Consider the following 55,302-nt stretch of genomic DNA (forward strand, 5'->3'; position numbering starts at 1 on the left):
TCCTGCTGGCCGACGACGAACACCTCATCCGCGGCGCGTTCGCCGCCCTGCTCTCCCTGGAGGAGGACCTGGAGATCGTGGCCGAGGCGGCCACCGGCCCCGACGCGATCGCGATGGCGCTGCACCACAGGCCGGACGTCGCCGTACTCGACCTCCAGATGCCCGGCAAGGACGGGGTGGCGGTGGTCGAGAAGCTCACGGAGATCCTCCCGAGCTGCAAGACCATGATCGTGACCAGTCACGGCCTGCCCGGCCAGCTCAAGCGCGCCCTCACCCACGGCGTCAAGGGCTTCGTCCTCAAGACGGTCTCCGCCCACGAACTGGCCACCATCATCCGCAGCGTCCACACGGGCAACCGCTACATCGACCCGGTCCTCGCCGCCGACGCCATCAGCGCGGGCGCCTCGCCCCTGAGCGCCCGCGAGGCCGACATCCTCCAGCTCTCCACCGACGGCGCCCCGATCGAGGAGGTCGCCGAACGCGCGGCCCTCGCCCCCGGCACCGTCCGCAACTACCTCTCCTCGGTCACCACGAAACTGGGAGCCGAGAACCGCCACGCGGCGGCCCACCTGGCCCGTCAACGCGGCTGGATCAACTAGGCAGTGGGGCGCCCGCCTTGCCGGTCGGCGCCCCCAGGCGGAGATCATCGGGGAGGTGGTGAGGTCGAGGCGGCCCGACTCGACGCTCGCGAGATGCCGGTCGATCTCCTCGTCGGTCGCGAGGCCCGCCTCGACCAGCCGGCCGCGCACCTGCCTGCCCGTCGCCGCTTCCAGCACATCGCAGGCGGCGGAGGTCACCGGGAAGTAGGCGTCCGCGGTCACATCGGCCAGTCCCGCACCCCGCAGCAGCCGGGGCAGCTTGCGCCCGTACGCCAGGTCGGCACCGCGAGCGGCCAGCAGTGAGCGGAAGGCGGCCCTCAACCTGTTGGCCAACACCTGCTCGGGCCCGTACTCGTCCAGGCAGATCAGCGGCTGCGACGCCGGATCGGCATCCTCCACCAACAACCACCCACCGGGCCGCAGCGCGCCGGCCATCGCCCGCAAGGCCCGTTCGGCCAGCGAGGACACCACCGAGGACCCGCCGGCGCCCACCTCCCAGCACCGCCACCCGGAAGCGATCCCCAGCGCCTCGATGTGCCGGAAGGTCGTCGGATCGAACAACGCGTTGAGCGCACCGAACCGAACACCGGCCTCGACCAGCGCATTGTCCAGAAGATAGCCGTCGTCACGCGTCATGGGGCCATGGTCCCAGCCGCCGAACGCTAGGTCCGGTACAGCACGCAATGGCGAAGCGGCCCCTCCGGCACGCTCGGGTCCTCGAAGTCGGAGGCCGGGTCCCGTGACATGCCGATCCGGCGCATCACGGCCTGGGAACGAACGTTGGCGACGGTCGTGGTGGCAATGATCTCCGCCAGCCCGAGGGTCTCGAAGCCGAAGGCCAGAGCGGCCAGACCGGCCTCGGTGGCGTAACCGTGCCCCCACGCCGCACGCGTCAACCGCCACCCGACGTCCACTCCCGTGAACGGCATGCCCTCGTCCACCACGTCCAGGCCGGCGCGGCCGACGAACTCACCGGTCTCCCGTCTTTCGAGCGCCCACCACCCGAAACCCCGCTCGTCGAACTCGGCCTGCATGCGCGCCACGACGGCATCGCTCTGCTCCCGGGTCAGCAGCTCCCCGAGGTGCTCCCGTACGTCGGGGTCGGCGTTCATCGCCGCCCACGGCTCAAGGTCGGACTCCCGCCACCGGCGGAGCAGAAGACGATCGGTACGCAGCTCTGGCATACCGCCAAGCCAACGCCCCCACGTCCCGAATGTCGAGCGAATTCGATGCCAAATAAAATGAATGGTGCTAGCGTCATTGGCATCATGCTGCTGAGGCTGAACATCGCGGACAACCGCCCCCTCCACGAACAGGTGGCCGGCGCCATCCGGCGCGCCATCGCCGAGGGGGAGTGCGGTCCGGGCGACCGGCTGCCGCCCGCGCGGGAGTTGTCACAGGCGCTGGGCGTCAACGCGAACACCGTCCTACGGGCCCTGCGCGCGCTGCGCGACGAAGGGCTGCTGGAGTTCCGGCGCGGCCGCGGGGTCACCGTGGCCGGCGGGGCGGACGGACGATCGGCACTGCTGATGCGCGTACGGGAGCTGGTGGCCGACGGCGCGCGCCTGGGGTACGGCAGGGCCGATCTCATAGAGATGATCGAGGAGGCACAGTGAAGGACCGTGGGGGATTAAAGAGCAGGGCCGCGTGGGGGACGGCCGCCTGGGCGGCCGGGATCCTCGCGCTGCTCGTGGCGCTGCCACTGGCGGCGCGCAGGGATCTCCGGGACCGACTGGCCACGCACTGGGGGGCCTTCGGCCAACCCGACGGCTCGCTTCCGCTCTGGGCGGCCGTACTCCTGCCGGCTTCGGTCTGGATCGTGCTCGTCGCCGGCGCCGTGTTCTGGCGGGCGGCCCGCCGGTGGCGCGGAGCGGTACTGGTCTCGTGCGGGGTGCTGCTGGCGGGGGAGCAGATCTCGATCGTACGGGCGAACCTCCACCACGCGGACTGGCACGACGCGGACTCGGTCACCGTCGGGGCCGTGGTCACGGTCGTGGCGGCATCGGTGGCGGCCTTCGCGGGCATGCTGGCAGCCCGTCGGCCCACCGCTCCCGCCTCGCCCGCCCAGGGCCCGCGGATGGACATCCCGGAAGGCGAACGCCGCGTATGGCTCGCCCGCACCACGAACCCCTGGCTGAATCTGCTCGCCGCCGTCATCGGACTCATCGCTCTGACCGCCCTCCTCGTCGGGGCCGGCAGCGATCCGACGAAGCCGATGTGGCTGCTGATCGTGCCGTTCGCGGCGGCCTCGATGGGGGTGCTGGCCTGCTCCTCGGTACGGGTACGGATCGCCGAGCCCGGCCTGGACGTGGCCTTCGGCCCCCTCGGCTGGCCGGTACGGCGCTGGGCCGCCGCGGACATCGAGTGGGCCCGCGCCGAGCACCGCACCCCGGCGCAGGTCGGCGGCTGGGGCTACCGGCTCAGCGGCCTGGGCACGACGGTGATGCTGCGCAGCGGCGAATGCCTGGTGATCCGCTCCAAGGGCAAGGACTTCGCGGTCAGCGTGGACGACGCCGAACGAGCCGCAGCCCTCCTGAACTCCCTGACCGCCCCACCCACCGAGCGCCCCTGAACCCGCGCCCGGCGTCAGGACGTTCCCGTTCCTCCCTGCACCTTCCGGAACATCTCGAACAGGGTGGCTGCGACCGGCAGCCACTCCTGCGGCGGAACGTCGCCGGGCAGGCGCCGGAGCTCGACCTGCACCCGCCCGGCCGCACCGGCCGCATGCCCGGCGTCGAGCCGCCGGTGCTGGCCCATGGCCGGCGAACTGGCCTTCATCCCGTCGGTCACCGTGGACCCGCCACCCGCCGACATCAGGTCCGGACCACCGGAGGCGATGCTCTCCAGCCACACCTTGCGCCCCGGCCCCCGGGACACCGCCTCGTCGCCCGCCCCACGGTCCTGGAAGCCCACTCGGTAGACGGGTTCGCCCGGCGCGAGACCGGCCACTCCCAGGACACGGCCGGGATCGAAGGCGGACTTCGCCTCCTGCGGCAGCGCCGCGTACATCGCGGAGAAGCTCATCCGGCTCATCAGCGGCAGGAAGTACTTCGCCTGATCGTGCCGTACGGACTGCCGGGCGCCGGCCAGCAGGTACGAGAACACCAGGGCCAGCAGCCCCTCCAGCCCTCCCGTTTCGGCCGTCCGCCCGTCAAGGCCCGCGACGTACTCCTCGGCGAAGTGCCGGGCGTCCCGGAGGATCGCCGCATCCCGCTTGGGGTCGGCGCCGCCGAGCGCGGTCTTGTCGGCGCGCTCCTCCGCCTCGTCACCCAGCAATTCCACATCCGCCGGGTTCGACGGGGAATCGAGCGGGAGTTCCCGGCCCACCACCGCCTCGAACAGGGCGAGCATCCTCTCCAGGCTGACGCCCCCGGTCGCCTGCGGCTTCGCAGTCGCCGGGTACACACGGTCCTCGCCGGACACGTACACATCGCTCCCGCCGTGCCGATGCGTCGTGCCCTCATCGGACAGGACGTCCGCAAGCCGCGTGTCCGTCCCCAGGACGGATCCGAACTTCGCCCGGGTGTGGAGCATGCCGAACGCGGCGGCCATTTCGCCGACCGCCTTGGCCATCCTCTCCGTTTCCGGGGCGTCCCCCTCCTCCTCGAAGGGGACCGTCACGAACTCCAGCGCGCTGGAGTCGGGAGTGACGTACCAGTCGCCCGAGGCGGCTTCGAAGATCTTCTCGTTCTTCGCGACGACCGGCTCGTCGTCGGCCCTCACCAGCATGTTGGTCTCGAACTCGAATCCGACCTTGCGCTGAATCGGGGCCGGATCGGCCATCGCCGCCACCGAATCCGCCTGCACCGGGCCCTGCTGCAGCATGCGGGTCACGGCCGCGTTGCCGGCGCTCCGCTGAAGGTCCTGGATCGACGCCGCCGAGCTCCGACCGGTCGACACGGTGCGGGACGCGGTACGGCGCGCCCTGTCCCCGTCAGGCGCCTTGCCGCCGTCGCGCAGGTGCATGAACGTCCTTTCCCGAAGAACCAAGAAACCTCCAGCCCATCTAAGACGGGCCCGACGGCCTGTCCACAAGAGGAAAAAGGGCACACCCACCCGACCCGAATGCGCACATGGGCGCGGGATCTTACCGATTGCTTACGAGGCCTCTCCGCGACGCCCGTTGACCCCTGTCCGCATCTAGCGTGATCGGTACATCTTCTGAACTTGAAGGACGGAAAAAATGACTGTTGGGGCCGTTGAGACGCTTCCGGTGTGCGCTTACCCGGACTGCACCAACCACGCCGAAGCGCCGACGCCGGACGCCCCGGCACCCCGCTACTGCGCCCACCCTGACCACAACGCACTCGGCGCCTTCCGCCGCTTCCGCGCCAAGCGACAGGAGCGCAAGGAGGAGAAGCGCCAGGCGGCCGAAGCCAAGAAGGCGGCCAAGGCGACGACGGCACCCGCACCCGTAGCCCCTGAGACGGCTGCCCCCCAGAGCGCGATGGACATGATGGAAGCCGTCCCGAACGAATCCGGAACCCGCGAGGACATCCTGGCCCTGATGTCCCGGCTGGCGACGGACCTGCCGGTCTACATCGAAGAGCTGGCCATCATCACGGACTCGGCCGCCGCCGAGGCGCGCATCGAGACGGTCACCAAGGCCTCGGCCCAGCGGACACTGGCCGCCGAGCAGCGCACCGCTCTGGCGGAGGAGGCCGCGGAGCAGGCCATCGCCGAACTGGACAAGGCCAAGCAGGGCTTCGAGGAGGAGACGGAGCGGATCCGTAAGGAGGCCGCGCAGCAGGTGGCCGACGTGGAGTTCGTACGGGCCGAGCTCGAACGCTACCGCGAGCGCGTCGCCCAGCTGGAGGAGCGCCTGGACGCGGTCCGCGAAGAGGCCGACACCGCCCGCCGCGAGAGCGCCGACCTGGCTCTTCACCTCGAGCGCCACCACGCGGACCACGCCGCCTGCTCCGTCCCCGCGGCGCCGATGAAGTAAAGGGACAGTCCGCCCAGGCCAGGTTTCACGACGATATCGACCCCATGGCCCCGGCGGAGTCCCTTCCCATGGCGGAGGTCCTCCAGGACCCGGTCGTCGACGCGGCCCTCCAGCAGTGCGCACCGGACATGTCGCCCACCGAGAACCGGGTGCGCGTGTCGGAGATCGCGGCAGCCGAGGGAATCGGCCCCCGCTGGGGTGCCGCGTGGCGCGCCAACAGCCACGACGCACACCGGCTGATCGCCCTGGCCCACCAATCCGGCGGAAGCGCGCTGCAGAACGCCGTGATGGAGGAGGCGCTGCGGGCCCACTTCGTCGACGCCCTCGACATCGCCCGGCCCGACACCCTCGCCGCCATCGCCCGGCGGAGGCCCTCCTCGGCCTCGGCGACCCGCTCGGCTGCCTGACACTGCTCGGTCCGCTGATGCAGGAGCACGACGACGACCGCAACGTCCGACTGCTGGCCGCCCGGGCCCACATCATCGGGATCCCCTGTGACACCCGCCGCGGCCACGCGGAGAGGAGGGCCGCGCAGAGCGCCACCAGCACCCGGAGCGAGAGCGGCCGCGGCCACTGTCGGCATGTGGACGGGATCGGCACCGACCACGGCGCGGGAGCCTTGTGGCCCGGGCGGCATGGTGGTCATATGGACGGGTTCGAGTTCGGGGCGTGCGAGGGGGACATGGCGTGGTTGAGCTGGGTGTGTTCCTGGGCCTGATGGGTCTGGGAGCGGTATGGATGGTGCGCACTCTGCTGCGTCGTGGCAAGCGGCGTACGGACAATGCGGACGGCCTGCTGATCGAGCTGGCGCGCACGGCGCAGGCGAGCAGCGACCGGAGTTCGTACAGTTCGAATGCCATGCACAATTCGGGCACGTACGGAAACGGCTACCGGCCCTGACGGAGGCACACCGGGCCCCGTGAGACGCGGCGCCGTGACCGACCAGCAGGTCCACATGCTCTGACCCGGGCTGTCATCGCCTGACACCTCGTGGACGCAGGGCGAGCGCGCCGACCACCCCGAGGCCGCCCACGCCGAGTACGGTGAGCGCGCGGCGCGGGCCGGCAGCCATCAGAGACCACCGAGCCTGGACGGACAGCACGCTCCCGATGCTCTGCAGGGATCCGCACGACACCAGTGACATGGCGGATCCGATGGAGCCGATGGACAGCACGGACCCCACCGATCCGACGGACAGCGCGCTGCCCACCGATCCGATGGAGAGTACGGACCCCGCGGAGCCGATCGACAGGAAGGAGTCCCTCGACCACAAGGAGAGCGAGGGACCACCGACTGCGCGGGAAGAGGAGTGCGTCATGGGCTCAGTGTCCCGCGACGAGGCCCGGCTCACACCTGAGCACGCCGAGGCATATAGCGGTCACCCGAAGCCGAGGCACCCCGGCATCCGGCACTTGAGGGGCAGGGCCGGGACCGATGGCAGATCTCGACGAACGCCAGGTGACCCGACACCAGGAACAGTACGCATCCGACCACGTCGGGAGTCCAGCAGGTTGACGGCGAACACGAGCCACAACCTCCGATGCCGAGGCGGATGTTAGCTTCCTACCCGTGGCGGAACACCAGCACGAAACCATGGCGGCCTACGACAACATCGTCGAGCTCTATGCGTCGATGTTCGCCGACCGGCTGGAGACGCGGCCGTTCGCGCGGGCCATGATCGGCACCTTTGCCGAACTGGTGCGCGGGACGGGCAACCTGCGGACGGCCGACGTCGGGTGCGGTCCCGGACATCTGACGGCCATGCTGGACGACTTGGGGCTGGACGCCTTCGGGCTCGACATCTCCCCGGCCATGATCGACCACGCCCGGCGGGCCCATCCGGCGCTGCGGTTCGGAGAGGCCCGGATGGAGGCTCTGCCGGTCGAGGATCGTGCGCTCGGCGGCGTACTGGCCCACTACTCGATGATCCACACCCCGCCCGGGGAACTGCCCGCGCTGCTCGCCGAGCAGGTGCGCGTCCTGGCACCGGGGGGCCTTCTCCTGGTCTCCTTCTTCGCGACCGACGCACCGGAGCCGGTCCGCTTCGACCACAAGGTCACGCCTGCCTACAGCTGGCCGGTGGACCGGTTCGCCGAACTGCTGGCCGAAGCCGGGCTCGCACCGCTCGCCCGGCTGCTCCACGACCCGGCATCCGAACGGGGCTTCCTCGACGCCCACGTGCTGGTCCGTCGGCAGTAGGGCGCCTCAGCCCGTCTCCTCGGGCGGCGTCGCCCGTGATTCACGGCGCCCCTGCCACCACATGGTCACGGCGGCGAGGCCGCCGGCGCCGACGAAGAATCCCACCTTCACCGCAGCCTTGCCCGACAGCCAGGCCGCGCCGACGCCCAGGTTCAGGCCCAGCCACCAAAAGATCGCGCACACCCCTGCCGCGGCGAGCACTCCCGCCACGACACCCATCGCAGCCCGCCGCCATCGGCGCCCGTCGCTACGGTCCCCCGTGTCACTGGTCATGCGGACAAGGCTAGGGACCGGGGCCGACGTTCTTCGTCCGCACGAAGGATGACCGCGCGGACAACTTTCGTCGCGGAAAGCCCCCGAGGCGCGATCCGAAAGTCTCTGAGAGCGCGTCAGGCCGCTGGGGCCGTACGGGTCCACGTTCGCACCGCCGACGCCGCCGAGCGGTGCGAGCGCGCTCCGGCCACGCCGCTCACCGAGGCGTCGTCACCACTCGGCGAGCTTCGCTGCCGCACGGACGGACAGGTACCGGACATGCTCGCCGGGCCGCCGGCCGGGCACCGGCCCGTTTGTCCTGATTGCCCCGGCCGACGGCACCACCCTCACTGCCACAATGGCAGGCGGGGAACACGCCCCTTCGGAGGTGACCGAGCCGATGCCCGAGACAGCCTTACGCGTCGCCGTGGTCGGCGCAGGGGCCGCCGGTACCCTGACCGCCGCGCAACTGCTGCGCCGGGCCGCTGCGCTCCGGGTCGACCTGGAGGTGCGGCTGATCGATCCGGCCGCCACCACCGGCCGGGGCGTGGCCTACGCGACCGACTCCGTACACCACCTGCTCAACGTCCCCGCAGCCCGGATGAGCGCGTACCCCGACGTGCCGGGGGACTTCACCGACTGGCTGGACCGCCGCACACCCGGCGTCCACACCGGCGCCCACCACGTACCCCGGGCGCTCTACGGCGAGTACCTCGCCGGGGTGTTGGCCGACGCGGAGGCCGGACCCGGCCGGGGGCGGCTGCACCGGATCCACGAGCGGGTCGTGGGCGTGCACCGGACCGACGGCGGCGTGACCCCCACCCCCGCCCTCACCCTCACCCTCGGCTCCGGCGAGCCGCTGCGGGCGGACGCGGCCGTCCTCGCCCTGGGCAACTTTCCCCCCGGCGAGGCCTGGGTCCCGTCCGCCCTGCGCCGCTCCCCCCGCTACCTGCCCGACCCCTGGGCGCCGGGCGCCCTCGCCGCCCTGCCGCGCGAAGGAGCCGTCCTCCTCGTGGGCACCGGGCTGACCATGGTCGACATCGCACTCACCCTCGGTCGCGCGGGCCGCACCGTACGGGCGGTCTCCCGGCACGGCCTGCTGCCCCTGCCCCACGCCGAGTCGGCGCTGCCCACGGCCCCGCCGCCCTCCCTCGACCCCGGCGCGGACATCCACCAGGTCCGCCGCGCCCTGCTGAGCCACGTCTCGGCCTGCCGCCGCACGTACGGGAACTGGCGCGTCGGGATCGACAGCCTGCGCCCGGTCACCGCCGAGATCTGGCAGCGGCTCCCCGTCACCGACCGGGCCCGATTCCTTCGCCAGTACCAGAGCCTGTGGAACGTCCACCGGCACCGCATCCCACAGGCCAGCGCCCGGGCCCTGCGGGAGGGGATGGACGCGGGCCGGATCCGGGTCACCCCGGGTGAGGTGGCCGACGCGGTGCCGGTCGAGGACTCCGTCATGGTCCGCTTCCGCGACGGCCGCACCCTGCGCGTCGGCGCCGTCGTCAACTGCACCGGGCCCCAGGAGGACGTCCGTCGCCTGGACGACCCCCTCGTCACCGGCCTCCTCAACTCCGGGCTGGCCCTCCCCGACCCCACAGGCCTCGGCTTCCGCGTAGCCCCCTGCGGTCGGCTCCACCCCCCTGCCGAGAGCCCGCTGGCCCCCCTCTGGACCCTCGGCGCCCTCCGCCGCGGCGCCCTCCTGGAAACCTCTGCCATCCCCGAGATCCGCACCCAGGCCCACGACGTCGCCACGACCGTCCTCACCACCCTGACGGCTACGCTGCGACGATGGAACGCTTAACCGACTTGCCGGCGCAGGTGAATGACTACGACAGCTTCGCCGAGGCGTACTCGGCCGAGAACGAGAACAACCTCGTGAACGCGTACTACGAGCGGCCCGCGATGTTGGCCCTCGCCGGAGAGGTGGCCGGCCGTCGGATCCTGGATGCCGGCTGTGGCTCAGGCGCCCTGTCCGCGGCGCTGCGCGAGCGCGGTGCGGTCGTCACCGGCATCGATGCCAGCGCCGGGATGTTGGCGCTGGCAAGGCGGCGGCTGGGTGACGGCGTGGCCCTGCACGTGGTCGACCTGAGCGACCGCTTGCCGTTCGACGACGGTGCGTTCGACGACGTGGTCGCGTCGCTGGTGCTGCACTACGTGGAGGACTGGGGGCCGACGTTGGCCGAGTTGCGACGCGTGCTCAGGCCCGGCGGCCGGCTGATCGCATCGGTGGACCACCCTTTCGTGGCCTACACCTTCCAGGATCCGCGGCCCGACTACTTCGCGAGCACCAGCTATGCCTTCGACTGGACGTTCAACGGGCGTTCCGTCCCGATGAGGTTCTGGCGCAAGCCGTTGCACGCGATGACCGATGCCTTCACCGCCGCCGGCTTCCGCCTTACCGCCCTCAGCGAGCCGCAGCCCGACCCGGCCGCACGTGAGCTGTTCCCCGATGACTTCCATGCCCTTTCGACCAAGACCTGCTTCCTCTTCTTCGTCCTGGAAGTACCCCCGCCGTCCGCGGACTCGGACGAGTAACCATCCCGGCGCGCAGCCGGGGTACCGCCGGGAGTGTCAGTGGTGGCCGATGGGAAGGGGAACGGCCGTGGCGACGTGGGGACTGATCCTTGAGACAACGGTGGGCTTGGGGGAGCGCAAACACAGCGAGGCCTACGTGATGGTGCATGTGGAGGGTGAGCGGGAGGCGGCTCTGGCGGAGCTGGAGAGGCGGGCGCGTGCCTATGCGCCGGAGCATCCCAGGAGCCCCAAGCGTCGCCGCCTCTTCCGCGATGGTGACGGATTCCTGCTGGTTGTCGACGGTGCGTGGCAGTCCCACGCCACCCGCTTCTCGGTTGCCGAACTCTTGGACGACACCGACCGTCCCACCCCGGCCGAACGGATCGGCGACGAGCCGGCCGAGGCTGAGGCGCTGCCGGCCACGACGCCGGAGTCCCCGCCCCCTCCCTCGTTGCCGCCGTCGGTCGAACGCGACGAGGACGGCGTGCCGGTGAAACCGGCATGGCTGGGACGTACCGACCTGCCGTGACGATCGGCAGGCCGCTGGCCGGCGGATGAGCCTGGTCGGGCGAGGGAGGGTGTCAAGGAATTCTTGACAACTCGACCGCGGCAAGGTTTCCTTGACGCATGTCGATCTTGAAGTTGAAGGCCCGGCAACGGGTCCCCTTTCCCGCCACCACATCCATGGCCGTCGCACTGCCGCTCGCCGTGAGCCTGCCGGCCACGACGGTGGTGTCCGGCGACCGGCTCGCCAACTCTGCCACCGGCGCCCTGACTTGCGCGGGCCTCGTGCTCATCGCCTGCACGGCGGGCCTGTCGGCCCGAGCCGCGGCCCGTGACGCCGAGCAGGTGCGCCGCGACGAGGAAGTCCTCGACGCCCTCGAACCCCTTGCCGGACTGCGCCGATGAGCAACGAACCCCTGCTCCACCCGGTGGAGACCGCCCGGATCCGGGAGGGGATCGCCGCAGCAGTCCTCGGGGCCCCCGAGGGGCTGGCCGACTCGCTCGAACACGACGCCCACGGATACCTGCGCCTGTTGGACGCCTCGCGCGTCGGCGCCGAGGAGGCGAGCCGGTTGCTGCGCGAGTCCGTACAGGGCGCCAGGGCCGCCGGCCACAGCTGGGACACGGTGGGCCGCGTCCTGGGAGTGAGCCGCCAGGCCGCCCAGCAGCGCTTCGCGGGCAAGGCCGCGTCCGCGAGCCAGTCGGCGCCGCCCGCCGAGGGGCCGAACGCCCCGAAGCGCCGCACCCTCGGCGGGTTGACCGCGTTCAACGAGATGGCCGCCCTCGAAGAAGCCGGCCGTGACGGCTGGCACATGGTCGGCTACGGCCCCTTCTTCCACGAGGTGGAGGCGTCCGGCAACCCCTGGGAGCACTGCCGGGTCACCCTCCCCTCCGTCGCGCGACACCGGCGGATGGAAGCAGAAGGATGGATCCCGGTCGGCGCGGGATGGTTCCCGTGGCGCTACTACAAGCGGCCCGTCACCCCCGGCACCTGAAGGGCGCTGCAGAAGGTCCGCTTCGGGCAGCCCTGATCGGAGCGGTACCGGACATAGGAGCCGCGCCGCGAGCCACGCGCACACACGCGCACACACGCGCACACACGCGCACACACGCGCACACATGACGGATTTCGTGACGGGGCCGTGTTTCGTCACGCGCCGGTAGCGGCCCCGCCGCCTCCGGGCTCCGGCTTGCGGCGGGCCCGGTAGGCCCGCGCCCGGCAGGCAGCCGAGCAGTGCCGGGCCGGTCGGCCCGGTGTCGGCCGACGACCGTCGGCCGTCGGCAGCGCGTCACCACAGCCGGGACAGCGGACGGGACGGTCCGATCCGGTCGGGCCCGGAACGCGTACCGGTGCCTGCTCCGACGCGAGGGCCGGGCTCGGGGCCGCTGCCCTCCGCTCCGGGAACGGCCCGTGCGTCCCCGTGAGGCCCTGCCGTTCGGCGACGGCCCCGGCCTGGAAGCGGCTGTGCGCGCCCAGGCTGACCAGCAGCTCCGAGACGTGCCGGCGGCAGGTCCGCAGCGATATGCCCAGGCGTCGTGCGATCGAGTCGTCCTTCAGCCCCTTGGCCAGGAGCGCCAGGATGCTCTGCTTGACGGTCTCCGAGATGTCGTGCGCCGCCTGAGGGCCCGTCGCGAACGGCACCGCGTACTCCCAGTCCCGGTGGAAGACGTCCAGGAGGTAGCCGAGCAGGTCCGGTTCGCGGATCAGCAACGCCCCGCCGGACCGGGACGGCAGGAAGCCCAGCTCCCTGTCGACGATGATCATCTGCGGGAGCACCTCGGGGAGCGTACGGATCTCCGCCCCCGCTGCGATCAGCTGCTCCGCATGTGTCCGAGTCGCCGGATCGAAGCGGGTGGCGTGCTGGTAGAGGCTGCGCATCCGCACACCGCGTTCCAGCAGCGACAGGTCACGTGGCAGCGCCTCGCGCAGCGCGGCCTCCGGGAAGGAGCCGCCGTGCTTGGACACGAGCACCTCGGTACGGCAGTTGTCGATGACTTCCGTCAGGAGCGCGCGTACCGCGAACTGGTCTGGCAGGTGGTCGATCGTGCCCTGCGGGAAGGCGTGTTGCCGTGCCTGGAGGTAGACGGGGGTGAGGTCGGTGAACGCATCGCGCCGGCGTTGCAGCTCCTCCTTGCGCGCCCGCAGTTCTTCCTCATGTGCGCGCAGCGTGGCCTCGGGCCCGGACAGCAGCCGCGCTCCCGCCGCCTGTGGGCTGACGGCCTGCCAGCTCCCGCCGTCGGCCTGCACCAGACAGGTGTCGGTGAGCAGGGCCACCGCGGTGCGGCATTCCTCCACCGTCAGACCAATCTCGGCCGCGGCCCTCGGCAGAGCCGATGCGCGCAGCCCGCCCTGTACGAGCATCCACCGGTACAGCACGATCGCCGCGCTGTCGATCTCGGGCATGCCCGCGTCCATGCCCGTCTCCATGTGCTTGCCTCCTAAAGATGCATGGCACACAGATGATCCCTTACGGGTCTGCCGCTGTCATCCCGCGGCTGGCAGAGTCGGGTTCACCAGGGGAAACGGCATGACCGGCCGGAGCCCCGTCCGTCACACGTCCTGCGTCGCAAAGGAGTTGTCGTGATCAAGAAGACCGTACGGTGGGTGGCGGTGCTGGCCGCTGGGGGCGTGCTCTGGATGGGCACTGCAAACACGACGGTAAACACGACGGCGGGCACGACGGCGATCACGGCCTCAACGGGTACGGCCACCGGCACGCCGGCGCCGGATATGAGCTGGATCCGCGAAGACCCGGACCAGGACCGCGACAAGCAGTGCGCCACCACGACTGCGTGGGGCACCGGCGAGTGCCCCGGCAAGCGGCTCCACTAGGACCGCCCGGGTAACCGGGTGCGGGGGCGGCGGAATCCATCCGCCGCCGGTTGGGTGGATGAGGGCCCAAACCCGGTGGAAGGGCAGTACGGCGGCGCGTGCGGCGTCTTCGCTCAGGAGCGGTCGAGCGGTCGCGCCCGTCGCGGTACATGACGGGACGGTCTGCGGGGCGCTGCCCCGCAGACCGTCCTGATCCGCGAACGGATCGTCACCGCACCAGCTGAACGGGTGTGTCACCCGTGGTTCAGTGGAAGCTGGTGTTGTGGCACTGGAAGCTGGCGCTGCTCATGAGCAGCAGGCCGCCTTCCTCCTCTGCGATTTCCAGCTGCTGGAGGTTGAGGATGGACATGGTGGTCACCTCCTTTCGGTGTTCGTGTGGGCGGGTGTGTCACCCGTGGCTTAGTGGAAGCTGGTGTTGTGGCACTGGAAGCTGGCGCTGCTCATGAGCAGCAGGCCGCCTTCCTCCTCTGCGAGCTCCAGCTGCTGGAGGTTGAGGATCGACATGGTGGTCACCTCCTTTCAGCGGTAGGGGTTTCCCGGCCGGGCCGGGCCGGGCGCTCCCGCCCGAGGCGGGACACGGATCAGGCGAGGGTGCCGTGGCACGCGTAGCTGATGGCGCTGGCGAGCAGTGCGGCGCCCTCCTCCTCGGCGATCTCCAGCTGCTGCAGGTTGAGAATGGACATGGTGGTCACCTCCTTTCAGGGGTAGGGGTTTCGCTGGACCGGGATCGGTGCAGCAAGCTTCAGGCGGCGGTGGCCGGTGCCGGCCCGCCGAGCAGGGGCAGGAGATGGTCGGTGCGGCGGTGGGCGCCGTCCATCGCCAGGAGTACTCCCGCCGATCCGGTGGCGAGGTCCATCGACAGCCGGACCAGGTGTCTGCCGGGGAAGGCGAGGCCGTCGCCGTGGGGTACGGCGTGCCGCCACACGTCGCGCCGGTGCCCCTGGAGGGCGTCGTCGTCGGCGGCGCCGTGGCCGGCGGCCGTCAGGAAGTACAGCAGTCCGGCGCGGCCGTCGAGCAGACCGGGGAAGACGGTGAACTGGCCGCGTGCAGCCAGCCGGATCGAGGCGAGGGCGTCGACGAGGCCCGTGCCGGTGCGGTGCTTCAGGAAGGCCGCCAGGGCGAGTCCGATGCCGGTGGATCCGGTGCCGAGGTAGAGCACGGAGCGCCAGCCGTCGTTGACCTGCAGGGAGCCTTCGATGTCCGCGCACTGAGCGAGGTCGCTGCGCAGCGCCTTCTCGGCGAGGTCGAGGTAACCGGGCTCGCCGGTGCGTTCGTGCAGGCGGACGAGGAACAGCGCGGCTCCGGCCGCTCCGGTGGTGAGGCCCGCACCGGGGCTCTTGCCGGCCGGGGGGTCGAGTGCGGCTTCGATGCGCTCCGCGACGCGGTCGGCGATGCGACGGGCATGGTCGAGGTGGCCGCTGTCCCCGCGACGGGCGTGGAAGCCCAGCGCGGTCAGACCCGTGCCGGGAAGTCCGGTCAGCAGACCGAGGCTCGTCGGTTCGCCGGTGCGGTCGAGGGCCCGGCCCAGGATCTCGATGGCCTCCTCGTGCCGTCCCAGGAGGTCGAGGACGGTGGCCACCCCGCAGGAGCCGTTGAAGAGGCCGACGGGCGCGCGGTCGATGTCCCGCAGCGTCGCGGCGGTGAGCCAGTCGGTCCACGCGGGGTCGACGGCGTGGCCCGTGGCGTGCAGGGCGTACAGGACGCCCGCCGCGCCGTGGGACAGGTTGGTTCCGCCGCCCTCCCGCGCTCCGTCGGGATCGTTGGGGAAGAGCCGGTCCTCCCGGTGGGGGGTGGCGCAGGAGGTGAGCGCCGCGACGAGCCCGGCCCGGTTCTCCTCCCAGTCCCTGCCGACCGCTCCGGGGCCGGGTGGTGCCGGTGCGGTGGTCCCGGCGATCGCCGCCATGGCGGCTGCGGCGTCATGGGCGTAGCCCGCCGGCAGGGGGAAGAGTTCGTGCGCCCATCGTGCCAGCTGGTCGGGCTTGGCCGGATCCGGGCCGGACAGCGCCGTCAGCGGGATGAACTGGCCCAGGCGCAGGGCGGCCAGGCCGTAGGCGTCGACGTCGGTGCCCGTGACGTGGGCGGGTGCCGCGAACCCGGGTGCGCCCAGAAGACCGGTGCGCTTCTCGCCGATGGGGTGGGCGGCTTCCATGTCGATGAAGGTGACGGTGTCGTCGGGGCGCACGATGACGTTGTTCGGGTGCAGATCGCCGAAGACGACCCCGGCCCGGTGGACGGCGGCGACCGCCGCGGCGACCTTGTCGAGGACCGAGAGCGACCAGCTGGTGTACTCCGCGTACGTCTGCGGTGTCGCACCGGGTCGCACCAGCGGCAGGCGCAGCACGCCGGCCTTCGCCAGTGGGTCGCCGTCGATGTACTCCTGGACGAGGAAGTCGTGTTCCCAGTGGGTCTCGTAGCCCAGCACACGCGGTACGAGACCCGTCCCGGCCAGTGCGGTGAGCATGCGGTGCTCGTGCCGCAGGCGGGCGACGGCGTCCAGTCCCCGCGCGTCCAGCCCGGCCAGGGGCCGTGCCTCCTTCAGTACGACCAGATCGCCGCTGCCCGGGTCCTTGGCCAGGTAGACCCCGCCCCCGTTGGAGAAGTGCAGCGGTCGCACGATCTCGTAGGGCAGGTCGACGCGGCTGATCACCGTGAACCGTTCGACGCGCTCACGGATGAAGCCGGGCATCGGAGCCCACTGCGGCGGGGTGAACGCCGCGGTACGCGGATCGGGTACGGGCGCTCCGTCCGGCCGGGCGATGGCCAGGACGGGAGCGTCGCCTCCGTCCTGGGCCCACCGCGCGGCGAACGCCCCGTACCGTACGAAGACCGGACTGCTGTCACTCCAGCGAAGGTCGGACAGGATGTAGGGGCCCTGCTGCCCGTTCAGCGCGGCCGTGAGACCGTCGAGCAGCGTCTTCAGCTCCGACTCGTCCGCCGGGTAGACGGCGATGAACTTCCCCGAGGAACCACGGTGGGCGTACTTGGAGTTGAACGCCGTGAGCAGCCGGCTGCTGCGCAGGTACTTGAAGGCGACGCGGTGGGAGGTGCAGACGGCGGCAGCCCTGTCCAGGATCTCCTGGGCGGCCGGGACGTCAGCCGATATGTGGATCTTCCAGCCCTGCAGCGGCAGCGGCCGGCCGAAGAACACCCGCACCCATACGTCCGCGTCGTCTTGAGCCACGGTGGCATCGCCCACCTGCGGCGGCGTCCAGCGCTCGTCCTCGTCGTCGATGCGCTGCGGCACGTCGAAGAACACCGGGTCGGCCAAGCAGAACGCGTACATCTGTTCCAGATTCATCGCTTCCCCCTTCCGGAATCCGCTACTGACCTGCCGTGCGCCGGCATTTCCCGGACCTGGGCGGTCGGTTCGTCGGTCATGGCCACCACTGTGCGGCGGGCCGGTCCTCGTGGGATGAACGGACGTCCATCACCTGTGATCACAGGATCGATCGCCTGCTCATCACGCGTGGACGGCCACCGGAGACATTCGTTTCAGGCGGCCGCAGGGCCGCGCACGTCACGGAACAAGGGAAGAAGCCCCCGATGATCAACTCGCAGCGCCTCCGGCTCGCGCTCGTCGCCCTCGCGGCCTCCGCGGCGGCGTTCACCACCGCCCCGGCCCAGGCGGCGACGCCCGCCCCGTCCCAGGTCCGGATCCAGGCCGCGACGACGGCCCAGGTCGCGGCCCTGGCAGACTCGCCGATCTCGGCGATGCGCTGCCGCGACGACGGCCAGGGCTGCCCCCCGCTCAAGAACGAGTGCGGCCGCGCCTTCGCCCCGACCACCATCGACGTATGGTCGAAGCACATCCTGACCCGGATGGGCGAGCGAAACATCACCGCGCAGCAGGTTCTGGAAGCCGTCCGTGAGGGCGCGGGCGACGCCTGGTGCCAGGTCGACGAGGGCACCTGGTACTACGAGCACGAGGTGAGCGGGCGCAACCTGGTGGCGGTTGTCGGCTGGGACAAGGCCACCAGGCAGGCTACGGGCGTCACCACTTACTGGAAGTGAGGGGAGTGGCCTGCCCGGCCGCGGTCCGGGCAGGCCACTGCCAAGCCGCCGAACACACCATCAGACCGCTCGGCACCGCGGAGGAGGCCGGATGCGAGGAGGAAACCCAGCCGCGCCCGACGGCGACGGCGCCCCTCTCTTCCGGCTGCTCGGGCCGGTCCGGGTGGGCCTGCCCGGTGCTCCAGCGGCCCGCCCCGGACCGCCGCGCCAGCAGGCGGTCCTGAGCGTCCTGCTCCTGCGGCGCCGCCGGCCGGTCACGGTGGCCGAACTCGTCGCCTCGGTCTGGGGTGACGACGCCCCGGCCAGCGCGGCCGGGAACCTGCGCACCTACACCTGGGCGCTGCGCACCCTCCTCGAACCCGGCCGCAGCGCCCGGGAGCCGGCCCGGATCCTGTTCGGCGACGAGCGCGGGTACGTCCTGCGCACCCCGGAGGAGTCGGTCGACGCCTGGCGGTTCGAGCAGCAGGCGGAGGCCGCGCGGCAGGCCCGCGAACGCGGCGACACCGCCGCCGAACACGCCCTGCTCGCCGACGCGCTCGCCCTGTGGTCCGGGGAGGCCCTGGCCGGTGTGCCGGGCCCGTTCGCCGAAGAGGAACGGGCCCGGCTGACCGCCCTGCGCACGACCGCCCGCAAGCGGCACACCGTCTGCGCCCTGCGCCTTGGCCTGCACCACACCGTGATTCCGGAACTGACCGCGCTCACCCGGGAATTCCCGCTCGACGAGGAACTGCGGGCCCTGCACATGCGGGCCCTGCACGGCTGCGGCCGGCAGGCTGAGGCGTTCACCGTCTTCGCCGACACGCACCGGATCCTGGGCGAGGAACTCGGCGTCGCCCCGTGCCCGGAACTGACGGCTCTTCACGCCCGACTGCTCGCCCACGACCCGCCACCCCTCGCCCCGGACCGGCCCCGCGCCCCTGCCCGGCCACAGGACCGAACGGGTTCCACGGACCAGGCGGAACGCGCCCTCGCCACGGCGAAGCGCGTCCTCACCGAGGGGGCGGAGCGCGGCGTCGTCCCCGTTCTGGCGATCACCGGGCCCGGCGGGGCGGACAAGACGGCACTGGCCGCGCGGATCGCCGACCTCGTCGCCGACCGCTTCCCCGACGGCCGGCTCTTCGCCGACCTGCGGACCTGGAGCCCGGCCCCGGCCGACCCCGGCCCAGTCCTGGCGCACCTCCTGCACACCCTTGAGGTCCCGGCGGCCCGGATTCCCGCCGACCCGGATCAGCGGGCCGCGCTCTACCGGTCGGCCCTCGCCGTACGGCGCGTACTCGTCGTCCTCGAAGGCGCCCGGTTCGCGGCGCAGGTCACACCTCTGCTGCCAGGCACTCCCGGCAGCGCCGTACTCCTCACCACCCGGTCCCGCGTCCTCGCACCCGCCCTGCCCGGCACGACGCACATCGAGCTCACCGCACACCCGCGCGCCGCAGACCCGTCCTGCGGCGAGGGCGCCGACGAATCGGATGTCGGCGCACCGGGTGCCGACATCCCCGGCCACGAGCACCTGTCGCCCGAACTGGCCCGCGCCGCCCGCCGGCTCACCCACCGCGGAGCCGGCCCCTTGTCCGTCGATGCCCTCGCGGCCGTACTGGGCACCGGCCGGGCCCACGCGGCCGGCATCGCGGAAGCCCTGGTGGACGCGGGGGTGCTCGACACCCCCGCCGCGGGCACCTACCGCCTGCCGATCCGGCCCTGAGGGACGGCGGCCGACCACCGTCCCGGTTTTCGTGACGCGGTCCGCAGTTTCGTCACGACCACCCGCCCGACGGCGTGCGCGCGCGGCTCGCGCTTCCGCTCACCCCACCCACACCCCTCGTACACCTCCCGCTCCCGTACCCACTCGATCCGCCCGTTCACGTGCTCGCCACCCCTTGGCTCCTAAAGGTGCATGGCATTCACATGATCCTTTGAGAGTGGGGTCACGCGCCGCAAGGCCTGGCAAGGTCGTTCCAGGCCCGGCGGTCCGGTTCCCCCAACCGGCCCGCCGCGCCGTGGAATCCGTCTGCCCTTCAACGGAGGTGACGCCGTGCGCACGATCGCCGCAGAGATCCCGACCGGACCGGTCCTGACCACCAGCCCCCTCCCGGGCTCCGCGGACGAACGGACACCCCGTCACAAGAAGGGAGTCCACCGTGACGAGCGCTGAGCCCGAACCGTTCTTCTCCGTGCTCGGAGCGGTCCAGGTGCGGCGGGGCCAGGAACAGCTTCCCCTCGGATCGCCGCAGCAGCGGGCGCTGCTCGCGATGCTCCTCCTGCGGCGCAACGACGTCGTGGACCTCGACGAGATCGTCGACGGCCTCTGGGGAGAGGAGCTGCCGCGCACGGCGGCGGGCACGGTCAGATCGCACGTCTACCGGCTCCGGTGCGCGCTCGGACCCCGGATCGAGACCCACGGCCAGGGTTACCTCCTGAACATCGCCCCCGGGGGACTGGACCTGGAGGTGTTCGACGAGCTGGTCGCCACGGCCCGCGCGTGCGCCGCCGCGGAGGAGACCGGCAAGGCGGCCGGTCTGCTGGCCCGGGCGCTCGGCCTGTGGCGGGGAGCTCCGCTCGCGGGGCTCCCCGGCCCGCACGCCGGGATCCACCGCGAACGACTGTCGGAACTGCGGCTGTCGGTGCTGCTGGAACGCATCGAGCTCGACCTGCGGCTGGGACGCCACTCCCGGCTCGTCCCCGAACTGACCAGGCTCTGCGCGGAACACCCCCTCCACGGCAGGCTGCGGGAACTGGCCGGACTCGCGCTGGCCCGCAGCGGCCGGAACGTCCCGACGGCGGGGGACGAAAAGGGCGCGCGCCCGCACCACGCGCCTGAGCCCCCACCCGCCGCCGAGGAACCCTCGCCCGGCGGGCCACCCGTCCGCCCGGACCCCGCCGCGCTGCCGGTACCGGCCCAGCTCCCCTTCTCACCGGACAACCTCATCGGCCGTACCGAGGCCGTACGGGACCTGCTCGACGCGCTGGCAACGCCCCGGGCCGCCGGATCCACCGCGGTCGCCGCGGTCACCGGCACCGGCGGCGTCGGGAAGAGCGCGCTCACCGTCCACGTCGCCCAGCGACTGCGGGACCGCTTCCCGGACGGGCAGCTGTACGCGAGCCTGCGCGGCACCGCGGCGGACCCCGCGGACCCCGGCTCGGTCCTGGCCGGCTTCCTCCAGGCGCTCGGGGCGCCGGCGCCGGCGATCCCGGACGGGGCGCAGGAGCGGGCCGCCCTCTTCCGCACGACCGTGGCCGACCGGCGGATCCTGCTGCTCCTGGACGACGCCCGGGATGCCGCCCAGGTCGAGGCACTGCTCCCGGGCTCGCCGACCTGCGCCGTGCTCGTCACCAGCCGTGACACGCTGGACGGGCTGCAGACCGTACGGCGCGTGCGCCTGGAGCCCCTGGCCGCCCCCGAAGGGCTGGCCGTGCTCCGCACCGTCCTGGGTCCGGAGCGGATCGCCGCCGAGCCCTTACAGGCGGCGGCCCTGGCCGAGCGGTGCGGCGGGCTGCCCCTGGCCCTGCGGCTGGCCGGCGCGCGGCTCGCGGCCAGGCCCTCCTGGTCCCTGTCCGACTTCGTCCGCCTGTTCGACGGCTGCCACCCCGCCTTCCCCGCACTGCCCCCGTTCTCCGTCTTCCCCGCACCGGCCGGAGGATCCCCGGACGGCATCACGGCGTGCGTCCGGCCCAGCTACGACCTGCTCGACGCCGACGAGGCCCGGCTGTTCCGGCTGCTGGCGCTCCCGCGCCGGGGCGCCACGGACGTCGCGGGGGCAGCCGCCCTCGGCGGGCTGCCACCGGCGCGTGCCGGGCAGTTCCTCGAGCGGCTGACCGGGCTCGGTCTGCTGGAGTCGCCCTGTCCCGGTGTCTACCGGCAGTATCCCCTGCTACGGATGTTCGCGGCCGAGCGCTCCCGTGAGCACGACCGCCCCGAGGAGCAGGCGGCGGCCATCACCCGCTTCCTCGACCACCTGCTCGCCGAGGCCCGCACCGTCCACGCCGCCGAGCGCCCGGGCCACCACGTCTCCGGCCTGCTCCCCCCGGACGGCTGCCCCGGCCGCCCCGACAGCCGCCGACGGCTGCTCGATCCCGACCACGACGGCGCACTCTCCGTCGCCGCGCAGGTCCTCGAAGTCGTGCCGTCGGCCGTCGCCGTGGCCGCCGACCTCGCGCTCGCCGTCGAACCGCTCCTGGAGGGCTCGTACCTGTGGGCCGAGTCCCTCGAACCGCTTCGCCGGATCGTGCGGACCGCGCAGGAGCAGGGGCACCTGCGGGCGGAGGGCCGCGCCGGCTACGTGCTCGGCAGCGCACTGGCCCAGCTGGGACGGCTGGACGAGGCGGACCGGATCCTGGACTCCGCCGAACACGCGGTACGGGCGGTACGGGACGACGCGGTGCACACCGGGATCCTCAACCGCCGGGCCCACGTGTGCCAGTACCGGGCGCACTGGCACCAGGCCGACGCCCTGCACCGTCAGGCCGTCGCCGCCGGCGAGGCGCAGGGCAGCGACTGGGCCTGCCGCAACGCCCGCGCGAGCAGCGTCAGCACGCTGCTGCGCCTCAGCCGGCGCGACGAGGCCACCGAGATCAGCCGGACCACCCTCGCGTCCGCCGTCGACGCGGGGGACCAGGGTGGCGAGGCATACGCCCTCTACAACCTGGGACTCACGGCCCGCCACCTCGGCCGCATCGACGAGGCCGTGGCCCGGCACCGGCAGAGCGCCGAACTGGGAGCGCGACACGGCTCTCCCGCGATGGAGGCGATGAACCTGGTGTCGGAAACGGCCGCCCAACTGGCCGGGATGCGCCTGCCGGAAGCCGTGGACTGCGGCGAACGCGCGGTGGCGGCGACCCGTCGCCTCGGCTGGCACACCGCCGAGGCCCGGGCCCTGCGCCTCGTGGGCACCGCCCTGACGGCAGCCGGCGACCGCGAACGCGCCACGGCCCACCTGGCCCAGGCCGCCGAAGCCCTCACCCTCACAGACCTCCCCCAGCACCCACACGCCGTTCCTGGGGACTGTTGAACGAGAGCCACCGCGCCTGCCAACTGCGACGTATGGCCTGTCCCATGATCGATGATCGGCACTGAGCTTTCAGCAGTTGCTGGAGTTGCTGGAGCGCTACTGCCCGAGGTCCGGCCGGCCGCCGCGATCGGCTGGTTCTGCCTCACCGACGTACCTGCCCCCGACGACTTGAGCGCCGCCGTCGACGGCCTCGCCACCGACGAGTGCAACCCACGCCATGGACGTCCTGCCCTGGATGGCCGCCGCCGGCGGAGCCGGCGAGACGGGCTGCGGCGCTGCATCCGAGTGATGCTCCACCCCGAACAGTCCGATCCTGCGGAGTGCGACGACCCGTGGGCCCCGCGCCGCTGACGGCGAGAGCAAGCCACCAGCGCGCCCCGGCTCGCTGGCCGCAGTGGGCAGCGAGGGGCGTTCAGATCCAGTTGCGGGCGATCGCGCAGCAGGTCGGCCGGATCGTCACCGGTCCGGTCACCCGGATCGCGCCGGTCCGGCACCTTCGTCCGCCTCTGCCGGGGCCCCACCCGGCCGGAGCGGTCGGCGGTGAGCCGGGTGGCGCCGTTTGCCGGGGCGACCACCGGTGATCGATCGTCCGTACGAGTTCCTTTGGCCGGCCCCTGGCCCTGGTGGCATGAGATGACTTCTCAAGCCCCGTGCCGCGTATGAAGATTTCATGAAGGGCCCAACCTCGAACACGATGTGATCATCTTCCAAGCCGAGTCCGTCATCGCCCCCGAGGTGACGGCTCGCGATCGAGGAGGTTGGCAACCCCATGAGGCTGCCCCGCAAACGCCGCGCGGCTCTCACCGGCAGTCCGGACGACACGGAAAGCCCGGAGAAGGCGGCAGGTCCGAGACGCACACGGCGCCGTGCGGGCCGAGTGAAGAGCCGTAGGAGAGCCGCCCGCACGGCACGTCGCCGTCTCGTCGACTTCCCCAGGCACGGTCGGCGGGGCTGGCGGCGCTGGATGCCCTCCTGGAAACTGACCTCCGGCTTGTTCCTGCTCTTCGTCGGCTCCCTCGCCGGCCTCTTGGGCACCGTCTACGTACAGGTCCAGATCCCGGACCCGCACGATTCCGCGCGCCGGCAGGCCACCGTCTACTACTGGGCGGACGGCAGCCGGATGGTGAGCGTCGGCGATGTGAACCGGCAGGACGTGAAGCTTTCCCAGGTGCCCGATTCCGTCCAGCGCGCCGTCATCGCGGCGGAGAACGCGGATTTCTACAGGGACTCGGGCGTCTCCGTGACGGGCATCGGCCGCGCCGCCGTCAACATCGTCAAGGGCGAGGAGACCCAGGGCGGCTCGACGATCACCCAGCAGTACGTGAAGAACACCTATCTGAGCCAGGACCAGACCGTCGAGCGAAAGATCAAGGAACTCTTCCTCTCCCTGAAGGTCAGCAACCAGCGGCCCAAGACGGAGATTTTTGAGGGGTACCTCAACACTTCCTGGTTCGGCCGCGACGCGTACGGCGTCCAGGCGGCCTAGTACGCGTACTACGGCATCCCCGCCAAGGAGCTGAACCCCAGTCAGGGCGCCCTGCTGGCCGCTGTCCTCAAAGGCGCGGAGAGCTTCGACCCGTCCCTCAGCGCCGACAACCATCAACGCGCGGAGGACCGCTGGAGCTGGATTCTGGACCGTCAGGTCGACACGGCTTCGCTGAGCGCCGAGGAACGCGCGAAGTACACGGAATTCCCAGAGCCGAAGCCTCCTGTCAAGCCGACCAGCCAGGCTGGGCAGATCGGCTACCTCGTCGACATCGCCAATAAGTACCTCAAGAGCCGCAGCGGCATCACGGGCAAGGATCTGGCCAGTGGTGGCTACAGCGTCCACACCACCTTCGAGAAGGACAAGGTGCTCGCGCTGGCCAAGGCCGTCGAGCAGGTACGTGCGGACCGACTGGACCCGAAGAAGCGCGCGGAGGACGAATACGTGCAGGTCGGCGCGGCCTCGATACGCCCCGAGGACGGAGCGATCGTCGCGGTCTACGGCGGCTCCGATGCGATCGAACACTTCAGCAACAACGCGGACACCTCAGGCGTCCCTGCAGCCTCGGCGTTCAAACCCTTCGTGTACGCCGCCGCCCTGGAGAAGGACCTCGAAGGCAGGGAACGCTCCGCCGAGGGCGCTTCCCCGGCTCCCCTGCAACCCATGCCGGTACGGGCGTCCATGGCATCCATGAACCTCGACTCGGCGTTGGTGGCCTCCGATCACACGCCGTTCGTGGAGATCGGCAAGAAGATCGGCCTGGACAAGGTCAAAGAAGTCGCGGTCGCGTCGGGACTGCGTGCGGAGAGCATGGCCAAGCTGGAGCCGACCTTCTCCATCGGCACCTCCACCCCCAGCGCCGTCCGGCTGGCCAGCGCCTATACGACCTTCGTCAACCAGGGCCGGGCCACCGAACCCTACTCGGTGTCCAGGGTCGAGCGGAACGGCGTCACGGTGAACGACTTGGGTCGGCCCAAACCGCGGCGGGCCATGAGCTCCGAGGCGGCCTCGATCGTCGGCGCGGCGCTCCGCCAGGTGAGCGGGAGCACCGTCGGACCGCCGAACGGCCGGCCGACCGCCCCGTCCTGGGCAGGGAAGACCGGTCCGAACGACCGTATGAATTCGGCCTGGTTCATCGGTGCGACGCCGGACCTGAGCACTTCGGTCGCGATGTTCCGCACGAAGCCCGACGTCCCGCAACTGCTGCCCATGCAGGGTGTGGGAGGCCCTGACTCCGAGCGGGGCAGCGCCCTCCCGCCGCTGATCTGGAAGGCCTACAACGCGGCGGTACCCGCGCCACCGCCCCCGGCGGACGTCCCGCAGAACCGCCCGTGACGCTCTGCGGCGTCGGTCCGGGGCACGACCGACACGATCCCGCCCCGGACCGACGGGTCACCGCACAGCGCCGGGACCGGCCGCCTTCCGGGTCCGTTGCCGAAGCTGCGGGCCCGCATCACGGCCGTCCTGCTCCGTACGACCTGGGCCGTGCTGTTCGCTCGCGACCGGCTCCCGTGGACTCCGTAAAAGTACGAGGCTCGGCTCGGCTCGGTAGTAATCCCCCCGTCAAGACTTGAACGGCACTCCTCGCCAGGCACGTTCTCCATCGGACCCGGAGGCCAGATGTCCCGGACTGTACCCGGTGGGCGATGAACTGCTGCCTGGCCCGGATCGGGATCGATCACCCTGAGCACCGTGCCCGGGTCGGCGACATCGGCGAGCGCCTGGAGATGGTCGAGGACTAGCCGACTTCGCCGGGCTGCACAGGTCTCCGTTCGCACCCGTCTGGATCACTGAGATGGTGCGACGCCAGGGCGAGAGGCAGGGGCCGCCATCTGGTGCGGGAGTGACGGCCCTCATCGGCTCAGTGCAGCTTGTTCACCGCGGTCCGCAGGGTCTTCTTCCATTCGGCCACGGGCGGATCGCCCCAGTAGCTCTGCCAGGACCAGCGTGACCGTGTCGCCGTCGCGGCCCACGCCCCACAGGTAGTTGAAGCCGGGGCGTTCGGGAGTGTTGGCGTTGAAGGTGTACATCCCTTGGAGGGCGGCGCCCTCCTCGGCGTCCACCGTGCCGTGGTCGTAGTAGGTCGCGGTCACGCCGGGGGGCTGCGGGGCGTTAGCGCAGTCGAGGTAGTCCTGCCGGGCTTTGGCCGCGAACGCGCTGGCCTCGGCCTCCGTGGCGAACACCGCGACCTTCTGCTGGGCGAACGCGGTCTCCGCGGTGGTGAAGTCCCGGTTCCAGACGTTCACCACGGCCGGCTCCGCCGGCCAGCCCGCCGGGCAGACGTACTCGTCGCCCCAACCCCGTACGACCGGGTTGGCGCGCCACGACTCGGTCTTCGGCAGATCGGAGATGTACAGGGTCCCCGGCCTCGCCCGCCACTGGTCGGCAGCCGTCGCCGGACCCGACGCCACTGCGACCGCCAGCACTGCGGCCCCCAGCACGATGCCGCCCCCGCGCAGCCGTGTGCGTACCCTCATGGTTTCCCCTCCCCCCTGTGCGTCTCGATCGTGATGTCCCGCCCTGGCCGGGACGGGACTCCGCTCCAGAGTGGGGCGCCCGTGCACGCACGGCTGGATCCTCGATCACAATGACCGAAATCGGCTGCCGTTGACCGAAAACGACAAACGGCACAAAGGGGTGCCGCGCCCTCCGGGCAGCGCGAACCCGTGACGGGGAACCGGTCGCCGCCACTCTTCGTGGTGGCTTGCCGGGCCGTTCGCGGGGAACCACCATGACCAGGGCTCTTGGGGCGGATCCCAGTTCACCTCGACGTCGGTGTCGTGGAAGTCGCGAGCGAGTTCCGTCACCATCGCTGCCGCCGCGGCCCGCGCGTCTTATGGGTCGGTGTTGATCGGCACGTCCAGGCGCCCGCAGAGCATTCGGCCTCCATGGTGAGGACGCTGGTGCGCCAGCCCTCTGGTCGCCAGCAGGACGATCCCCTTCGGACGGCCCCAGACGGGCCGCTGCTTCTCGTCGGACGTCGTAGCGGGTGGCGGGCCGCCGGTTCTTCGAGCCGAGCGGACGGCCGGGGCCGGGTCGTGTGGGTTTCGGTGCACGGGCCGGCCTGCCCGTCTTCGTACGCAGGTTTCTGACCCCCCGGCGAAATCGGGCGGGGGTGAGTGTGTTCGGTTCCGCTGGCCGCTCTCACGGCCGGCGCGGATCCCGTGCGAGTGGGCGAGCCAGCCGGAGCTGAGCGTGCGCGGCAAGGACGAGCCATGTCGAGCAGTCAGCGGCCGCCGGGTCCCGCGGCTTCGGCCGCGTCCAGACGAGGGTCTGCTCGGGGGGCCGGAAGGTGTGCTCCACGTCGAAGCGGCGGAGAAGGGACGGCCAGCACCGGTCGGCGTCCTCGGCGTCGGCCCGGTGCCAGGTCACCACGGCCAGACGGGCTTGGTTCACCCCGCCGCTGGGCAGCTTCGCGACCGACAACCGGATCACGGCGTCCTCGATGATCGGAAGCGGTCCCTCGTGTTCGATCCTCGCAGCCCGGCGGGTCAGCCGGGGATGCAGCTGGTCCCAGGCCTGCGCGGTCGCGGACCCGTACCTGCTGCCATCCCTGGACGACTCGGCGCCACCGATCGTGTCCATCGGCGCCCCGGTGTCGCATCGCCGTCGCCGCCTCGTCCCCGGTCACTCCCACGCCGTCCTCCGCGCGGCCCTCGCCGATCCCCGCCCCCACCGGCCTGCCCTTGGTCAACGCCGCGTCGCAGCTGTGCGTCGGCCTCGCCGGCGGCGGCTCCGAGGGGTCGTTGGAGCTCCAGCCGTGCAGCCGAAGACCGATTCCCCGCGTCGCGGCTCGGACCTGGTACAGCTGCCCGACTACTACAACTCCGTCCGGCTCCGCCGACCGCCGCCCTCAGGGCCGGTCGGGTCCGCGATAGGGCAGCGTCTGGCTGTAGACGACGCTGGTGGTCGTACTGCCGAAGCCGGCCAGCTCGTCCATCAGCGTCTCCAGATGTTCCATGGAGGTCGCGGCCACCTTCAGGGTGTAGCAGTCGTCTCCGGTGGTGCGCAGGCACTCCAGGATCTCCCGCCGGTCGGCGAGCAGCCGGCGCAGCGGCTGGTGGCGGTTGCCCGGGTACTTCAACCGGACGACGGCGAGCACGGGATAGCCGACCTTGGCCAGGTCGACCACGGCGCGGTAGCCGGTGACGACGCCCGACGCCTCGAGCTGGCGCACCCGTTCCGTGGTGGCCGACGAGCCGAGATTCACGCGCCGCCCCAACTCGCTGAGGGAGATGCGCGCGTCCCGTTGCAACTCGTCGATGATCGCCCAGTCGATGTCATCAAGATTCCCGGCCATACCGCGAGCCTACCGGGAAAGTCATGGGTGAATGGCTGCTTGGCCGGGAGAAACGTCTTTCAGATTTCTTGATCACCGAGATAGCCTCCGATCATGCAACTTGGCGTGAACGTACCGAACTTCGGGCCCGGAACCACTCCTGGTGTGCTGAGCGAATGGGCGCGGATCGTGGAAGGGCTCGGCTTCGACCTCCTCATGGTGTCGGACCACGTGGCCGTCACCCCGGACGTGGCCGCGCGCTATCCGGCACCCTTCCACGAACCGTTCACCACCCTGTCCTGGCTGGCCGGCATGACCACCAGCGTGCGGCTGGGCACGACCGTGCTCGTGCTGCCCTACCGGCATCCGCTGCTGGTGGCGCGCATGGCCACCAACCTCAACGAGCTCAGCGGCGGCAGGCTCGTGCTCGGGGTGGGAGTCGGCTGGGCGCGTCAGGAATTCGAAGCGCTCGGCGTGCCGTTCAGTGCGCGCGGCAGACTGACCGACGAGCACCTGGTCGCCCTACGGAAGGCCTGGAGCGAGGAGGGCGGCGGGCACGCCGCCCCGATTCCCGTCTGGGTCGGCGGCAACAGCGAGGCGGGAATCCGGCGTGCCATCGAGTTCGGCGATGCCTGGCATCCGCTGCGGGGAACCCTCCCCTGGATGCGTTCGGTCGTGACGAACCACTCGTTGCCGGCGTTCGCGCCCCGCATCGCCCTGCGGCTGACCACCGCACCGGTGAGCGACCCCGAGCGGCTCGCGGGCACCGGCACCCTCGAGCAGATCCTCGACGATCTCGACCAGCTCGAGCGCCTCGGAGCCGACACCGTCGTGCTGGACCCGTACCACGGAGATCCGCAGGAGACCCGTCGGCCCCACGAGGCCTGGCAGGCACTCACGGCCGTGGCGACACACTGGAGGACAACCTCATGATCACCCCTGCCGACGAGGCGCTCCTGCGGCGGGCCGTCGCCATCGCGGCCCATGCCGTCACCCTGGGCGACGCGCCGTACGGCTCCCTGCTGGCCGGCCCGGACGGAGCGGTTCTCGCCGAGGCCCACAACACGGTGCGACGTGACGACGACATCACCGCCCACCCGGAACTGAAACTCTCGCGCTGGGCGGCCCGCGAACTCGACCACGACACGGCCGCACGCACCACTCTGTACACCAGCTGCCAGCCGTGCGGCATGTGCGCCGGCGCCATCGTCCGCTCCGGACTCGGACGCGTGGTCTACGCACTCTCCACGGCGCAACTCGTGGAACTCAACCCGGAGTCGGGCGCATGGCCGACGGTGGCGCAGGACGGCCCGGCCCTGTTCGACGAGGCACGCGCCCCCATCGACGCCTACTACCGGCCCTGACCGCGAGGGCCGGCCACCGATGCCGACCGAAGCGCCGCCACGCCTCCGGCGGCGTCCAGCAGCCGGGGCCGCCGCCGCGCCAGTCCACCAGCGCGGGTCCGTGAGGATCGCTTCCGGCGCCCGTGTCCAGTGCCTGGCCAGCACGGCGCGGATCTTCGGGTCGGAATCGGAGGCAAGGCGGGCCCGAAGATCGGGAGGCGTGCCATGGCTCTGGGCCAGGGACCCGCGGACCTGCGGATCGGGATCGCCGATGAGCTGCTCCAGCATCTCCCGCGGCGCGGTCTCGGAACGAACGACGAGCGCGGACCGCACCGCCTTGTCCCCATGGCCGGCCAGCCCGGATACGGAACCGGTCGGGCAGCCGGTCATTGAGGGCGAGACTGTGCAGGAGCCGGTGATCGTCGATGGCGATGATCTCAGCGATCATGTCCTCGGTAAGTCTGGACGTGTCGCCACATTCCCGTGCCCGCGCCGCCACCCGAACAGCCTCCGGATCAAGGGAGCCGGCAGAGCGGAGTTCACCGCCAGCCCGTCCACCACCTTGTCCATGTGGACCGGAAACGGGGCGTCAGAATCCATGCGGCCACCATGCCAGGAGCGCTGCGCATGCAACACCGTCGATCTGCGGCAGGCACCCATCCGGTGACGCTGCGGCTGCGCGTGGTGTCTCCCGGCGGACGCGAAGAGCTCTGCGCAAGGCGCTCATCGCCGCCCTGTGCCCGGAGGGAGCGGCCCTCCATACCTGCCGGGTCCCGTGGTCGGCCTACTGAGACGGTCCGGCGGCGGACCCGGAAGCGGGCGTCGTCACGTGGTCGGGAGCTTGGTTCGCGCAGATCATCCGGAAGGCGGCGTTCTCGCCGCAGCGGCGCTCGATCGCCTTGGTCATGAACCGGGCGAGGTGGTCCTCGGGCAGCCAGTCGCTCAGGTCAGGGGGCTGCAGAAGCGGCTGGTCTCGATCGCATGTGAGGAAGATCCGTGGCATGCCCAGACGGCCCAAAACGGCCCGGTTCGTGGCACGTTCGCGTGACCCGCAGGGTCAGTGCGGTGGCGGCGGCCAGGCCCACCAGCGCGATGCCCGTACCGGACAGGCGCAGTGCCCCGACCGCGCCGAGGCCGGCCACCAGCGGTCCTCCGAGTGCGGTGCCCAGTGGTACCGACAGCACCCGGACGGCAGAACTCGCCGCGAGGACCTGGGGCAGCAGCGCGCTGGGCGCCGAGCGTTGGAAGAGGGCGGTGGACAGCGACGAGTAGGGCGGCCAGAGCAGCCCGGCCATCCCGAATCGGACGAGAGACATGGCCGTCGGGGCACCCAGGCCCAGGGGGAGCATCAGCGCACCGAAGCCGATGACGATGCCGACCGTCGTGGGCCAACAACCGACGACATCGACGTGGCGGTGCCGCAGGGCCCGGTCGACCTCGGCGAGGGTGGAACCGATGCCGATGCCGATGCCGTGCAGGCGCCCGGTCGTGATGAAGGAGGCGAGGAATTCGATGCCGGTCACGGCCAGTTCTCCAGTTTGTCGATCAGGGCCTGCATCTCCGCGGAGCGGTTCTGCGAGTTGCCCCGGTTGTGGGTGTCCATGTGTTCCTTGGCCGACTTCGCCCTGGCCAGGAGGTATGCGCGCAGCTTGCGGTCGTTGTTCACCGCGTCCACGGCCTGCTGGACGCTCTTGTCCGAGGCCCAGCCGTCCTCCGGCCGAATGGGGGCGCCCTGGATGGTGCCGTCCTTTGCCCCGGCGAGGACGGCCGACGCGGCCGTCCGACGTGTACGTTTCCCAGCCATGCTCTTCCTCGGCCATCGCGTCGGGCGCCGCCACGGCGCAGGGGTCAATCACGGCGAATGAGATGAAACCGTCCCCAGGGTCAAAGTCTCCGAAATCGATGGCCACTGAGCTTGTGCCTCCAACGGTCCTGAGGCCCGGGCCCGGCAGACGGAGGGAAGGGCAATGCTCACTGTCGCGGGGATTTCCTGTGCTCCTTGACGGTGACTGCGACGGCCACCGTGATGATGATCACGATTCCGCAGAGCAGGAGTGCGCCGAATAGGCAGGCGAGCATGCGGGCTGCTGCCCAGACCAAGTCTTCTTCTGTGAATGTCATGGCGGTTCCTGCCGGGAGTGAGGCTGCCTTGTGGTCCGGCGAGTCTGCCCGGCGGCGTGAGGCGTCTGCCCGGCCGTTACCGAACCGGTCCCGGCGACAAGCGGGTCAAGCGCATCGTCGTCCAGTTCAACTCCCTCCACTCATCTGGGTGTTGAGGCGTGCCGGGCGGGAGGCCGGGCATCGGTCAGCCCCGCACATGCGGCCCGAAACCCCCGCGGGACACCACCCCGCACGCTCCCGCCGACCCCGCCGCCTTCGGCGGTCCGGCGATACACGCCCTCGTGTGTCGGATGAGTAGGGGGAGTGGATCGCCCGTTCCTAACGTTCAGGTCATGCCCCGGTCGCACACGGATGGGGCGGAAACGGACGGGGAAGGGACGTGAGATGCAGACGGTGGAGCGGGACGCGACGAGCGCGGAGACACCCCCCCCGGAAGAACCGGGGTCCGGGCGGTGCCCGACGTCCACCTCGGCGAGGCCCACCTGGCCGCGGCGCGGGCCGTGCTGGACGAAGCGGTGGGCCGGGACAACATCCGGCTCGCCTTCGTCAGTGGATCGCTGGCAGCGGGCCTGGGGCACGGCCTGTCGGACATCGACCTCTACGTGACGACGACCGACGACGCCCCCGCACCCCGAAGTGTCGTACGAACGCGAGGGTTTCGTCGTACAGCTCACGCCGGTGTCGCACGCGGAGCTCGACTCGGCGGCGGCGGTAGGCTGGGGCAGTGAACCGCACCGATCGCCTGTATGCGCTGGTCGAGGAGCTTCGAGCAGTAGCGCCCCGGCCGCGCAGTGCTCCGTGGCTGGCACGGCGGTTCGAGGTCAGTGTGCGCACCGTAGAGCGGGATCTCGAAGCGTTGAGGCAGTCGGGCCTGCCGATCCGCAGTGACTCCGGTCGGGCTGGTGGATACAGCCTGGACCGGGACCGTACGCTGCCGCCCGTGACACTCAGCGCCTCTGAGGCCCTCGCCGTCAGCGTCGCGCTTCGCACAGCGGCGTCCACGCCGTTCGCGGCAGCTGCACACCGCGCCGGTCAGAAGGTGCTGGCAGTGCTGCCCGCCGACGTGCGACAGCGGGAGGCAACGCTCGCGCGGATGGTGTACCGGGTCGGGGACCACGAGCCTGGCCAGAGCGGCAAGTTGAGCGAGATCATCGTCGAGGCAGTGGTCTCCGGACATGTCCTGCACCTCACCTATACCGACCCTTCTGGCGCGGCAACAACCCGCGACGTCGAGCCGTTGGGCCTCCTGTGGGGACCCAGTGGCTGGTATCTGGCGGCGTGGTGCCGGCTGCGGTCAGCGGTCCGAGGCTTTCAGCTCGACCGGATCACCTCGTTGGAACCGTCGGACGAACGAGTGGCGTCCCGGGAACCGCAGTGGAGGGCCGAGTTGAAGCGCTTGGACGCCGAACCTTTCGCGCTGTGATCTGAAACACCGACAGGACGGTGTCGCGAGGGGCCGCAATGCTGTTCACCATGGACAACGAGAAGCGCATGATCACGTGGTGCCGCATGTGGAACGAGGACCCCTCCCTGGCGTACGGCCTGATGTCCGACGATTGCGTGCAGTGGTCGGATCACGGAGCCGGCCTGGACACGGTGGTCGGCCCGCACGAGCAGGAACAGTTCGTTACCGGGTACCGCGCGCGCCACGTGAACGTCTTCAGCCCGCGGGTACTCGTCGACGCCGGTGACCGATTCGCCTACCTGTGGGATGTGAGGAAGGCCGACGGTCAGGTACTGACCGGCATCGACGTCAACATTCTCACGGACGACCGCATACGGGAGAACTGGACGTTCGTGGCGGAGCGGCGTTGTGAACAATCCGATCCAGAACCCGATGCGGCCCATCGGACCGACCCTGCCACGATCGAGGACCTGTGCCACCACTGGGTTCGGCTTCGCAACGGCCGGGCCGAGCTGGCCACGGACGTGGTGACGGACGACTTCGACCTGTTCTCGGGCGCCGGACCGGCGGGCGATGCGCACGGCCCCTCAGAGTTGGCCGACCTGATCGAGCGACAGGCCAAGACCAACGACCCGCCCGCCATCACGATCCACCGGCAGCCCGTCGTCGACCCCGCGCGAAGGTACGTAGCGTTTCTCTGGACGGCCGAAACCAGGGCTGACGGTACCTCTGTCGGCGGCGTCGACCTCCTGACAGTGCGCTCCGGCCGGTTCGCACGCGCGTGGTCGCTGACGGGGACTCGTCCATTCCGGTACTGAAGCCAGTGCCCACGCCACCTGGTGGACGCAATATCGGTGGTCGCGTCCGTGTGTCCGTTTCGGCCCCGTAGGCGTGGATGCCGACCCAAGTTGGTGGTGAGTTGCGAATACCGCCACCGCCCAGACGCTCGGCGTAGTGGGTGCCGAAGGAGATGGCGAGCGCGGCCGCGGCGGCGACCGGGTGGACCCGGATGCCGAGCGCGCGGGCGCCGAGCCCGGCGACGACCGCCTGCGTGGCCACATAGATCAGGCAGTGGTGCAGGCACGCGGCACGGCCGCTGCGTTGGCAAGACCCTGGCGGAGGAGCAGCAGCGGCTGGGAGCACTGGCCGGTGGGACGCGGACCTGGCTGTGGGCAGACTGGGTCCGGTACTACCGGGACCACCCGATCACGGGCGTGGTCACGCGCACACTGGCCTGGGAGTACCGGCTCCCGAACGAGACCGCATACCGCACCCTGCATCCGGACTTCTACGCCGTGTCGGCGGCCGGCGTGCCGGCCGCGACGGAGATACGGCGGCGCCCCGACGAAGGCGCCGTGTCCGAGTCCGCGGCGGGGTGTGCGAACGGGCGCGTTGGTGGCACGAGGTAGGCGTCAGCCAGGTTGAGGCGGTTGTCCCTGTTCGCACCCCGCAGCGGTTCCGATCACGGCTGTCACCGAGCGACAAGGCTGCTGCCGCAAGGCGCCTCTTGAGAAGTGGCCGGCTGCCATGTGCGTGGCCGTTCACACAAGGGAACCGGAGTATCCGATACCGCCGAGGTCGGCCTCAGTCGCCTGGGACACGCCTCGGGCCTCCGCGCCCGACAGCGCCCCGGCCGCCGCCGGCAGACCCTCCTCGCGCCGCTGCTTGATCTCGGCAGCCTTCCAGGCGGAGGCCCGCGCGTTCTTCAGCCACATGCCCACCGCCGCGTCCTGGACGTTGGCGTCCAGCGGGGCCAGGAGGTGGCCGTGTTCGGCGGCCCAACGCCGCTCAGGTGGGGTGCACGTCCTGCTGGCGGAGAGCAGGCCAGGTCGTTCACGGAAATGTGGGGCAGGGACTGCCGGAGGAGGCAGACGCCTGCGGCCGCCCTGCCAACGCGTCACGCCGAGGAGCGCGGGGTGGGATGACCGTGCGCGGGCCGCGCCACGGCGGGTCCCATGGGGTCCGGGCCCGAGGACGGGGCGGCCTGTCGGCTGTCCGTCATAGTGCCGAGGTCACGGTCACAGATCGTCCTTCGTTCCGAGGACGGCGGGTCCGCTGCCTTCGGGGAGGTGGGTTACGACCAAGGCGAACGCCTCCTCCAGGGTCGACACCTCACCGAGCACGCCTTCCCCGGTCCGGCCCGTGACCTGGAACCCGCCGGCCGCGAGCGGATACACGAGCGGCACGTCGTGCGAGGCGGGGTAGCCGGTGCACCGGCTGAGGTAGAGGATGCCGTGGCTGACCCCGGGGAAGAGCACCCGCAGCCGCGGTTGCGCGTACGCGGCCCGCACCATGGCGGGGTCGATCACGTCTTCCCCGAACCCCAGGAACTCCCGCCACCGTTCCGCGACGATCTCGCCAACCTTCTCAGAGCCTTTACTGTCCGTCATCACGCGAGCTCATCTCCTCTTCGGTTTGTTGCCGGTGTCCGGCGGACTCAATTCGGGAATGTCGGGTCGGGGAACTTCAATGCGTTGGTTGTCCGAGTACCAGTGGATAGAGTCCCACGACCGCCCCATGGGATTCGGGTCTCCGTCCGCCACATCAGCCTCGTGCATCCGCACATTGCGCGCGACGATGCTCATCTCCCAGGCCGTGCCGACGCCTTCCGGCCGGTTCCCTTCCTGGGTCGAGTAGGGCGAACCGTCCGCGACCGCGCGCTGGAACGCCTCGACGATGGTCTCGGGGGTGTTCCAGTTGCCTCGGTCCCCGGCGCGGTTCGGCATGCCGTCGAGGGTGATCGAGAGAGTCGTGTTCCGGTCCCCGACGGCATCCATGACGTTCGTCATCCACACCGGCGCTCCGCCCTCGATGGCGGCGTAGGAGGGATCGTTGTACGTGTGCGCTCCGGGATCCTGAGGCCGGTCAGGATCATGGTCCGGATCGTTCGGATCGTTGCGCAGGTGTCGTGCCAGCCTGTTCGAGGGGCCGTTGGGCGCTGGCTGGTTCCAGCCCAGGACCACGCTGTGTCGAGGGCCGTCGCTCTTGCGGTGCGGGCACAGGGCCAGGCCCAGCGGGTCGATCCCTCGTGTCGGGTTGTCGACGTACGTGAACGCGTTCGGAGCCGGGTTCAGGCCCAGCGGGTCGGGGGAGACGTAGCGGCCGGTGGACGGGTCGTAGTGGCGGTGGCGGTTGTAGTGGAGTTCCGACTCCGGATCGAAATACTGGCCGGGGAAACGGAGAGGGGTGTAGGCGCTCGCGTCGTGGTTCCAGGTGGTGGTGCCCCAGAGCGTGGCGCGCGTGTACCAGGCCACCTCTCCGTGCTCGTCGAGGAGCTCGCGCGGGGTGCCGATCAGGTCCGTGGCGATCGCGAAGAAGCGGCTGTCGACCTCCGCCGGGCCGATGAACCGCCGCTCCACCTGGGTGACCGGCTTCACGCCGTCGTGATCCCACGTCAGCGCGACGGACTCCGGTGAGCCGGGCACACGGCTTACCTGCTCGACGAGGGTGTCGCCGTCCCAGGTGAAGGAGATCTCCTCGGCGACCGACGCTCCGTCCGGCGACAGGCGCTGCTTCGCGATGCGGCGGCCGAGCGCGTCGTACACGTAGCGCCAGCGAGTGCCGTCCGGAGTGGTGACCGCGACCAGGCGGTCCTCCACGTCCCACTCGTACCGCCAGGTGTCCGGCTTACGCGAGAGGCGCTGCTTCTGGCGCAGCACCACGCGGCCTTGTGCGTCGTGTTCGTAGCGGACGGAGCCCGCGCGGGTGAGCCGCGTTCCCGCGTAGGTGCGCGGCCCTGTGGCGGAGGCGTCGTGTGCCGGCCAGGAGGCTTCGGTCTGGTTGCCGGCCCCGTCGTAGGCGTAGCGCTCGGTCCACTGCGCGGCGGACACGCAGGTGACCCGGCCCTCCGGGGTCAAGTCGAACCGGCGCCGGCCGGTCAGTCGGTCGTCGACCTCGATGAGGTGCCCGTCCGGCCGGTACGCGTATGTGCGGTGCTGGACGGTGCGGTCACCGGCCGCCCGGACCAGCTGACCGGTGGGGCGCCCCAGGTCGTCGTACGTGTGGTCGATGGTCAGGCTGTCGCCGATGCGCCGGACGGTCTCGCGGCCCGCCTCGTCGAACCGGAAGGCCACTTGTCGGCCGGAGGCATCGAGCAGGGCGCTCCGATCGCCTGCGAAATCCCAGTTGCTGACCGCACCGGTCGGGGTGGTGCGGCGGATACGACGGCCGGCCTCGTCGTGGAGGTGGGCGAGCTCCCGGCCGTTGCACACCTCGCGCAGGACCCGGCCCGATGCGTCGCGTATGTAGGAGAGATCCGCGTCGGGGCCGACGGCCCGCACCAGACGGCCTGAGGCGTCGTAGGTGAAGCGGGTGAGTGCGCCCGCGGCGTCCTTCACGACCACCCGCCCGGCAGCGTCGCGCTCGTAGCGGATCGTCTGGCCGAGCCCGTTGGTACGGCTGGTCAGCCGACCGAAGGCGTCGTGGGTGTAGTGGAGGCTGCGGCCGTCGAAGTCGGTCTCGGATATGCGGCGGCCGAGTGCGTCATAGGTGTAACTCCATTTCAGGCCAGCGGGGTTGGTGACGTGGGTGAGACGCAGCTCGGTGTCGTAGGCGAAGGAGTGACGGGCGCCTTCAGGTGTGGTGCGGGCGGACACCAGGTCGAAGTGGGTGTACTCGAAGTGCGACTCGCCGCCTGCGGCGTCCGTGTGGGTCAGGCAGTTTCCCTCGCCGTCGTAGGCCCAGGACTGTGCCGACCCGTCCGGGTCCGTACGGCGCGCCAGCTTGCCCTCGACCGTCCACTCAAGCTCCGTGACACCCCCTTGAGGGTCGGTGATCCGTATCGCGCGGCCGAACGCGTCCCGCGCGTAGCGGGTGACGGTACCCTGCGCGGTGCGGACCACCAGAGGCAGGCCCGCAGGGTCGCAGTGGATGCGCTCCAGCCCGTCGAGGGAGTCGTCCACGCCGGCCAGGTGCCCTTGCGCCGTGTGGAGGAGTCGTGTCGTCGTGCCGTTCGGACGGGTGAAGAGGGTCGGGTTCCCGCGGTCGTCGTACGCCTGGTGCGACCTGCCGCCGTCGGGGCCGATGACGGAGGTGAGCTGGTGCCGGTCGTTGTACTCGACGGTGGCCGCGGCACCGTCCGGGTGGATGATACGGACGAGGTCGCCGCGCCCGTCGTAGGTGTAGGTCGTGGTCCGGCCGAGAGGGTCGGTCTGGGCGAGCAGCCGGTCGTATGGGTCCCAGAGCCGCCGGCTGGTGCGCCCGGCCGGGTCGGTCTCGGCGACGACCTGGAGGCGGTCATTGAAGCGGAAGAGGGTGGTCGCTCCCGCGGAATCGGTGTAGAGGGTCGTCCCTGATGCGGTGTCGTAGGTGAAGGTCGAGGACAGGAAGCCTTCTGGGCCGACGGTGCGGACGACCCGGCCGGCGGTGTCGTAGACGTACTGGAAGGTGGAGCCGTTGCGGTCGGTCCAGGACGTGACGCGGGTGTGTTCGTCGTATGTCAGACGCTGAGCCGAACCGGAAGAGTTGGTGACGGCCGTCAGGTTGCCGGGCTCGTCGTAGCCGTACGACATGACGGTGATGGGGCCGTCGTCCGCGCGCACGGCCAGGGCGGTGACCCGCTCGTCCTCGGTGGTCAGCTGCACCTGATAGCCACCGCTGTGGGAGACGGAGGTGGGGGCTCCGTTGCCGGCCCGCCCGAAGGTGATGACGTTGTCGTTCCGGTCCGAGACCGTGGTCAACCAGTAGGCCGTGGAGGCACGGTATGGGCTGCCGGTGAAGGATTTCGTCAGTCCCGATCCGGTGTCGGAGACCGTATAGGTCGTCTCGCCGTCGTGCTCGCCGCCGTGCGCGAGGGCGACACGGGGTCCTTCGAGGGGCAGTACGGGCTGGTCACCGGCTTGTGGCAGGCGCGGGTACACGAGGACGGAGCCGTCCTCCCTGGCCCAGACGGCGCCGAGGCCGCCGGGGCCCGGTTCCAGACGCTCGTCGAGGGTGGAGGCCCAACTGCGGCCGAACCACCGGCCGTAGCGGTACTCGGACAGATGCGTGCGCCGGAGGACGAGCGGCAGTGTGCCGGGGAGGGCGAGGTCCGTCTGGGGCAGGGTCATCTCGCCCGTGACCACATCGATCGGGTCGTTCTCGCAGCGCTTCTTGTCCAGTGAGATGCCGTTGCGGCGGACCTCGTCCTTGGCCTTGTCCAGGGAGTCGGGCTTCGTGCGGCTGCTCCCGTCCTTGCTGCCGGCGCCCGTCCTGCCCGGGCCGCCACCTCCCGATCCGTGCTTCTTCATACGGTTGAAGTCGTCGTGGATGTCCTGGTCGGTCTTCTTGTGGTCGGTGGATATCTGCCGGACGGCTTTGGGCAGCGTGGTCCCGACGTGGTCGCCCATGGCCTTGGTCGCCTTGGTGAGGGCTGCGAGAGCCTTGTCGGCGACCGGGTCGATGGCTTGGGCGATGGAGTCGCGACCCCGGGTCCGGCCGTGGTGATGCTTGGCCTTGGTCAGCTTCGAGCTGGTCTTGCCGTGGATACCAGTGCTGACCGTGTTGAGTTTGGTACTCGCACGGGTGTGTTCCGCGTGCTCGATGTGAAGGTCGACCAGACCACTTCCGCCGGCACCAGCGCTTGCACCATTACCGTTGGCGGAAGCGAGATGCAGAGCCTCCTTGCCGGACTGGACGCCGTCACCGAATCCGTCCTTGCCCGCCTTGCCGGTCTGGCCGAGGTCAACGCCGTCCTGGAAGCCGAGCGCCATCGATCCCAGCTGCACGACGAGGTCAGCGGCCATGCCCTCCAGCGCGGCGACGGCCGGCTCGGTCAGCGCGGAGACGATGTAGCCGACGGCCTCTTCAACGCATTCCTTGATGAGACGTTTGATCACCTCCTGGGTGGCGCGCATCGCGGCAGCGCCGAACAGCGATGACAGGCCTGCGGTCACCGGGATGAGGGAGAGCGCGATACCAGCCTCGGCGGCCAGGTAGCCGAGCTGAATCTCCGCGGCGATCTTCATGCCGTAGACCGCGTCGGCAGCGAGGTCCATCGCACCGGCGATGGTGCGCGCCGCGTCGGCGAGGTCTTTGAAGTGCTTGCCCTTGACCTTGTTCCAGTGGGCGTTGAGGGCCTCTATGGATTCGCCCTTGCTGGCGGAGAGCAGGCGTTCGATGTGGTTGTTGGCCAGTTGCCCGTCGTCCAGGAGATCGTCGGCGAACTCACGGAGCGCGTCGGCCATGTGCCGGTAGTCATCCTCGTCGATGTTCGGCCAAGCGACACCGATGACGTCCAGCAGAGTGTCCGCCCAGTCGGGCACCGTGTAACCCACGACCGAAGATCCCCCCATAAAAATGATCAACTCATCCGTAAGTACTACCATGTGGTCAGTGAGGGCGTGTAGTTGGCAACTGCAATCCGGCCGCCTCCCCCGCCCCGGTTCACGGGTCCCCGTCGTAGCCGCTCAGCCCAGCTGATCCCGCAGACGCTGACGCGGTCGACGTATCGGTCATCCGACCGTCACACGCATTGCACCGGACGGCAGGTGGAGTCCTGGACATGCGATGGCGAGGGCAACTGCCTCAGCCATAGGGGCGTGTGGATCCCCTCGTGGACTTCCGCCTTGCGTTGATGGGGACTTCTGGGATGTTGCGCGGCCCGCTGACGGCCTGCCACCAGCCGTAGTGAGGCGGGGCAGCGCGCAGCTCCTGCAGGTCCGCGATGTGGTTGTAGAGCGTGCTGAGGGAGACACTCGGCAGATTCGCGATCGAGGCGATCGAACGGCCCGGGTCGGGCAGCAGGTCCCGGGCAGCACGCATGACCTGCTCGGTGGCATCGGTCGGGCGCCCACCGACCCGGCCGCGGGCGCGGCGGTGTCGGTTTCGCATGATCCTCTGCACCCCCGAGTGCCCGAATCCGCGCAGGTCAGAGCCGCCTTCTGGGGTGGTATATGCACATAAGACAGGAAATCGGCTAATTGTGGAGCTACAGTAGACGGACAAGGGCGGGAGTGAATTCCCTTAAGTGGTAGCGACACCAGCCGCCACGGCCGGAGACAAGTGGCGCACTGACCATTGGTCAGCCCTTGGGGTCGCTTCACCCAGCGCTGTCGGTTCGGACGCCGACCCCCCCATGAATGAGGTCAAAGCGCTATGTCACAAGCCCGATCAGGACGAATCATCACCACTGTCGCCATGCTGCTCGGCGTGTTGGCACTCTCATCCACGAGCGCATTCGCCCAGTCGCCCCCAAGTCTGAGCTCCACAGATACCCCCACACCAGACGAGTGCGGTCCGCCCGGGGCGCTGCCGGGGCTCTTCCGGTGTGAAAGCCAGACGACGCAGACCGACGGCGACTATTTCTACAACCTGGAGTTCATCAATAGGTTCCGCGCCCGTATCCCCTACACCACGCTCAACAACACCGAGATCTCCCAGTGGGGTCATTGGGTCTGCAAGCACCTGGAGACCTATAGCGAGCGCGGGGTTGTGCAGGCCTGGGTGAACAACGGCTGGAGCTGGGACGACGCGCAATGGGTGGTGGACAACAGCAAGGCCTTCTTCTGCCCAGCGCCGCGCTAAGCGGCGTCGCCGCGCTGGCGCACGCCCGACCTGCCCATGTGACAGGGCCATTGGCGCTCCGCCAGGCCGATCGCTGTCTTTTGTAGCTCGCACCACGGCTCTTCTCAGCATCTCGACACGGGAGGCCCCGCCGGAGTCAGGCCGGGCGTCCCCGGCGAAAGCGGGCCGGAGCTACTTCGTGACCGACGGGCTGGCTCCGCCCGGCCCTCGTTCGTGCGCCGATCTGCCGGACCGAAGCCGGCTACCTGCGGGCTCAGCGGCGGGCGCTCGCATGGCGGCTTGCCGGGACGTACCTGGAGCACTACGGGCCCAGCGCCAAGTCCTTCGAGCAGCTGCTCGAAGAGTACGCGGCCCAAGAGGTCCTCGCCTCCCGCAACGACTCCTCGGACTCGTGCCTCGCCGCGTCTCTCTTCGCAGCCTAAGAGGTCGTTTTATCCTGTTGTTTCATCCCGAGATGCGGCTTTGGTGTGCTGGTGTCGGGTCGCGCCAGGAGATGGTGTTTTCGCCGGTGAGGCGGCGGGCCATGAGGTCGGTCATGGCGAGGTGGATCATGGCTTCGGAGCGGTGTGGGTGGGTCTCGTAGTCGCGGGCAAGGCGGCGGTGGAGCATGAGCCAGCCATAGGTCCGCTCGACCGCCCACCGCTTCCGGATCGGGGTGAAGCCCCTGGTCCCGGGCTTGCGGGCGGTGATTTCCATGTCGATGCCGAGGGTGGCGGCGTGCTCGACGAGGTGCTGGCGGTAGCCGCCGTCGACCCAGACCTTTCGCAGGCCGGGATGGTCCGCGGCGGCCTGGTCCAGCAGGGTCTGCCCGGCGGTGGAGTCCTGGACGCCGGCTGCGGTGACCAGTACCGCCAGGAGCAGGCCGAGGGTGTCGGTGATGATGCTGCGTTTGCGGCCCACGATCTTTTTGCCCGCGTCGATGCCCTGACTCCTGGCGGGGACGGAGGTGGAGGTCTTGACGCTCTGCGCGTCGATCACGCAGGCCGTCGGCTCGGGATTCTTCCCCTCCTGCTGGCGCAACAGCTCTCTGAGCAGGCCGTTGAGCTGGGCGAAGACGCCATCCTTCTGCCAGTGGGCGAAGTAGCCGTAGACGCTCTGATGCGGCGGGAAGTCATGTGGGAGGTAGGCCCACTGGCAGCCGGTGCGGTCCACGTAGAGGATCGCGTTCATGATCTCGCGCAGGTCATGCCGCGGAGGCCGACCAAAGTCCAGAGCCCGGCCACGACGCTCGAAGCGCCACGCGGACAGCACCGGCTCGATCAACTCCCAGCGCGCGTTGGACAGATCACTCGGATACGCACGTCGTTCCATCATGAACTGGGCATACCGCCGGCCGGGGGCGTGCGCCCAGGCGTGCAACCCGCCGCATCGAAGCACGGGACAAACCTGGGTGTCCTGGAATGAGACGGGCGCAAGCAGGCCCCCGCCCCATACGTCACACCACTGGTCTCACCACGTAGAACCGTCACAGCAGCCCCATCAGCAACACCCAGACGAGAGGAACAAACCGCTCCAGAAAGTGACACTCAAGATGAAAACGACCTCTAAGTGGATGTTCTATCCACTGAAGCCCGGTTTGATGCCGTCTGTCGCCAGTCCAAGAAGCGGCATTCACTAGCGATTACGCCGATTTCGCACCTGGTATGTCGGACTTCCAGCCGGGCGCGTCGTCCAGGTCTACGGCCAAAGCTCCTGTCCGGTTCGAAAATGCCGGACTTGGCGGCTCCGGGTCGAGCGACGGAACAGGCTTCCGCGAGGCACGGACCGTATCAGTAGCGTCATGACTGCACAGCCGGCCCGCAAGCCGTACCCCTCCGACCTGTCCGACGCCCGCTGGGCCCTGATCGAACCCGTCCTGACCGCCTGGCGGGCCGAGCGGCAGAAGACCTCCCTCAACATCGGGCGCAAGGCCGCCGACCTGCGAGAAGTCATGAACGCGATCCTCTACGTCAACCGCACCGGCATCGCCTGGCGCTACATGCCGCACGACTTCCCCGCCCACACCACCGTCTTCTCCTACTTCACCGCCTGGACCGCCGACGGCACCATCGAACAACTCGGCATCCGCCTGCACCGCCTGGTCCGCGAAAAGGAAGGCCGCGACCCCGAACCGACCGCCTGCGTCATCGACTCACAGTCCATCAAAACCGCCCACACCGTCCCCACCAGCACACAGGGCATCGACGCCGGCAAAAAGATCGTCGGCCGCAAACGCAGCATCACCGTCGACACCCTCGGCCTGTTACTGCTGGTCATGGTCACCGCGGCCAGCGTCTCCGACAACGAGGCCGGCAAACAGCTCCTGACCCGCACCGCCGCCGCCCATCCCGCGATCACCAAAGTCTGGGCCGACACCGGCTACAAGAACCAGGCTGTCGAACACGGCGCCAGACTCGGCATCGACGTCGACATCGTCCCCCGAAACACCCAGACCAAGGGCTTCTCTGTACTACCGCGCCGGTGGGTGGTTGAACGAAGCCTGGGCTGGATCATGATGCACCGCCGACTCGCCCGCGACTATGAGACCAAACCCGAACACTCCGAAAGCATGATCCGCCTCGCCGCGATCTCCACCCTCGCCAAACGCGCAACCGGCGAAACCACCCCAACCTGGCGAGACGCATAAACCATAGTCACCCGCGAACTACGCGAACCAGACGGCCTCTGAGTACTGCGACGAACCGTTGGCGAGGTTGGCCTCGCGCAGTGCGGTCTCGGCTTCCGCCTGCCGCTGCTGGTGGGCCTCCTCCCACGACACGTCGGATCCCATTGGGTGCACCCACCCTGCGCGGCACCTCATTCCCCTGACTCCAGGAGTCCTGGAAGGTGTTGTAGATCCAGAGCGCTTTCCCGAGCCCTTCCTGCGGCAGGATGGTGAGAGCGCGCCCGCCCGTGTGAGCCGAGGAAGGACACCACCTCGCTCCAGGCTCGTGCTCTCGCTGGGTACTTGCCCTGCCCTTTCTCGCTGAAGTCGGCCATTTTCTCAGGGGCTTGGGTCTCGGCGGCGGTGCGTGGACGCGCTTCTGGAGGTGATGGGTCTCGGCCAAAGCTGCGGCGGGTTGGGTGGGGCGGAATGAGGAGTGGTCTGTAGATGTGGCCTGTCCTGAGCGGAGGTAGGGGCGGGTGTGCATTTAAGCCATACTCGAACAATTTTTCGCAGAATGGGGTGTTCCGCGGTTAGCGTTCGGTTCGCCTCAGGGGGGAGGCCTCGCACAACGTTTCCTCCCTCCGTCATGCCCTCACACAGGGGCCAGCGAACAGGGGAAGGGGAAAACGATGAGTACACGGCGTAAGAAGGCGGCCGGCCTGATGGCAGGTGTCGCGCTCCTCGGGATCGGCGGCATCACGCCGGCAAATGCAGGCGTCACCGCGGAAGGCCAGTTTGAGTCCCACATCTCGTGGTGGACGGCTCCGACGGAGTCCCGCCGCTGGTGGGACAACAACGACACCGGGGACTACACCGGCATCTACTTCCAGGGATGCCGGTCGGATGACGACAACCGGGGCTACGACTACGCGTCGCTGACCCTGTGGAAGGACATCTCCAGCGCCCCGGACCGGAGCAAGGGCACCCGGAACAACTACTGCGGGTGGGTCGACTACGGCGATCCGAACGACGCAGGTAACTACTACTTCGCAGTGACGGACGTCGGTAACGGCGACTACATCAACATCGACTACGTCAAGGTCGCCTGGTAGTCGCTAGCCGAATCAGGGGTCGGACTTCCGACCCGCGAGGGCGCCGCCCGGTAGAGGCGGTGCCAGAAACACGGAAGAGGGATCGAGTGAAGATCGGTTTGAAGTCGTGGGCCGGGGCGATGGCCGGTGCCGCGCTGCTGGGTGCGGTGTCGGTGATTCCGGCGCACGCCGGTGTGACGGCGGAGGGTCAGTTCGAGTCGTCCATCAACTCGTGGCGGGCAGGTAACGAGTCGCGCCGCTGGTGGGACAACAACGACACCGGGGACTACACGGGTATCTACTTCTCGGGCTGCTACGCGGACGGCGGTGGCGGGTTCAACTATGCCGGGCTGCAGTTATGGAAGGACATCTCTTCCGCTCCGGACCGTTCCAAGGGGACCCGTACGAACTACTGCGGGTGGGTCGACTATGGCGACCCGAACGACGCGGGCAACTACTACTTCGCGCTGACGGACGTGTCCCACGGCTCGTTCATCTCCGTCGACTACGTGAAGGTCGCCTGGTAGTACGGTTGTTGAACAAGTAGTACGAGGGTCCCGGTGGATTCAGCACCGGGACCCTCGCCTGTCCACTGTCCCACAACCAAAGCCATCCCACTGGCGGTGGGGTGGCGGATTGTGCGTTCCTCCATGCCTCTGATTTTTGATCATGTTTCGTTCCAGTACGGGCGGAAGACCCCCGTCTTCAATGAATTCAGTCTCCGGATTGATGCGCGGGCAACGGTCCTCCTCGGCCCGAACGGAGCTGGCAAGTCCACACTGATGGCCCTCGCCGCCTCCCACCTGCCCCCCTCTTCCGGGTCGGTCACCTTCAACGGAGGCGCGGCAAAGGGACGCCATCTGGCCACCTACCGCAAAAGCGTGGCGTGGATCCCCCAGCAGATCACCCCCATGCCCGGGCTGACCGTACGAGAACAGGTCGCCTACGCGGGATGGCTCAAGGGCATGCCGAAAGACGTGGCGTGGAAAGCATCCGAGGAGGCCCTGCGCCGCGTCGACCTCACCCGCCTCGCGGACCGTAAAAGCCACCAGGTGTCCGGCGGGCAGCTCCGCCGCATGGGCATCGCGGGGGCCTTGACCCACCGCAGTGAGCTGATCTTGATGGACGAGCCGACCGCCGGCCTCGACCCCACGCAGCGCCTGGTGTTCCGTGAGCTGGTGGCCGACCTCGCCGGCAGCGTGCAGGTGATCGTCTCCACGCACCAGACCGAAGACCTCGCCGACCTGTATACGCACGTGGCCGTCCTCGCCCACGGCAAGATCCGCTTCCAGGGCAGCCCCGGCGACTTTCACGCCCTGGCACCGGCCGCCACACGCGGACGCGAGCAGGCCGAAGCCGCCTACTTGATGCTCGTCGGACGGGAGATCTGACCGATGCGTATCGCCACTCTCCTGCGGTCATCCTCCGCCGGACTCATGCTTGTCTTCCTCGCCGGCTATGTCCTGCTGCTCCTGTCGGAACCGATAACCACGGGCACCGTCCCTGGTTACGGGCCGTCCGTCCTCGGCCACGCCTCCTACACGATCCCGTTCGCCGCGGCGGCGTGCGCGGCGAGCGGAGCGTGGGAAAGCGCACGCCTGCGCCGGGGCAACGTCTTCGGGCAGACTCCTTCCCGCAGCCGGCTCGCCATCGCACTGCCGCTGCTGGTCCCCGTTTGGGCCATGGGCGTGGTCGGGATGCTCATCGCGGTCGGTGTCGCGGTCTCGGCCGCAGGAACGCTCCCGTCTTTCTCCCACCTGGGCATGTTCGTGGTGTACGCGCTGCTGATGGCGGCCGCCACGCTGGCCGGATACCTCCTGGGCGGCCGTCTCCCGCACCTTGCGGCCGCACCGTTGGCGATGGTCGCCGGGTTCTGCCTGACCGCGTTCCCCGGATCCTGGGACACCCCGTGGCCCCGCCATCTGGTTGCCGGCGCCTACGACAGCTGCTGCTCGGTCGGATCGGTCATCGACCCTGTGGCCGTGTGGGCGCCGCTCCTGTTCACCTGCGGAATCATTACCGCGTGCCTCCTCGCGATCGCCCAGGCCGACCGCTGGAAGCCTCTGGCCGCCCTTGTCGCCGCGTCCGTGGCCTCGGTGTTCCTGGTCGTGGACATGGGCTACGACCCGGTCACCGACCGGAACCCCGACGCTCTGATCTGCGACACCGCCGGCGTCCCGGAAGTATGCTTGTGGCCCGAGACCCCCGGACGCTCCCGGATCGTGGCGACCACCCGCACTTACAGCGGCCGCCTGAAGGACGCCGGGCTTCCCGTGCTCTCCTCCCTCACCCAAAACCGTGACCTCAAGCCCGGGCAGGCCGGTTTCGGAGGCAAAGGGCAGGTCCGCGAGCAGGGCATCGCCGCCAACCTCACCAACACCCTCCTGCCCCCCATCCCCGAATGCGCCCGAACCAGCCACACGTACCCGGCGTTCCCCGCCCGCGGACCGCTCACCGCATGGCTGACCGCCATCGCCACCCAAGCTCCCCCGGCGCCGGTCCAGGGCCGCGTCTCCCCCGACGACGCGAAACTCGCCCAGAAGGTCCTCACGCTGCCCTCCGACCGTCAGCACGCCTGGTACGAAACGAACCGGGCCGCGCTCACGGGCTGCGACCAGAAACCGACCCTCAACCCTGAAGGAGCAGGCCGGTGAACTGGTGGGCCGCATCCCGTAACGTCCCCACCCTCGCCGCCATCACCGCCGTGACGGCCGGCGCCGGCCTGGCATTCGGACAGAGCCGCATCCCCGTACCCGCAATGGTCGGCGGTGCCGGACACTTCCTTCTCGCAGCGCTGATCACCGTCATCCCCGCTGTGACTTGGCTCTCCTTCACCGGCCGCGCCCGGGGTGCCGCTGAAACCGTCGCCGTACGGCCCGTCCACCGCTTCGATACCTCCCTCGCCGCTGCCTGCGCCCTTGCCGCCCTAGGCATGGCCGCCCTCGGACACTTCGCGGGCGCTGCGCCAGTGGCCCTGGCCATCGGCCGGAATACCGCCTTCTACCTCGGCCTGGCGCTCCTACTCAACCCCATCACCGGCGCCCGGATCGCAGCCCCAGTCCTCACCGCTATACCCCTGGTCCTGGCCGTCGGAGGATGGAAGAGCGGCGGCCGCGGAGCGCAGCCGTGGGCTGTCATCCTGCACCCCGCAACCAGCTTGCCCGCCCTCCTGGCGGGCGTCGCGGTCCTGGTTGCGGGAGCGACGTTCAGCAGCCTCAAGCCGCCGCGCGGCGCCCTCTAAGAGACCGATTTCCACTGAACACACAACCAACAAGACGGGCCGCCCCACTCGACCTGGGGCGGCCCGTCCGCACTCTACGGACCTCGCAGACGGTTGGCGATGGGGACATCAATGTCACCCAATATGGTCGTCCAGTAGGGACTTGAACCCTCGGCAGTAGGGGTAGAGGCAGCCAGCGGGAGAGGCGCTCTCCGCCGATTGCCTCCAGGTAATCGCGGTGGCGTGTGCCGTCCTTTCGGTTACCCATAGGCGATCTGGGCCAACGAGCCCCCTCTCCGACAGCGCCAGGGGGACAGCGGGCTGTCGCCTCGTCAGTCCGCATCCACAGGCCAGGTCGCTTTTCATACCGACATGAGCAACGACCAAACCCCGCAGCGCCAACCCTGCGAGGCAGGATCCTCGACAGCCTGATGCGCGCGGAGCGCAACCTGTTCACCCGTCCCGCGCCGAAATCGGCGCGAGCCCGGATGAAATTCCTTCGCACGCGCGAGGGCGGCTCCTAAAAGTTCCTGGCGGAGCGTCTGGGCGTCTCCCGCAAGACGGTGGACCGCTACCTCTCCGGAGTCACGAAGATGCCGCAGAAGCGCCTCCAGGCCGCTCTGGAGCAGGAGACGGAGGCCGAGTGGAAACCGCAGGTCAGAGCGCAAGCGAGGGAGCGCGCGGCCACTTCGGCAGGGCTCGTCATCTCGACCACCGCCTACTTCGCGCTCGGCCCCGCGGGCACCTCGGACGCGGGCCGCCGACGCGACATCAGCGTGGCCGTCACACCCTCCCACGCTGTGAATGGGTGAGGCGGTGTTACCGGATGAGCGTCAGCCACGATGGGACGGTTGTCTCTGCTCACGTTGCGCAGCGGTAGTGGTCACGGCTGACGCGGGTTGACCGAGCTGCTGCCCTCGGGGGTCAATCGCGAAGGTGGTCAGCTGTCATGGGCGTGCCTGTTCACACCTTCCCTCGTCAGGTGGAGGTGTTGAGGATGTGGCGGGTGATGGCTGCGGCTTCGTTCGGGTGGTGGTCGAGCCAGTCGGTCAGGTGTTCGCGGACGACGGCTTGGACGTAGGCGTCTGCTTCGGGATTGCTGAGTCTGGTTCTGGTGGCGCCTTCGAAGGTGGGATGGGCGAGTTTCACGGAGACGACCGCGGTCAGTCCCTGCTGGACGGCTTCGGCTGTGATGTCCTCGTCGTCCGGGGAGAGCAGGTGCTGTCGGCGCGCGTGGTCGTTGACGATCGCAGTGAGCGCGGTTTGGAGGCCGTGTTCGTGTGTGCCGCCCTCATGGGTGCGAGTGCTGTTCGCGAAGGAGTGGAGGTTTCCCGTGGACCAGGTGTTCCACTGCATAGCGACCTGCACGGAGATCGTCGCATCCTGATTCTCCGACTCGAAGGCGATGGCGGGCGAATGAACGAGCCTCGGGGGGTAGGGGTTGAGGTGGGCGACGTAGGCCCGCAGGCCGTCCGTGTGGTGGTAGCGGACCGGTCGCTCCGGTCGCTCGTCAGTGAGTGAGATGGCCAGGCCCTCGTTGAGGAAGGCCAGTTCCTGGAGGCGTTCGGACAGCATGGCGAACGAGTAGCGGGTGGTCTCGAAGATGTCGGCGTCGGGCCAGAACGCGATCGCGGTGCCGTGCGTATCCGTCTCCTCCTTTCTCGTCAGCGGGGTGACCGGGGTGCCCTTCTCGTATGCCTGGGTCCACCGGTGGCCGTCCCGGCGGACCTCGACCGTCAGGCGGCTCGACAGCGCGTTGACCACGCAAAGGCCCAGGCCATTGATGCCACCGGAGATCGCGTAGCCGGCGTGGGGCTTGGAGCCGAAGGAGAGCTCTGTCAGTTCGCGTTCGACCCCCGACTTGCCGGTGGGTTCCTCCATCTTGACGGGCAGGCCCCGCCCATTGTCCGAGACACGAATGCCGCCCTCCGCGGTGATCGTGACGTCGATGGTGTCGGCGTGGCCGGCAAGGTGCTCGTCGACGGCGTACGTGACGACCTCGTAGACCAGTTGATGCAGGCCGCGCTCGCCGGTCGAGCCGATGTACATGCCGGGGCGCCTGCGTATCGCCTCGCGGCCCTCGAGTACCTGGATGTGACTGGCGCTGTACTCATTCACGTTCGCGGGCTCACCGGGGTCGCCGGACTCGGTCATGAAGCACCCTCCCTGGGCCGTCCTGAGCATGTGTGTGAGCGGATGTCGCCGAAGCAGCCGAAGCTGCTTCCACGCCGTCGCCGTTGTATGCCAATCCTAGGTCTTTGAGGGTAAATACGCAGGTCAGGCCCTATATGATGAGGTCCCAGGTGGTCGCGTCCACGGCTTTGCCGCAGCCGTCGCTCTGGGGGGCGGCTGCGGCGAGCGGAGCAGCGCGAAGGTCCCGCCGGAGACGAGCGGGGGGCGTTCTCGGCTGAGCCTGAGGTGCCTTTTCCCGCGGATTTCCGGCAGGGTGCGACTCGCTACTGTGCCCAGTCCATGCCCAGTTTCCGTAGTGCGTTCAGCTGTTCCTGGGTGAGTTTGTCGCGTCGGGTTTTGGTGTTGGTGATCCATACGCCGAGCTTCACGGTCACCGGTTCCGCCTCGCCCTGGACGGCGATCTCCTCGCCGTGGGCACGGGGCACCGGCCGGTGGGCGCCTTCCCGCTCGATCCACTGCGCGAGGGCTGCCAGGCCCCGTTGGAACGCCTGCTGCGCCTTGCTCGGCCCCTTCGACGTGCGGCTGGCCGCCGGGGCCGGAGGCGGCGCCTGGGCGGGTTCTACGCCCAGTGCGATCAGCCGCTCCTGCTGCTCGGGCAGGAGCCGCGCCCAGGTGGCCGGCTGCTTCTGCTGCTGAAGCCACCGGCCGATGTCGTCGCCGTCCATGAGCACGCCGGGCGCGATGTCGGGCAGCTGTCCGTCGGCGTCGACCAAGTCGGCCAGGACGCGGTGGTGGCGCTGCCAGTCCAGTGGCCAGGGGCAGTTCCAGTCCTTGTCGACCGCGGCGAGCTGCGCGCCCCGGGTCGCCGCGGTGTCCTCGTCCTTCCCGAGCCCGCTCTTGACTCCCTTGCGCCGGAGGTTGGCCATGTACTGGCCGATGGGAACCATCTCGTCGTCCTCGCCCCACACCGCGTCCTGCCGAGGCGCCAGGTGCCCTGTGGCTCGCCGGTAGGACCGGAGCACGGCGAGCTTGGCCTCCCAGGCCTCCTCACCGGGCTCCCAGACCATCCCCGCCTCCGGCGCGTCCAGCAGCTTCTTGCGCCGGTCTTCGAGTTCCCCGGTGCGCAGGGCCTTGCGCTGCTGGTGCACCCACCGCCCCAGCGGGAACGCCTTGGTGACGCCGACCTCGACCTCGACGTCGTACGGGACGGCGTGCAGGCCGACGATCTCGTTCTCGGCCCGCCATCGGATCAGTGCCTGGTAGCCCTCCAGCCACACCAGCGACTCGGGCCGGTAGACGCGGGTGCGCAGGAACGCGGCGATCGTGGCGGCGTCCCGGGGCGAGGAGAAGTGCAGCAGCGCCGACTCGGCCGCCGCGTCGGTGCCGTCCTCCTGGTCCTCGCCGTCACCTTCGCCGCCGGCCCCGATGCCCCGCCCGTCCTCGTCGCGCCGGACGTGCAGCTTGCGCTTCCCGCTCGTGAGGGCGCTGGAGGCGAGCTGCTCGACGAGGCGGTCGTCATGACAGCGCAGGCCCTGGAGGACCGCTACAAGAGGGCGGAAGCTCGCGGAGGCCACCATGTCGGTCGGGTCCTCGTTCGGCTCCAGGAAGACGGGCACGATGATCCGCGCGACCTTGGTGGAGCCGTCCTTATTGAGCCGCAGGGCCCGGCCGATGTTCTGGACGATCTCGACTTGCGAGCCGCGGGTGTCGGCGAAGCAGATCGCTTCGACGCCGCGCTCGCCGGTGATGTCGACGCCCTCCCCCAGGACACGGACGGATGCGAGGAACGCGCGGTGTACGCGCCGGTTGTTCGCGTCGATGCCGTTGGCGAACTGCCGCAGGACCTCGCGGCGCTCGGTGACGAGGTGGTCGCCGCACAGCCACGCCGACCAGACCCGGTCCGGCGGTACGTGGCGGCCTGCGTCCAGCTCGTAGAACTCCGCGTCGATCGATGACTTCGGCAGCTGCTCCGCGGCCGCCAGGTCGGTGTCGGAGGCGTCGGTGACGTACAGCTCGGCTGCCGTCTGCGGCAGCTTGTCCGCGAACGCGGCCGCCTCCTCCACCTTCTGGTGGAACGTCATGACGGTGCGCAGGTTGTAGGCCGCGGCGTGCTCCAGGAGTGCGGCCTGCAGGAGCGCCAGGCGCCGGCCCCGCCGTGCCTCCTCGGACTCGCCGAGGACGGGGGAGGGGTCGCGGATCTCCAGGACGTCGATTTCGAATCCGGCGAGGATCCCCCGCTCGATCGCCTCCGACAGGCCCAGCTCAGCCAGCCAGGCGCCGTACGTTCCGTCTGGGTCATCGGCCATGCTCGCGATCTCCGCCTCCTGCCCGGCCGCGCCCTTCTGAGGCGCGGCCGCGGCCAGGATGCGCGGCGTCGCGGTCAAGTACAGCCGGAAGTCTGCAGGGATCCGGGTGTTGTCGTGGATGGCGGCCCAGGGGCGTCCGAGGTCGCCGGCGGTTCCGTGGGCCTCGTCGACGATGGCGAGGTCGAAGCCCGTCATCTGCTGCCCGTACAGCCTCTCTCCACCTGCCAGGGCGGCCTCCAGCGGCCCGCGGACTTTCCGCTGTCCCTTAGGTGCGTCGATGTCCTCGCGGTCCACCAGGGAGGCGTACGTGGCGAACACGACCACCGGTCCGGCCCCGGCCCACAGGGCGAGCTGGATGGGGTTGGTGGTGGTGCGGACCCCGAGTTTGTTCAGCACCGGGTCGTTCTCCAGCGAGCACACCGAGACCATCGGGGCCCGGTGGCCGACCAGGCGCCATGCCTGGGCGGTTTGGGCGAGCAGGTCCAAGGTGGGGACCGTGACGAGGATCCGGCCGCCGGGGAAGCACTCCATCGCGCTCGCGGCGGCCGTGATCGTCTTGCCCGAGCCGGTCGCTGACACGATGGTGCCCCGGGCCCCCTGTGGGGGCACAGATGACCTTGCAGGGAATCCCACCCACTGGCGGAAACTCGACTTCTGGTCGACCTGGTGTTCGCGGAGCTGGATCAAAGGAATTCTCCCGGTGTGGGAAGGACCTGTTCGATGGAAGTGATCCGGTATTCGGCGTCCTGGTATGTGCTGCCGGGCCAGCTGAACATGGCCTGGGCGTATTCGACCGCCGCACCGCCTGAGGCGGCGAAGACGTGCCGGACCAGAGGCTGTTCACCTGCCGAAGCGGCAGTGGGTCGGGCTGTGATCCGGTAGACGCGGTGGCGCAGCACCTCGACCGGCAGGCCGCCACCGGACTGTTCGGCCCAGGCCGCCTCTGTAGCCATACGCTGTACTCGCTGTTCTTCCCGGCGGGCCACTCGCCGGTCCTGGTCTGGGGAGTACACGGACATCTGCTGCTCCGCCATGACCTCTACGATGCGAGCCCATTCGATGCGCTGGCACGAGGCAATGTCCAGCGCGGTCGGCTTGCGTGGCTCCTGGGGTCCGGCGAGTGCGCGTTCCTCGCGGTCGCAGGCAGCCTGCCACTGTTCCTTCACCTCGCCCAGGACGAGTCCGTGGGCCTGTCTGACCACAGAGATCCGCGCCAATTCATCCGGATAGTATTCGTAGACAGGCATCCGCGAAACCTCACTCGATGCACCTGGAGAGTGTGGTGCTATTTCTCCAATGGTACATGCTGCATCATGCTATGGCCGGCGTCCGAGCACATGACTGACGAGCAGCGGGAAGCGAAGGAGGACGTCAGTGGTCGAGAATCCTTGGACGCCCGCCCATCAGGCGGTCGAGTCCAGCGACTATGCCGAGCTGACCCGCCTCCTCGATGAAGGCGCGGACGTCAACGAGGTGTGCTGGGGGATGACCCTGCTGGAGCATGCCATTGACCTGGAGGGTGACTCGGCACTCCAGTCGGGGACCCCCATCGATAGTCGGCTCACGGCGATACTGCTGGCCTACGGGGCCGATCCGAGACCGCAACCCCCGGGGCGGATGAGCGCGGTGGACCTGGCCGACTTCTACGGTCACGACATCGCCCACCGCCTGATAGACCGGATCACCTCAGCTGCTGCCAGCCGCCCGCGAAGCGGGCTGTGGTCCTGGAGGCGAAGCCGGAAGGACTGAACAGGCGGGAGCGAAGCGGACGCCCAACGGGCCGAAGGCCCCGACCCCGTGAAACGGGGTCACCTAGGCCCGCGCAGCGGGCCGTTCGGGACGGAGCGAAGCGGAGACCCGAACCGTCCAGAGCGAAGCGCAGGACTCCGGCCCGATGGGCCGGCACTGGCCAGCGAAGCCGAGCCCATGAGCGCAGCGAAGCGGTTCCCTTCCCAAGCGCGCAGCG

57 protein-coding genes and 4 pseudogenes (1 of these 61 only partly in view) are annotated in these 55,302 nt (G+C 69.9%); 35 read left to right on the top strand and 26 right to left on the bottom strand.

What is annotated here, in order from left to right; translation table 11 throughout:
* Positions 1–599: the 3' portion of a response regulator transcription factor gene (locus OG509_RS41895; RefSeq protein ID WP_331742616.1), read on the top strand. The gene continues 10 nt to the left of window position 1, outside the view; the window shows 599 of its 609 coding nt (coding positions 11–609); its start codon lies beyond the left edge, outside the window; it ends in the stop codon at positions 597–599.
* Positions 600–620: 21 nt separating this feature from the next.
* On the opposite strand, the pseudogene OG509_RS41900 reads toward OG509_RS41895, so the two are convergent.
* A pseudogene (locus OG509_RS41900) lies at positions 621–1,235 on the bottom strand (SAM-dependent methyltransferase); the annotation flags it as partial.
* Between the two features lie 26 nt (positions 1,236–1,261).
* On the bottom strand, positions 1,262–1,783 hold the full coding sequence (locus tag OG509_RS41905; RefSeq protein WP_331742619.1) for a GNAT family N-acetyltransferase: 522 nt from the start codon (positions 1,781–1,783) through the stop codon (positions 1,262–1,264).
* 84 nt (positions 1,784–1,867) lie between these two features.
* Here OG509_RS41905 and OG509_RS41910 point away from each other — a divergent pair, with 84 nt between their 5' ends.
* Positions 1,868–2,215 carry a GntR family transcriptional regulator gene (locus OG509_RS41910; RefSeq protein WP_331742779.1) on the top strand — a complete coding sequence of 116 codons (348 nt, stop codon included), beginning with the start codon at positions 1,868–1,870 and terminating at the stop codon, positions 2,213–2,215.
* Positions 2,212–3,171, top strand: coding sequence for a DUF1648 domain-containing protein (locus OG509_RS41915; RefSeq protein ID WP_331742622.1), 960 nt, complete (start codon positions 2,212–2,214; stop codon positions 3,169–3,171). The genes OG509_RS41910 and OG509_RS41915 overlap by 4 nt, the downstream gene beginning before the upstream one ends.
* Positions 3,172–3,185: 14 nt before the next feature.
* Here the strand turns inward: OG509_RS41915 and OG509_RS41920 are convergent, their stop codons facing one another.
* Positions 3,186–4,565, bottom strand: coding sequence for a hypothetical protein (locus tag OG509_RS41920; RefSeq protein ID WP_331742625.1), 1,380 nt, complete (start codon positions 4,563–4,565; stop codon positions 3,186–3,188).
* Between the two features lie 217 nt (positions 4,566–4,782).
* Here OG509_RS41920 and OG509_RS41925 point away from each other — a divergent pair, with 217 nt between their 5' ends.
* From OG509_RS41925 to OG509_RS41940, 4 genes are all read left to right on the top strand, one after another.
* The gene (locus tag OG509_RS41925; RefSeq protein WP_331742628.1) at positions 4,783–5,544 is read left to right on the top strand and encodes a hypothetical protein; all 762 of its coding nucleotides are present in this window, start codon (positions 4,783–4,785) and stop codon (positions 5,542–5,544) included.
* 68 nt (positions 5,545–5,612) lie between these two features.
* Positions 5,613–5,951 (top strand): hypothetical protein, encoded by a 339-nt coding sequence (locus OG509_RS41930; protein WP_331742631.1) that lies wholly within the window; start codon positions 5,613–5,615, stop codon positions 5,949–5,951.
* A 17-nt stretch (positions 5,952–5,968) separates the two neighbouring features.
* Positions 5,969–6,262, top strand: coding sequence for a hypothetical protein (locus OG509_RS41935; protein ID WP_331742633.1), 294 nt, complete (start codon positions 5,969–5,971; stop codon positions 6,260–6,262).
* Positions 6,263–6,282: 20 nt separating this feature from the next.
* A complete protein-coding gene (locus tag OG509_RS41940) occupies positions 6,283–6,444 on the top strand; it encodes a hypothetical protein (protein ID WP_406187924.1) in 162 nt (53 codons plus the stop codon).
* Between the two features lie 73 nt (positions 6,445–6,517).
* On the opposite strand, the gene OG509_RS41945 is transcribed toward OG509_RS41940, so the two are convergent.
* Complete coding sequence (locus OG509_RS41945; protein WP_406187925.1) at positions 6,518–6,862, bottom strand: hypothetical protein; 345 nt, start codon at positions 6,860–6,862, stop codon at positions 6,518–6,520.
* A 251-nt stretch (positions 6,863–7,113) separates the two neighbouring features.
* Between OG509_RS41945 and OG509_RS41950 the strand changes: the two genes are divergently transcribed.
* Positions 7,114–7,743: a class I SAM-dependent methyltransferase gene (locus OG509_RS41950; protein ID WP_331742639.1), complete on the top strand. Its 630-nt coding sequence runs from the start codon at positions 7,114–7,116 to the stop codon at positions 7,741–7,743.
* A gap of 6 nt (positions 7,744–7,749) precedes the next feature.
* Here the strand turns inward: OG509_RS41950 and OG509_RS41955 are convergent, their stop codons facing one another.
* Positions 7,750–8,016, bottom strand: a complete 267-nt coding sequence (locus tag OG509_RS41955; RefSeq protein WP_406187926.1) for a hypothetical protein — start codon at positions 8,014–8,016, stop codon at positions 7,750–7,752.
* Between the two features lie 379 nt (positions 8,017–8,395).
* Here OG509_RS41955 and OG509_RS41960 point away from each other — a divergent pair, with 379 nt between their 5' ends.
* The 5 genes from OG509_RS41960 to OG509_RS41980 all read left to right on the top strand — a co-directional run bounded on the left by OG509_RS41960 (position 8,396) and on the right by OG509_RS41980 (position 12,011).
* A complete protein-coding gene (locus OG509_RS41960) occupies positions 8,396–9,799 on the top strand; it encodes an FAD/NAD(P)-binding protein (RefSeq protein ID WP_331742645.1) in 1,404 nt (467 codons plus the stop codon).
* The gene (locus OG509_RS41965; protein ID WP_331742648.1) at positions 9,787–10,533 is read left to right on the top strand and encodes a class I SAM-dependent methyltransferase; all 747 of its coding nucleotides are present in this window, start codon (positions 9,787–9,789) and stop codon (positions 10,531–10,533) included. Before OG509_RS41960 ends, OG509_RS41965 begins: the two co-directional genes overlap by 13 nt.
* A gap of 49 nt (positions 10,534–10,582) precedes the next feature.
* Positions 10,583–11,041, top strand: a complete 459-nt coding sequence (locus OG509_RS41970; RefSeq protein WP_331742651.1) for a hypothetical protein — start codon at positions 10,583–10,585, stop codon at positions 11,039–11,041.
* 98 nt (positions 11,042–11,139) lie between these two features.
* A complete protein-coding gene (locus tag OG509_RS41975) occupies positions 11,140–11,421 on the top strand; it encodes a hypothetical protein (RefSeq protein WP_331742654.1) in 282 nt (93 codons plus the stop codon).
* A complete protein-coding gene (locus OG509_RS41980; protein ID WP_331742657.1) occupies positions 11,418–12,011 on the top strand; it encodes a hypothetical protein in 594 nt (197 codons plus the stop codon). Before OG509_RS41975 ends, OG509_RS41980 begins: the two co-directional genes overlap by 4 nt.
* Before the next feature lie 155 nt (positions 12,012–12,166).
* Here the strand turns inward: OG509_RS41980 and OG509_RS41985 are convergent, their stop codons facing one another.
* On the bottom strand, positions 12,167–13,444 hold the full coding sequence (locus OG509_RS41985; protein ID WP_331742661.1) for a LuxR C-terminal-related transcriptional regulator: 1,278 nt from the start codon (positions 13,442–13,444) through the stop codon (positions 12,167–12,169).
* Positions 13,445–13,597: 153 nt separating this feature from the next.
* On the opposite strand from OG509_RS41985, the gene OG509_RS41990 reads away from it, so the two are divergent.
* Positions 13,598–13,849 carry a hypothetical protein gene (locus OG509_RS41990; protein ID WP_331742664.1) on the top strand — a complete coding sequence of 84 codons (252 nt, stop codon included), beginning with the start codon at positions 13,598–13,600 and terminating at the stop codon, positions 13,847–13,849.
* Between the two features lie 244 nt (positions 13,850–14,093).
* On the opposite strand, the gene OG509_RS41995 is transcribed toward OG509_RS41990, so the two are convergent.
* From OG509_RS41995 to lanKC, 4 genes are all read right to left on the bottom strand, one after another.
* Positions 14,094–14,198, bottom strand: coding sequence for a class III lanthipeptide (locus tag OG509_RS41995; RefSeq protein WP_209441813.1), 105 nt, complete (start codon positions 14,196–14,198; stop codon positions 14,094–14,096).
* 50 nt (positions 14,199–14,248) lie between these two features.
* The gene (locus OG509_RS42000) at positions 14,249–14,353 is read right to left on the bottom strand and encodes a class III lanthipeptide (RefSeq protein WP_331742671.1); all 105 of its coding nucleotides are present in this window, start codon (positions 14,351–14,353) and stop codon (positions 14,249–14,251) included.
* Between the two features lie 77 nt (positions 14,354–14,430).
* Entirely contained in the window at positions 14,431–14,532 is a 102-nt protein-coding gene (locus tag OG509_RS42005) for a class III lanthipeptide (protein WP_331742674.1), read from the bottom strand.
* A 59-nt stretch (positions 14,533–14,591) separates the two neighbouring features.
* Positions 14,592–17,147, bottom strand: coding sequence for a class III lanthionine synthetase LanKC (gene lanKC, locus OG509_RS42010; protein WP_331742678.1), 2,556 nt, complete (start codon positions 17,145–17,147; stop codon positions 14,592–14,594).
* 245 nt (positions 17,148–17,392) lie between these two features.
* Between lanKC and OG509_RS42015 the strand changes: the two genes are divergently transcribed.
* From OG509_RS42015 to OG509_RS42040, 6 genes and pseudogenes are all read left to right on the top strand, one after another.
* On the top strand, positions 17,393–17,860 hold the full coding sequence (locus tag OG509_RS42015; protein WP_331742681.1) for a DUF4258 domain-containing protein: 468 nt from the start codon (positions 17,393–17,395) through the stop codon (positions 17,858–17,860).
* A gap of 91 nt (positions 17,861–17,951) precedes the next feature.
* Complete coding sequence (locus tag OG509_RS42020; protein WP_331742684.1) at positions 17,952–19,559, top strand: BTAD domain-containing putative transcriptional regulator; 1,608 nt, start codon at positions 17,952–17,954, stop codon at positions 19,557–19,559.
* A 436-nt stretch (positions 19,560–19,995) separates the two neighbouring features.
* The gene (locus OG509_RS42025; RefSeq protein WP_331742687.1) at positions 19,996–22,863 is read left to right on the top strand and encodes a BTAD domain-containing putative transcriptional regulator; all 2,868 of its coding nucleotides are present in this window, start codon (positions 19,996–19,998) and stop codon (positions 22,861–22,863) included.
* A gap of 964 nt (positions 22,864–23,827) precedes the next feature.
* A complete protein-coding gene (locus tag OG509_RS42030) occupies positions 23,828–24,349 on the top strand; it encodes a biosynthetic peptidoglycan transglycosylase (RefSeq protein ID WP_331742690.1) in 522 nt (173 codons plus the stop codon).
* A gap of 366 nt (positions 24,350–24,715) precedes the next feature.
* Complete coding sequence (locus OG509_RS42035) at positions 24,716–25,684, top strand: penicillin-binding transpeptidase domain-containing protein (RefSeq protein WP_331742693.1); 969 nt, start codon at positions 24,716–24,718, stop codon at positions 25,682–25,684.
* 284 nt (positions 25,685–25,968) lie between these two features.
* Positions 25,969–26,165, top strand: a pseudogene (locus OG509_RS42040) (DNA alkylation repair protein); the annotation flags it as partial.
* 37 nt (positions 26,166–26,202) lie between these two features.
* Here the strand turns inward: OG509_RS42040 and OG509_RS42045 are convergent.
* The 3 genes and pseudogenes from OG509_RS42045 to OG509_RS42055 all read right to left on the bottom strand — a co-directional run bounded on the left by OG509_RS42045 (position 26,203) and on the right by OG509_RS42055 (position 28,649).
* On the bottom strand, positions 26,203–26,826 hold the full coding sequence (locus OG509_RS42045; RefSeq protein WP_331742697.1) for a hypothetical protein: 624 nt from the start codon (positions 26,824–26,826) through the stop codon (positions 26,203–26,205).
* A gap of 499 nt (positions 26,827–27,325) precedes the next feature.
* Positions 27,326–27,895, bottom strand: a pseudogene (locus OG509_RS42050) (transposase); the annotation flags it as partial.
* 307 nt (positions 27,896–28,202) lie between these two features.
* Complete coding sequence (locus OG509_RS42055; protein ID WP_030873151.1) at positions 28,203–28,649, bottom strand: Lrp/AsnC family transcriptional regulator; 447 nt, start codon at positions 28,647–28,649, stop codon at positions 28,203–28,205.
* A 93-nt stretch (positions 28,650–28,742) separates the two neighbouring features.
* Here OG509_RS42055 and OG509_RS42060 point away from each other — a divergent pair, with 93 nt between their 5' ends.
* Positions 28,743–29,561, top strand: a complete 819-nt coding sequence (locus tag OG509_RS42060; protein ID WP_331742701.1) for an LLM class flavin-dependent oxidoreductase — start codon at positions 28,743–28,745, stop codon at positions 29,559–29,561.
* Positions 29,558–29,992 (top strand): nucleoside deaminase, encoded by a 435-nt coding sequence (locus tag OG509_RS42065; protein ID WP_331742703.1) that lies wholly within the window; start codon positions 29,558–29,560, stop codon positions 29,990–29,992. The genes OG509_RS42060 and OG509_RS42065 overlap by 4 nt, the downstream gene beginning before the upstream one ends.
* A gap of 926 nt (positions 29,993–30,918) precedes the next feature.
* On the opposite strand, the gene OG509_RS42070 is transcribed toward OG509_RS42065, so the two are convergent.
* The 3 genes from OG509_RS42070 to OG509_RS42080 form a co-directional block, all read right to left on the bottom strand.
* Positions 30,919–31,494, bottom strand: a complete 576-nt coding sequence (locus OG509_RS42070; RefSeq protein ID WP_331742705.1) for a hypothetical protein — start codon at positions 31,492–31,494, stop codon at positions 30,919–30,921.
* Positions 31,491–31,775, bottom strand: a complete 285-nt coding sequence (locus tag OG509_RS42075) for a hypothetical protein (RefSeq protein WP_331742707.1) — start codon at positions 31,773–31,775, stop codon at positions 31,491–31,493. The genes OG509_RS42070 and OG509_RS42075 overlap by 4 nt, the downstream gene beginning before the upstream one ends.
* Before the next feature lie 167 nt (positions 31,776–31,942).
* Positions 31,943–32,092, bottom strand: a complete 150-nt coding sequence (locus OG509_RS42080; protein ID WP_331742709.1) for a hypothetical protein — start codon at positions 32,090–32,092, stop codon at positions 31,943–31,945.
* A 452-nt stretch (positions 32,093–32,544) separates the two neighbouring features.
* Between OG509_RS42080 and OG509_RS42085 the strand changes: the two genes are divergently transcribed.
* The 4 genes from OG509_RS42085 to OG509_RS42100 all read left to right on the top strand — a co-directional run bounded on the left by OG509_RS42085 (position 32,545) and on the right by OG509_RS42100 (position 34,906).
* Positions 32,545–32,820, top strand: coding sequence for a hypothetical protein (locus OG509_RS42085; RefSeq protein ID WP_331742711.1), 276 nt, complete (start codon positions 32,545–32,547; stop codon positions 32,818–32,820).
* Positions 32,817–33,515, top strand: a complete 699-nt coding sequence (locus OG509_RS42090; RefSeq protein WP_331742713.1) for a WYL domain-containing protein — start codon at positions 32,817–32,819, stop codon at positions 33,513–33,515. The genes OG509_RS42085 and OG509_RS42090 overlap by 4 nt, the downstream gene beginning before the upstream one ends.
* Positions 33,516–33,565: 50 nt before the next feature.
* A complete protein-coding gene (locus tag OG509_RS42095) occupies positions 33,566–34,315 on the top strand; it encodes a nuclear transport factor 2 family protein (RefSeq protein ID WP_406187928.1) in 750 nt (249 codons plus the stop codon).
* 396 nt (positions 34,316–34,711) lie between these two features.
* Positions 34,712–34,906, top strand: a complete 195-nt coding sequence (locus OG509_RS42100) for a hypothetical protein (protein WP_406187929.1) — start codon at positions 34,712–34,714, stop codon at positions 34,904–34,906.
* Positions 34,907–35,038: 132 nt separating this feature from the next.
* Here the strand turns inward: OG509_RS42100 and OG509_RS42105 are convergent, their stop codons facing one another.
* The 4 genes from OG509_RS42105 to OG509_RS42120 all read right to left on the bottom strand — a co-directional run bounded on the left by OG509_RS42105 (position 35,039) and on the right by OG509_RS42120 (position 41,306).
* Positions 35,039–35,218 (bottom strand): hypothetical protein, encoded by a 180-nt coding sequence (locus OG509_RS42105; protein WP_406187930.1) that lies wholly within the window; start codon positions 35,216–35,218, stop codon positions 35,039–35,041.
* Between the two features lie 297 nt (positions 35,219–35,515).
* Complete coding sequence (locus OG509_RS42110; protein WP_331742717.1) at positions 35,516–35,887, bottom strand: DUF6193 family natural product biosynthesis protein; 372 nt, start codon at positions 35,885–35,887, stop codon at positions 35,516–35,518.
* 9 nt (positions 35,888–35,896) lie between these two features.
* Entirely contained in the window at positions 35,897–40,750 is a 4,854-nt protein-coding gene (locus OG509_RS42115) for a DUF6531 domain-containing protein (RefSeq protein ID WP_331742719.1), read from the bottom strand.
* Positions 40,751–41,000: 250 nt separating this feature from the next.
* On the bottom strand, positions 41,001–41,306 hold the full coding sequence (locus OG509_RS42120; protein ID WP_406187931.1) for a hypothetical protein: 306 nt from the start codon (positions 41,304–41,306) through the stop codon (positions 41,001–41,003).
* Between the two features lie 306 nt (positions 41,307–41,612).
* Here OG509_RS42120 and OG509_RS42125 point away from each other — a divergent pair, with 306 nt between their 5' ends.
* The gene (locus OG509_RS42125; RefSeq protein WP_406187932.1) at positions 41,613–41,999 is read left to right on the top strand and encodes a hypothetical protein; all 387 of its coding nucleotides are present in this window, start codon (positions 41,613–41,615) and stop codon (positions 41,997–41,999) included.
* A 444-nt stretch (positions 42,000–42,443) separates the two neighbouring features.
* Here the strand turns inward: OG509_RS42125 and OG509_RS42130 are convergent, their stop codons facing one another.
* Complete coding sequence (locus OG509_RS42130) at positions 42,444–43,313, bottom strand: IS5 family transposase (protein ID WP_331742723.1); 870 nt, start codon at positions 43,311–43,313, stop codon at positions 42,444–42,446.
* A gap of 466 nt (positions 43,314–43,779) precedes the next feature.
* Here OG509_RS42130 and OG509_RS42135 point away from each other — a divergent pair, with 466 nt between their 5' ends.
* Positions 43,780–44,625 (top strand): IS5 family transposase, encoded by an 846-nt coding sequence (locus OG509_RS42135; protein ID WP_331742725.1) that lies wholly within the window; start codon positions 43,780–43,782, stop codon positions 44,623–44,625.
* A gap of 18 nt (positions 44,626–44,643) precedes the next feature.
* On the opposite strand, the gene OG509_RS42140 is transcribed toward OG509_RS42135, so the two are convergent.
* Positions 44,644–44,769: a hypothetical protein gene (locus OG509_RS42140; RefSeq protein WP_331742727.1), complete on the bottom strand. Its 126-nt coding sequence runs from the start codon at positions 44,767–44,769 to the stop codon at positions 44,644–44,646.
* 506 nt (positions 44,770–45,275) lie between these two features.
* On the opposite strand from OG509_RS42140, the gene OG509_RS42145 reads away from it, so the two are divergent.
* The 6 genes from OG509_RS42145 to OG509_RS42170 all read left to right on the top strand — a co-directional run bounded on the left by OG509_RS42145 (position 45,276) and on the right by OG509_RS42170 (position 49,709).
* Positions 45,276–45,698, top strand: a complete 423-nt coding sequence (locus OG509_RS42145) for a hypothetical protein (protein WP_331736983.1) — start codon at positions 45,276–45,278, stop codon at positions 45,696–45,698.
* 86 nt (positions 45,699–45,784) lie between these two features.
* Positions 45,785–46,204: a hypothetical protein gene (locus tag OG509_RS42150; RefSeq protein ID WP_331736518.1), complete on the top strand. Its 420-nt coding sequence runs from the start codon at positions 45,785–45,787 to the stop codon at positions 46,202–46,204.
* Positions 46,205–46,327: 123 nt separating this feature from the next.
* A complete protein-coding gene (locus OG509_RS42155) occupies positions 46,328–47,068 on the top strand; it encodes an ATP-binding cassette domain-containing protein (RefSeq protein ID WP_331742729.1) in 741 nt (246 codons plus the stop codon).
* 3 nt (positions 47,069–47,071) lie between these two features.
* Positions 47,072–48,331: a hypothetical protein gene (locus OG509_RS42160; protein ID WP_331742731.1), complete on the top strand. Its 1,260-nt coding sequence runs from the start codon at positions 47,072–47,074 to the stop codon at positions 48,329–48,331.
* Positions 48,328–48,918, top strand: coding sequence for a hypothetical protein (locus OG509_RS42165; RefSeq protein ID WP_331742733.1), 591 nt, complete (start codon positions 48,328–48,330; stop codon positions 48,916–48,918). Before OG509_RS42160 ends, OG509_RS42165 begins: the two co-directional genes overlap by 4 nt.
* 572 nt (positions 48,919–49,490) lie before the next feature.
* Positions 49,491–49,709: a hypothetical protein gene (locus tag OG509_RS42170; RefSeq protein ID WP_331742735.1), complete on the top strand. Its 219-nt coding sequence runs from the start codon at positions 49,491–49,493 to the stop codon at positions 49,707–49,709.
* 166 nt (positions 49,710–49,875) lie between these two features.
* On the opposite strand, the gene OG509_RS42175 is transcribed toward OG509_RS42170, so the two are convergent.
* From OG509_RS42175 to OG509_RS42190, 4 genes and pseudogenes are all read right to left on the bottom strand, one after another.
* A complete protein-coding gene (locus OG509_RS42175; protein WP_406187937.1) occupies positions 49,876–50,472 on the bottom strand; it encodes a hypothetical protein in 597 nt (198 codons plus the stop codon).
* A gap of 51 nt (positions 50,473–50,523) precedes the next feature.
* Positions 50,524–51,051, bottom strand: a pseudogene (locus OG509_RS42180) (ATP-binding protein); the annotation flags it as partial.
* A gap of 302 nt (positions 51,052–51,353) precedes the next feature.
* Positions 51,354–54,023, bottom strand: a complete 2,670-nt coding sequence (locus OG509_RS42185; protein WP_331742739.1) for a Helicase associated domain protein — start codon at positions 54,021–54,023, stop codon at positions 51,354–51,356.
* Complete coding sequence (locus tag OG509_RS42190; protein WP_331741578.1) at positions 54,020–54,583, bottom strand: hypothetical protein; 564 nt, start codon at positions 54,581–54,583, stop codon at positions 54,020–54,022. Before OG509_RS42190 ends, OG509_RS42185 begins: the two co-directional genes overlap by 4 nt.
* Positions 54,584–54,710: 127 nt before the next feature.
* Here OG509_RS42190 and OG509_RS42195 point away from each other — a divergent pair, with 127 nt between their 5' ends.
* On the top strand, positions 54,711–55,085 hold the full coding sequence (locus OG509_RS42195; RefSeq protein ID WP_331741575.1) for an ankyrin repeat domain-containing protein: 375 nt from the start codon (positions 54,711–54,713) through the stop codon (positions 55,083–55,085).
* Positions 55,086–55,302 lie beyond the last annotated feature (217 nt).

This window comes from Streptomyces sp. NBC_01006 (assembly GCF_045162725.1).
Classification (GTDB): Bacteria; Actinomycetota; Actinomycetes; order Streptomycetales; family Streptomycetaceae; genus Streptomyces.

What these genes read in the sequence shown, in the direction of transcription:
- lanKC (WP_331742678.1), bottom strand. Translation starts at nt 17,147, where the DNA reads ATGAATCTGGAACAGATGTACGCGTTCTGCTTGGCCGACCCGGTGTTC.
- OG509_RS42020 (WP_331742684.1), top strand. Translation starts at nt 17,952, where the DNA reads ATGCGAGGAGGAAACCCAGCCGCGCCCGACGGCGACGGCGCCCCTCTC.
- OG509_RS41940 (WP_406187924.1), top strand. Translation starts at nt 6,283, where the DNA reads ATGGTGCGCACTCTGCTGCGTCGTGGCAAGCGGCGTACGGACAATGCG.
- OG509_RS41980 (WP_331742657.1), top strand. Translation starts at nt 11,418, where the DNA reads ATGAGCAACGAACCCCTGCTCCACCCGGTGGAGACCGCCCGGATCCGG.
- OG509_RS42005 (WP_331742674.1), bottom strand. Translation starts at nt 14,532, where the DNA reads ATGTCCATTCTCAACCTGCAGCAGCTGGAGATCGCCGAGGAGGAGGGC.
- OG509_RS42170 (WP_331742735.1), top strand. Translation starts at nt 49,491, where the DNA reads ATGCCGCAGAAGCGCCTCCAGGCCGCTCTGGAGCAGGAGACGGAGGCC.
- OG509_RS41930 (WP_331742631.1), top strand. Translation starts at nt 5,613, where the DNA reads ATGGCGGAGGTCCTCCAGGACCCGGTCGTCGACGCGGCCCTCCAGCAG.
- OG509_RS42120 (WP_406187931.1), bottom strand. Translation starts at nt 41,306, where the DNA reads ATGCGAAACCGACACCGCCGCGCCCGCGGCCGGGTCGGTGGGCGCCCG.
- OG509_RS42060 (WP_331742701.1), top strand. Translation starts at nt 28,743, where the DNA reads ATGCAACTTGGCGTGAACGTACCGAACTTCGGGCCCGGAACCACTCCT.
- OG509_RS42055 (WP_030873151.1), bottom strand. Translation starts at nt 28,649, where the DNA reads ATGGCCGGGAATCTTGATGACATCGACTGGGCGATCATCGACGAGTTG.
- OG509_RS42030 (WP_331742690.1), top strand. Translation starts at nt 23,828, where the DNA reads ATGCCCTCCTGGAAACTGACCTCCGGCTTGTTCCTGCTCTTCGTCGGC.
- OG509_RS42175 (WP_406187937.1), bottom strand. Translation starts at nt 50,472, where the DNA reads ATGCTGTCCGAACGCCTCCAGGAACTGGCCTTCCTCAACGAGGGCCTG.
- OG509_RS41920 (WP_331742625.1), bottom strand. Translation starts at nt 4,565, where the DNA reads ATGCACCTGCGCGACGGCGGCAAGGCGCCTGACGGGGACAGGGCGCGC.
- OG509_RS42045 (WP_331742697.1), bottom strand. Translation starts at nt 26,826, where the DNA reads ATGAGGGTACGCACACGGCTGCGCGGGGGCGGCATCGTGCTGGGGGCC.
- OG509_RS42095 (WP_406187928.1), top strand. Translation starts at nt 33,566, where the DNA reads ATGGACAACGAGAAGCGCATGATCACGTGGTGCCGCATGTGGAACGAG.
- OG509_RS41945 (WP_406187925.1), bottom strand. Translation starts at nt 6,862, where the DNA reads ATGACGCACTCCTCTTCCCGCGCAGTCGGTGGTCCCTCGCTCTCCTTG.
- OG509_RS42155 (WP_331742729.1), top strand. Translation starts at nt 46,328, where the DNA reads ATGCCTCTGATTTTTGATCATGTTTCGTTCCAGTACGGGCGGAAGACC.
- OG509_RS42000 (WP_331742671.1), bottom strand. Translation starts at nt 14,353, where the DNA reads ATGTCGATCCTCAACCTCCAGCAGCTGGAGCTCGCAGAGGAGGAAGGC.
- OG509_RS42075 (WP_331742707.1), bottom strand. Translation starts at nt 31,775, where the DNA reads ATGGCTGGGAAACGTACACGTCGGACGGCCGCGTCGGCCGTCCTCGCC.
- OG509_RS42135 (WP_331742725.1), top strand. Translation starts at nt 43,780, where the DNA reads ATGACTGCACAGCCGGCCCGCAAGCCGTACCCCTCCGACCTGTCCGAC.
- OG509_RS42080 (WP_331742709.1), bottom strand. Translation starts at nt 32,092, where the DNA reads ATGACATTCACAGAAGAAGACTTGGTCTGGGCAGCAGCCCGCATGCTC.
- OG509_RS41975 (WP_331742654.1), top strand. Translation starts at nt 11,140, where the DNA reads ATGTCGATCTTGAAGTTGAAGGCCCGGCAACGGGTCCCCTTTCCCGCC.
- OG509_RS41970 (WP_331742651.1), top strand. Translation starts at nt 10,583, where the DNA reads ATGGGAAGGGGAACGGCCGTGGCGACGTGGGGACTGATCCTTGAGACA.
- OG509_RS41965 (WP_331742648.1), top strand. Translation starts at nt 9,787, where the DNA reads ATGGAACGCTTAACCGACTTGCCGGCGCAGGTGAATGACTACGACAGC.
- OG509_RS41905 (WP_331742619.1), bottom strand. Translation starts at nt 1,783, where the DNA reads ATGCCAGAGCTGCGTACCGATCGTCTTCTGCTCCGCCGGTGGCGGGAG.
- OG509_RS41960 (WP_331742645.1), top strand. Translation starts at nt 8,396, where the DNA reads ATGCCCGAGACAGCCTTACGCGTCGCCGTGGTCGGCGCAGGGGCCGCC.
- OG509_RS42110 (WP_331742717.1), bottom strand. Translation starts at nt 35,887, where the DNA reads ATGACGGACAGTAAAGGCTCTGAGAAGGTTGGCGAGATCGTCGCGGAA.
- OG509_RS42015 (WP_331742681.1), top strand. Translation starts at nt 17,393, where the DNA reads ATGATCAACTCGCAGCGCCTCCGGCTCGCGCTCGTCGCCCTCGCGGCC.
- OG509_RS42190 (WP_331741578.1), bottom strand. Translation starts at nt 54,583, where the DNA reads ATGCCTGTCTACGAATACTATCCGGATGAATTGGCGCGGATCTCTGTG.
- OG509_RS41935 (WP_331742633.1), top strand. Translation starts at nt 5,969, where the DNA reads ATGCAGGAGCACGACGACGACCGCAACGTCCGACTGCTGGCCGCCCGG.
- OG509_RS42140 (WP_331742727.1), bottom strand. Translation starts at nt 44,769, where the DNA reads ATGGGATCCGACGTGTCGTGGGAGGAGGCCCACCAGCAGCGGCAGGCG.
- OG509_RS41985 (WP_331742661.1), bottom strand. Translation starts at nt 13,444, where the DNA reads ATGGAGACGGGCATGGACGCGGGCATGCCCGAGATCGACAGCGCGGCG.
- OG509_RS41995 (WP_209441813.1), bottom strand. Translation starts at nt 14,198, where the DNA reads ATGTCCATCCTCAACCTCCAGCAGCTGGAAATCGCAGAGGAGGAAGGC.
- OG509_RS42130 (WP_331742723.1), bottom strand. Translation starts at nt 43,313, where the DNA reads ATGATGGAACGACGTGCGTATCCGAGTGATCTGTCCAACGCGCGCTGG.
- OG509_RS42065 (WP_331742703.1), top strand. Translation starts at nt 29,558, where the DNA reads ATGATCACCCCTGCCGACGAGGCGCTCCTGCGGCGGGCCGTCGCCATC.
- OG509_RS41925 (WP_331742628.1), top strand. Translation starts at nt 4,783, where the DNA reads ATGACTGTTGGGGCCGTTGAGACGCTTCCGGTGTGCGCTTACCCGGAC.
- OG509_RS41955 (WP_406187926.1), bottom strand. Translation starts at nt 8,016, where the DNA reads ATGACCAGTGACACGGGGGACCGTAGCGACGGGCGCCGATGGCGGCGG.
- OG509_RS41910 (WP_331742779.1), top strand. Translation starts at nt 1,868, where the DNA reads ATGCTGCTGAGGCTGAACATCGCGGACAACCGCCCCCTCCACGAACAG.
- OG509_RS42160 (WP_331742731.1), top strand. Translation starts at nt 47,072, where the DNA reads ATGCGTATCGCCACTCTCCTGCGGTCATCCTCCGCCGGACTCATGCTT.
- OG509_RS42125 (WP_406187932.1), top strand. Translation starts at nt 41,613, where the DNA reads ATGCTGCTCGGCGTGTTGGCACTCTCATCCACGAGCGCATTCGCCCAG.
- OG509_RS42145 (WP_331736983.1), top strand. Translation starts at nt 45,276, where the DNA reads ATGAGTACACGGCGTAAGAAGGCGGCCGGCCTGATGGCAGGTGTCGCG.